Source organism: Halorubrum saccharovorum DSM 1137, from assembly GCF_000337915.1.
In the GTDB taxonomy this organism is placed as follows: domain Archaea; phylum Halobacteriota; class Halobacteria; order Halobacteriales; family Haloferacaceae; genus Halorubrum; species Halorubrum saccharovorum.
This window is the reverse complement of sequence record NZ_AOJE01000062.1, coordinates 1-54920: the sequence shown is the minus strand read 5'-3', so window position 1 is coordinate 54920 and position 54920 is coordinate 1. Positions and strand designations below refer to the sequence as shown.

The window sequence follows — 54920 nt, the reverse complement described above, 5'->3', positions numbered from 1 at the left end:
GCGCGCGATACGGGACTTCAGCTCCGCCTCGGCGCGGGCGAGCAGCCGGTCACCCGTGATCCACGACTCCGGATCGAACGCGGCGTCCCACTCCTCGGCGCTCATCTGCGCCATGTCGGAGGGGCCGAAGTCGTCGAAGTCGTACTCCTCATCGACCCGCTCGCGGAGCGCGGCGAGGTCGTCCGCGTCGTCGGGAGCGTCGTCGGCCCCGCGAGACCCGTCGCCGCCGGCGGACTCGCCCGGCGCCCGGTCGGGTCGCGACCCCGGATCCGGTTCCGTCGAGGTGTCCTCCATTGCCCGGCGATACGTGCTCCGGACGCTAACTGTTTTCGTCTGCGGGCGGGGCGATCTGCGTCGGGCGACCCGGGCGGGGATACGGCGACCGCGGAACCGCGGATCGGGGGGCTTTACGCGTCGGAGATCCAACCGCGGGTAATGGTCGACGAGTCGGTTATCGCGGCGGCGGCCGGGCTGTCGGTGACGGCGAGCCTCCCGTTCCTGGTGTACGGGGCGTGGATCATGATCGACACCGAGACCGTGACGTGGACCGTTCTCATGCGCCACCTGCGATACATCGGCGTCGGCCTGGTGTTGACGACCGTCCCGATCGTCGGGTGGATGATCCCGCGCCTCTTCATGCACCTGTCCGGACTCGCCGTGATCCACGCGTTCCTCGGCGTGCAGGCGTACGCGCTGCTGGCGTTCGCGCTCACGGGCATCGCCCGGATCCTGCAGGCGAAGCGCAACGCCGACGCCTACGAGGACCCCGACGTCGACATCGACGAGATCCACGAGGACATGGGGCACTGGCGAGCGCGGCTCCGCGCCGGCGTGGCCGGCTTCATGCTCCTCTGGCTCTGCGCGTGGGTGACCGGGCTCTACCGGCTCTACGCGCTCCACGTCGCGCCGGCTCTCTGACGGGCGGCCGCCGTCGAGGAGCCGATCGCCGGGTCGGTCTCGGAACCCGGCATCGACCGCACCGACCGACAGGTTCAATCCCGTTTTCGCCGTACCCCCAGTATCGTGGCAGTCACTTTCGACCTGTTCGGGACCCTCGTCGACGTGGAGTACCCGTCAGACCCCGCGGAGATCGTCGCGCGCGAACTGGAGTCGCGCGGCGTCGAGGTACCGGACGACTGGCACGTCGCGTACGGCGAGCGACACGTGGACGCCCCGGTGGGCGCCGAGGTCCCCCTGCCCGCGCACGTGGCGCACGCGCTCGACTCCCGCGGCGTCGAGGCCGCGGACAACGTCGTCCGGCACGCCGTCGTCGCGGCCTTCGATCCGGACGTGACCCGACGCGACGGCGCGCTGGAGGCCGTCCGCGACGTGAGCGACCGCGGCCCGGTCGGCCTCCTCTCGAACTGCGCGGTGCCCGAACTAGTGTCCAAGACCCTGATCCGCGCCGGCCTCCGCGGCGAGTTCGACGCGGTCACGACGAGCATCGGCTGCGGCTGGCGGAAGCCCCACCCGAAGGCGTTCGAGACGGCGGCCGACGCGCTCGGCGTCGGGGCCGCGTCGCTGGTCCACGTCGGCGACGACCCCGAGGTCGACGGCGGCGTCGAGGGCGTCGGCGGCCGGTTCGTGGACGTGACCGAGACGCCGCTCGACGAACTGGCGGCCCATCTCGAAGCGGAGCCCTGAAGCGGGGCGGGGCCGGCCGCCCGCAGGAAGATGCCTACTCGCCGCGACTCGCCGAACGTGCACTACTCGCCGGGCGCGCCGCCCCCGATCCGCTCCGCCCATCCGTCGTTGATCCGCTCTTCCGCGACCAGTTTTTCGAGGTGCGCGACGACCGTCGCCCGCGCGAGGTCGCCGACGCCGGTCAGGTCCTTCTGGTAGGCGTCGTCGACCACGCTCTCCACGTCGTTCGCGCCGCCCTCGACCGCCGCCAGGACCGCCCGTTCGCGGTCCAGCCGGTGATCGGTCAGGCGCTGACAGACCGGCTCGGGGTCATCGATCGCGGGTCCGTGTCCCGGGCGGAGTCGGTCGTAGCCCGCCTCGCGGACGCGTTCGAGGCTGTCCAGGTACTCGCGGAGATCGCCGTCGGGCGCGGCCACCGCGACGCTTCCGTCAGCGACGGCGAGGTCGCCACAGAGGAGGTCGCGCGTCGCGCCGGCTGCGTCGCCGTCGGCGCCGGTGCCGCTCTCGCCGTCGCCGCCGGTGCCGCTCTCGCCGTCGCCGCCGGCATCCGATTCGACCGCGAACGCGACGTGATCCGGGGCGTGGCCGGGCGTCTCGACCGCGCGGATCGGGGTGTCGTCGACGCGGTCGCCGTCGCGGAACGTCCCGTCCGGCACGACGCCGGTGGCCGCAGTGAACCGGTCGACGTGGTCGGCGTGCGCGTACACGGGCGCGCCCGTCAGGTCGGCGTACTCGGCGACCGCGCCGACGTGGTCCGGATGCGTGTGGGTGACGGCGATCGCGTCGACCGCGGTGGTCGACGAGGAGGCCGCAACGCCCGACTCGTCGACGCCGACCGCGGCGTCGAGCGCTTCGATACGGGCCGCGGGGTCGACGAGGAGGCCGGCCGCGAGGTAGGCGTTCGTCGTTCCGCCGAGCGCGCGGGTGTCGACCGGGAGCTCGACGCGAGTGACCGACGGCCTCGGGTCCGGCGCCGCCATCGGCTCAGTCCCCGCGGCCGACGGAGGGGCCGTCGCGCCGGTCAAGCAGAGAGCGCGCGGCGGGGCCGGGACCCGATCCCGCCCGCTCGCGTCCCGGGATCGGCACGTCGGCGTCGCCGGCGACGGCGAACCGCGAGAGGTCGGCGACGCCGGAGTCGACCTCGCCGACCGAGCCGTACGGGCGTCCGACGACGATATCGCCCGCCTTGCTCCGGTTGATTCCGGGGATCGCGGTCAGTTCGTCCATCGACGCGGCGTTGACGTCGAGGGGGTACGGGACGCCCGTCACGGAGCGGTAGCCGTGGTCCGTGATCGCCACGTCGATCGCGGTGCCGAGCTCGCGTTCGCCCGGCACCGCGACGAGGAGCGCGTACGTGCCGAGCTGGCGCCCGAACGTCTTGCCGTCCTGGTGGTACTCCAGGTGAACGTCCGGGAGGACCGTTCCCGGCGGGACAACGCGGTCGAGCATGGGGTTGTCGACGGTCTCGCGCACCTCCTTCTTGTACGCCTGGAACTGGTCTTTGTGCTCCTGTGCGATGTCGGCGCCCGTCTCGGCCATCTCCGTGCCCGCGAACGCCATCACCTGCCGGATGTTGATCCGGCGGAGCATGAGTCCCTCGTCGTAGACGGTCTGGAGGAACTCCTTGTTGTGCTCGTACGTCTCCGGGCGCTCGCCGGCGAGCCCGTGGACGAGATTGATCCCGGGGAGGAGCTTCGGCAGCCGCGGGGAGGCGTCCGGGCCGGTCGAGGGCCCGGTCACCCGATCGTCGCTGCCGGGCGTCGCCTCCGGCGTGTCGCCCGGTCGCCACCCGCCCTCCTCGTTGACGACGCGGACCGCCTCCAGACACTCCTCGGCGGTGACGAGCAGGTTGTTCTCCTCCTGGACGAGCGGGTCCGCGGACTCCAGCCCGAACGCCGCGGTGTCGCCGGGCGTGTTGTGCTCGGCGATCACGCGGATCGCCTCGCGGGACGCCTCGGGGTAGTCGGTGATCGTCACCGGGTTCATGTTGTCGAGGTGGAGCGTCCGCAGGTCGGGAGCGACCTCGCGGATCCCCCCGTACAGCTCTCGGAGCGCGTCGGGGTTCGGCGCCTCGCCGTCGCCGCCGAACGCGAGGATGTCGGCCTGCCGGCCGAGCCGGAAGTGTTTGACCCCCCGGCCGGAGAGGGCGTCCACCTCGTCGACGACCGACTGCGCCTCGCGGAACGCCGGATCGCCGTACAGCGGCTCCGTGCAGAACGAGCAGCGGTAGGCGCACCCGCGGGAGGTCTCCATCTCGCAGATGAGGTAGTCGGGGTGGTTGGGGTGTTGCTCGACGACGAACGCGCCCTTCTCGGCCCATCGGTCGATCTCCGCGTTGTCGCGCATCCGGTTGCCGAACCCCTCTAACCCCTCGCGGACGAGGTCGTAGGCGGCCGCCTCCACGTCGCCCATGGCGACGAAGTCGTAGTCGAGGTCGTCGCGCTCGGTCTCGGTCGCGCCCGCGTTCTCGTCGCCGACCCCGAACCGCACGGGGCCGCCGAGCAGGGTGACGCCGTCCGCGGTCCACCCCAGCTCGCGCACCTCGTCCGGCTCGGCGGGGGTCCCGCCGACGTACTTCCCGGGGACCGTCATCCCGCCGACGTACACCATGAGGTCGGCGTCGGCCACGTCGGCGTGCTTGCTCCGGTCGTCGCGGAGCTCGTCGATGGTGTGGTAGGTGATCCGCGACTCGGGGACGCCCGCGTCGACGAGCGCGCCGGCGGTGTACCGCGGGTACGTCGAGATGTAGGGCGGCACGCCGAAGTGTGCCGGCTCGTCGACGTAGCCGTCGACGATGGTGACGGAGAGGTCGTTCGGGTCGGCCGGGAGCGATCCCCGGTCCGACGCGGGCGAATCGGTCATGTTGACCCACCGTAGTCGGCCGAGACGGGAAAAGCGTGCGGAAGGTCGCGCCGGACGCGTGCAGGAGGTCAGGTCGGACGCGATCGAGGGGATCGCGCCGGCCGATTTATCAGATCCGCCCGCGTACGACCGCCCATGTCCCCACGCCGCGCGACCCTCCTCACGTACGGGTTCGTCGCCCTCTTCGCGTCGCTGAGCGCGGGGCGGCTCCTCGCGTCCGGCTCGGTGCCGTGGGCGACCGTGGCCGCCGTCGCGGTCGTCGCCGCGGTCGCCGTCGGCCCGGCGGCGTGGCTCGCTCGGACGCGGATCGACGACGACCGGCGCGGTATCCTGAGTCGGCTCGCCCTCGTCGCCGGGATGGCCTCGCTCCCCCTGTGGTACGGGGTCGCGCTCGTGCTCGATATCCCGATCCTGCCGACCGCCGACGCGGCCGTGATCGGGATCACCTGCGGCGGGGGCCTCGCCCTGCTGGCCGAGCGAACCGTCGTCCCCGACCGGTACCGCGCCCGGAGCGTCTGACCGCGGGCCCCAACAATTATCCCACCCAGCGGCGACAGGCGAATATGGCCGAGGCCGTCGGCGAGCGGATCCGCGTCCTCAGCGTTCCGGAGACTGGCGACCGACGGGACCCCGGTTCCGACTGGGCGGACGGCGAGTTCGAGGTCGTCCTCGAACCGGACGCGGACGCCGCGGCGGAGCGGCTGCGGCGGGAGTCGTTCGACTGCGTCGTCGCCGGCTACGACCTCCCGGACCGGAACGGGGTCGAACTGCTCCGGGAGGTCCGCGACCGCGACCCGGACGTGCCGCTCGTGCTCGCGACCGCGGCCGGCTCCGAGGCGGTCGCGAGCGCGGCGATCGCCGCGGGGGTCAGCGACTACGTGCGACTGGACGCCTCGGGGGAAGTGATCGACGACGGAGAGACGCTGCGCGACCGCGTCCGCGCGGCGGCGAGGCGCGGACGCCGCGACGACGGGAGCGACGGCGAACGCGACAGGCGGCGGTTGGAGACGCTCATCGGCAACCTCCCCGGGTTCGTCTACCGCTGTCGGAACGCCCCGGGGTGGCCGATGGAGCTCGTCCGCGGCGAGAGCGAGCCGATCACCGGCTACACGACGGAGGAACTCGCCAGCGACGCGGTCGTCTGGGGCGAGGAGGTCATCCACCCTGACGACAAGGAGCGGGCGTGGGCGGTCGTGCAGGAGGCGATCGACACGGGCGAGGAGTTCGAGGTCACGTACCGGATCCGCACGCGGGACGGCGCGGTCCGCTGGATGTGGGAGCGCGGCTGTCTCGTCGAGTCGACCGTCGACGGGACCGCGGTGTTGGAGGGGTTCATCACGGACGTGACGGAGCGGAAGGAGTACGAGGCCGAGCTCGAACGGCGGAACCGTGAGCTCGAGGCGTTCACGAGCGTCGTCTCCCACGACCTCCGGAACCCGCTGTCGGTGGCGAAGGGGCGGGTCGGACTGGCGCGAGAGCGGCACGGCGACGACGACGACCTCGACGTCGCCGCCCGCGCGCACGACCGGATGGAAGAGCGGATCGAGCAGCTCCTCACCCTGGCGCGGAACGGGGAGCGCGTGACCGACACCGAGCCGGTCGATCTGGCGGCCGCGGCCGAGCGCTGCTGGTCGGGGATCGCCACGGGCGAGGCGACCCTCGACGCCGACGTGGACCTGACCGTCGAGGCGGACCGGGAGCGGCTCGTCCAACTGCTGGAGAACCTCGTCCGCAACAGCGTGGAGCACGGCTCCACTGGCAGCCGGACAGAGTCCGGCGACGCCGTCGAGCACGGCGGCGAGAGCGTCGCCGTCCGCGTCGGCGTGCTCGACGACGGGCGGGGGTTCTTCGTCGCCGACGACGGTCCGGGGATCCGGGAGGACGCGCGCGGTCGAGTGTTCGACGCGGGCTTCACCACGGCCGCGGACGGCACCGGGTTCGGGCTCGGCATCGTCTCGCGGATCGCCGAGGCGCACGAGTGGGAGGTCGAGGCGGTCGAGGGGGCCGAGGGCGCGCGGATCGAGGTCCGCACCGATACGGTCGCCTGAGACGAGGACGCGACCGCCGCCGCCACGCCGTTTAAGCCCTCGCCGACACAACTTGTCGGTATATGCCATCGACGATGGAGGTCAAATGCGAGAGCGACGACTGCGATCTCGACATGTTCGAGAACCACTACACCTACGACGTGCCCGACGACCACGCGGTCGAGGACCTGTCGTGCCCGTACTGCGGCGGGAGCAACCTCACCGAGATCGAGGTGTAACCCGTGAGCGGACTCGTCGAGACGGGGAGGTCGATCGTCCGCCGCGCGCTCGAACGCGTCGGCCGCGGGTGGAGCAAGATGCAGGAGCGACGGCCGCTCTCGTGCGACCTCCTCGAAAGCGACGACGCGTACCTCGTCGTCTTCGACGCCCCCGGCGTTCGCGGCGAGGACCTCAGCGTGACGTTTCTCGACCACACCGTCGAGGTCGAACTCGACCGCTTCCGGGACTTCTACGACGGCTACGAGATGCTGTTCCCCGGCCGCGGCGTCTCGCTTTCCGGAAGCGCCGAACTCCCCCGCGACGCGAACGTGACTCCCCAAGGCGCGAACGCGACGCTCACGCGGAACGGCACCCTCCAGGTCGAGATCCCGAAGACGGACGACGGCCGCGACGTGGCCGTCGTAGAAGAAGAGGACGAGACGGACTCCGACGCGGAACGCGACCCGGCCGACGCCGCCTGACCTCGGCCTCTCCTCTCACTCCCCGACTACTCCCCATCCCCCGCCCGACTCTCCACCGACATCCCCTCCGCGATCTCGAACTCCTCGTCCCCGCCGAAGCGGTCGGGATCGAACGCGTCGATCCACGGCGATCCCGGGTCTTTCGCTTCGATCCCGTCGAGCGAGGCGAGCACCCCCTCGGCGACGAGCTCGCCGATCGCCGGCGCGCGCATGAACCCGTGGCCCTGCCAGCCGGCGGCGACGAACAGCCGGCCGGCGTGGTCGCCGACCGGCCCGACGAGCGGATCGCCGTCGGGCGTGGCCGTACAGAGGCCGGCCCACGCGCGCTCGACCGCCAGGGACTCCGGCCCGACCGCGTCGAGGCGCTCGCGGAGCGTCGCCGAGACCGACTCGACGAACCAGGCGTCGCCGGTCGGGTCGTAGCCGTCCGGGTCGGCCGGAACCGGCTCCGTGCCGTCGCCGGCGAGCAGGCCGGTCGGGTGCGGTCGGACGTACGCGCCGGCGGTCGCGTCGTACACCATCGGCCCGTCGTAGCTCGCCGGGCCGTTGCCACCGATCCCCGCCGTCAGCGCCTGCACGCGGTACGGGACCACGGGGACCTCGATCCCCGCGTCGCCGAGGAGGGCGGCGGTGTGCGCGCCGGCGGCGACGACGACGGCGTCGAACGCTCGGCCGTCCCCGGATCGGTCCCCGCCTTCGCCAACGTCGCCGACCCGTAGTTCGGGATCGACGCCCGCGAGCGAGACGGGGGTCTCGGTCTCGACGGCGACCCCCTCGCGGCGCGCGCGACGGCCCATCGCGGCGACGTAGCTCGCGGGATCACACCAGCCGGCGCCCTCGGCCACCGCGGCGACCGCGAGGTCGTCGCTCGCGAGGAGGAACCGCTCGCCGAGGGTCGCGGGGTCGACGAGCGAGACGTCTCGATCGTGTGCGCGCATGCGATCCACCATGGCCGGGACGGCCTCGGCGTCCGGGTCGCCCTCGCGGGCGGCGATGACGTAGGGGCACGGCGTGAACGAGAATCCGGGGAGCGTCCGGTCGAACGACCTGAACCGCTCCATCGCGCGGGCGGCCAGCGCGGCGTCGACGTCCTCGGCGTAGGCGTCGTACAGCACGCCCGCCGCGCGTCCGGAACTCTCAGCGCCGAGCCCTCCCCGGTCGTATAGCGTCACGTCGGCGCCGCGGGCCGCGAGGTCGACGGCCGCGGTGACGCCGACGGCGCCGCCGCCGACGACCGCGACCGCCGGGGCCTCACCCTCGGAGTGCCGAGCGCTCTCCGGCGACGCGTCTCGGGTCATGCCGACGCGTCGCGGTGCGTCGTGTTAAAAACGGTGGCCGCCGGCTACGACAGGAACTCGTCGATCCCGCGTGCGGGGTAGCCGACCACGTGGTCGACGCCGACCTCGCGGAGGTCGTCGACGCGCTCGCGAACCGTCTCGGGCGAGCCGACGAGCGCGAAGTCTCGCGCGGCCGCCGAGAGCACCTCGCGGGCGCGTCCCGTCGCCGAGGCGTCCGTGGGCGGGGCGGCGTCGCTCCCGTCGCCGCCCCCGCTTCCGTTCCCGTCCGGGAGCGCGCGGGCGACGGGACGGCGCCGGGAGACGTACGCGCCCACGGCGTCGAGGACCGCGTCCTCGTCGTCGGTCAGGACGGTCGGGGCGTAGACGGCGACCTCGCCATCGAACCCGGCGGCGCGGAGCGCGCGCACGTCCCGATCGGTCGACCGGGAGAGCAGTTCGAACTGGGTCCCGCCGGCGGCCAGCGCGACGCGCTCGACGCCCTCCGTGCCGACCCACGCGTCGGGGGCGTCGCGCCGCGCGGCCCCGAGCCGGGAGGCGACCGCGCGAGAGGCTTCCTTGTCAGAGAGGTACGCGCCGTGGCCCGCGACGAGCACCCGGCGGGCCGCGTCCGGGATCCGATCGAGCAGCGAGTCGTCGCCGAGCGGGTCGAACCCGTCGGCGCGGACCGGCGTGGTGACGTACAGCTCCGTCTCGTCGGCCAGCCGGCCGAGCGTCTCCGCGTCCGGGAGGTGCTCGCGCCCCTCGTAGTCGATCGCCACCCGATCGACCGGGAGGTCGACTGCGCGGGAGACGTCGCACTCGGCCGGCTTCAGCGCGGCGGCGTCGATGCCGGTCCGGGCGACCGCCTCGCGCCCGGTCAGCATCGGGCGACCACCCCGTCGGACGGCGGCGCGGCCGCTCTCCGGCGCGGCGCGTCAGTTCGGCACACGGTGTCGATACTCACGGAGAAGACCTCATCACGATCGCGGAACGCGATCCATCGCCTGTGCGGCCATGACTGGACATCGGTAGTCGCGTGTGGCGGATAAACCCGTCGCGACGCGGCAATATTTCCGTCGCGTGTGCCACCGGCGCTGTTGAACTCCTCAGTTCCCGACTGAATCGGCGTGTTGCATACGGAAACTCCATCTGACACCTAACGTCTGATGTCATCTCGTGCCTATTAGCTATCGAAAATCCCACCGTTAGCAGGCCAGTGACCCACAGGGTTCCAACCTGCCGTGAGATCAAGGAAGGCGAATGGATTCGGTTGCGGGTTCGATTTCGACCTCACCGCCGATCGGAATGGGACACGTCGGATACGTGTGTCCGAACTCGCAGTCGAAGACGACGGGCGCGGTCGGATTGTACGTGTCGAGCACGTCAGCGATCGCGTCGCGCTGGCGCTCTCGATACTCCACTCGCCATTCTCGTGGGTTTTCTTCAGCGTGTGAGCGTGCGGCGGCGCGTCCGACGAGCACACCGTCGAATCGTTCGAGAAGACCGCGTTCGCCGAGCGCCCGGAGGTTCGCACCGACGACGGCCGGGTCAGGGATCAGTTCGCTCGTCTCTAACGCAAGGACAGTGCCGTTCAGTGCGTCGGGATTGGGCAGGTAGCGGTCGGCGAGGAACTGCTCGACGAGGACTGCATAGCAACCGCCCCAGATTCGACCCGAGACGGGCTCTTCACCACCACGCCAGATTCGGCCATCAGACTGTTCGATCTCGCGCGTGGTTTCGACTGACTCTGGATCGTCCCAGTCACCGGCCTCGTCGGTGAACACCGCTGCTTCGGTCCACTCACCGAGAGAATCCTCGAACAGCGCACGCCGGAGGTACTCTTCGGTGTAGTCGAACATCTCGCCGTCCATCGCGTATTCGAGCAGCGTCGATCCGCCGTAGTACGAAACGATCCCGTGATTCCAGAGAAACAGGGCCAGATTCGTGTTGTCCGAGTACCCGTAGAATCGCGTCGGGTGTTCGCGGAGTACGTCCCCGTCGAGATACGGGAGGATCGCGATCTGATCGTGGCCGCCGATATTAGCGATCACGGCCGAGATGTCCGGGTCGCGGAAGGCGTTCATAACCTCTTCGGCGCGTGCCTCCGGATTGTCCGCGAGCCACTCCGGGTCGGCGGTCGCGGTCGGATACTCAACCGGATCGAGGTCGAAACCCTCGCGCATTCGTTCGAGACCGAGTTCGTAGATGAACCGCGCGGATTCGGGCGCGTTCGATGCCGGTGCGACAACCGCGACCTTGTCTCCGGGTTCGACAGGGGGAGGCGTAAGGAACTCAGGCACGACTGGTGTCTATCGGGGGCGTCAAATAATTCTTATCGGCGCGCGTCCGCGGGTCCCCGAGACGGAATGGCTCCCCGGTGACACGCGCGTCCCCGCCCACGTTATGGGGCTCGCGCCCGTAGGATCGGTATGAATCAGCTCGTCGACGGCGAGTGGCGGACGGACGCGTACGAGGCGACCGACGACGACGGCTCGTTCCAGCGCGGCGAGACGACCTTCCGGAACTGGATCGCCGGCAGCGACGTGCCCGACCACGTCGACGCCGAGCCGGACGAGCGGTTCCAGCCCGAGGCGGGCCGGTACCACCTGTACGTCTCGTACGCCTGCCCGTGGGCGCACCGGACGCTGCTCGCGCGGTCGCTGCTCGGACTGGAAGACGCGATCGACGTCTCGGTCGTCGACCCGTACCGCGCCGAGGGCGGCTGGCAGTTCACCCCCGAGAAGGAGGGGTGTACCCCCGACAAGCTTCACGACAGCGACTACCTCCGCGAGCTGTACGTCGCGGCCGACCCCGACGCCACCTGCCGGGTGACCGTCCCCGTGCTGTGGGACACCGAGGAGGAGACGATCGTCAACAACGAGTCGCGCGAGGTGCTCCGGATGCTCTCGACCGCGTTCGACGAGTTCGGCAACGACGCGTCGCTGCTCCCCGATCCCGACGACGAGGCGACCGTCGCCGAGGTCGACCAGGTGATCACCGAGATCTACGAGCCCGTCAACAACGGCGTCTACCGCGCCGGCTTCGCGAAGTCGCAGGGGGCCTACGACGAGGCGATCGACGAGCTGTTCGGCGCGCTCGACCGCTGGAACGACCACCTCGCCGACCAGCGCTACCTCGTCGGCGACTCGCTCACCGAGGCGGACATCTGCATGTTCACGACGCTGGTCCGGTTCGATCAGGTGTACCACACCCACTTCATGTGTAACAAGAAGTTCGTCCACCAGTACGAGCACCTCTGGCCGTACCTGCGCGACCTCTACCAGACCGAGGGCGTCGCCGAGACGGTGAACATGAGCCACATCAAGGAGCACTACTACACGACCCACCCGGACGTGACCCCCTCCGGAATCATCGCGCGGGGGCCCGACCTCGACTGGGAGGCGGCCCACGACCGCGACCGGCTCGGCGGCGAGGCACCGACGCCGGACGCGGCGGACTGAGGGGCTGACGCGACTGACAAAGCGGCTTATAACTCGATTTTTGAATCCTGGCCAGTGCGGTGGCGCGTGCCTCCGAGGCCGCTGTGCGGCCGATGGAGCACGCGCGAGGGAGTCGCTGGCGGCGACAGCCGCCAGCGACGAGGCTGGGGAGGGGTGAGGCTATGCGGTGCGGGCTTTGGCGGCGTTCGCCGTCGATCTGGCAGTCGTCGTTTACAAGAAAACGCGCGACACGTCGACGGCGACGAACGCGACCACGCGTCGAGGAACCGAAGTTTATCAGGCCACCGCGGCCGCGATCTCCTCGTCGGTCAGGAACACGTCCTCGCCGGTCTCGGCGTCGAACAGGTGGATGTCCGCCTCGTCGAAGGCCACGCCCACCTCGTCGCCGGGCTCGGGCAGGACGTCCGGGGGCGACCGTGCGAGGAAGTCCTCGTTGATCGCGAGGTGGACGTAGTTGTCGGAGCCGATCGGTTCGACGACCTCGACGGTCGAGGTGAGCGTCTCGTCGCCGGTCGGGTTCTCCACGATCCGAATGTTCTCGGGGCGGATTCCCAGGGTGTAGGGGGCGTTCTCCAACTCGTGGCCCGCGACGTACTCGTCGCTGAGATCGAACGCGAGCCCGGCGTCGTCGTCTCGGATCGTGGCCGACGAGCCGTCAGTCTCGACCGCCACGTCGATGAAGTTCATCGAGGGCGAGCCGATGAAGCCGGCGACGAACTCGTTGACCGGATTCTCGTACACTTCGGTGGGCTTCCCGACCTGCTGGAGTTCCCCGTCGTTCAGGATCGCGAGGCGGTCGCCCATCGTCATCGCCTCCTCCTGGTCGTGGGTGACGTACATCGCGGTGACGCCGAACTCCTTCTGGAGCTTCTGGATCTCCGCGCGCATCTCGGTGCGGAGTTTGGCGTCGAGGTTCGAGAGCGGCTCGTCGAACAGGAACACCTCGGGTTCGCGGGCGATGGCGCGACCGAGGGCGACGCGCTGTTTCTGCCCGCCGGACAGCTCGTCCGGCTTGTCGTCGAGCAGGTCTTCGATCCCCATCATCTCGGCCATCTCGGTCACGCGCTCCCGGCGCTCGTCCGGCGTCATGTCGGTGCTCATCTTGAGCCCGAACTCCATGTTCCCCATCACCGTCTTGTGGGGGTACAGCGCGTAGTTCTGGAACACCATCGCGACGGGGCGCTCCTTCGCGTGGACCTCGGTGACGTCCTCGTCGTCGAACCGGACGGCGCCCGACGTGGGCTCCTCCAGTCCCGCGACCATTCGGAGCGTGGTCGTCTTCCCGCAGCCCGACGGCCCGACGACCGTCACGAACTCGCCGTCCTCAATCTCCAAGTCGATGTCGTCGACGGCGACGATGGTCCCCCGGTCGAACTCCTTCCGGAGCGTGTCGAGCGTGACTCGTGCCATTTCCAGGAGAACGGTCCCACGGGCATATTAGTTCTTTGCTGTTTTGCCGATATGTGAGGAACGATCTCATCTTAGATATTGACAGAGCGTCGATCGCGGTACAGCCGGCGTCGACGCGGACTTATCGGAGCCCCTGCGAACCCGACCCAAAGTACTAAATGTATGAATATGTAATTCATCGTTTGTTGAAGACACATGAACGAGAAACGTAGAACGCTCCTGAAGGCGATGGGAGGATCGACCGCACTCGCGGCGCTCGCGGGCTGTATCAGCACCGGCGGCGACGGCGGGGACGGGTCGGACGGCTCCGATGGGTCGGGCGGCTCCGACGGATCGGACGGCTCCGACGGGTCAACCGGCGGTGCCACGGGTACCGCGAGGCTGTGGGTCGACCTCTCCGACGCCGAGGACGAGGCCATGTCCGGCTACATCGACGAGTACGAGTCGGAGTCCGGCAACACCATCAACAAAGAGGCGCCCGGCGGGGAGCTCGACCAGCAGCTCGAGACGGCTATTCCGGCCGGCGACGGCCCCGACTCGTGGATCTGGGCGCACGACTGGGTCGGTCGGTTCGCGGTCCGCGAGGACCCGCCGTTCCTGTACGACGCGAGCGACGATGTCGACGTTTCGCTCGACAGCTACACCGAGACCGCCCGACAGGCGGCCCAGTTCGACGGCGCGCTCTACGGGCTCCCGTTCGCCTCCGAGACCGTCGCGCTGTTCTACAACGAGGACATGGTTGACGAGCCGCCCGAGACGATGGAGGAGATGGTCTCGATCATGGACGAGCACCACGATCCGGAGAACGGGCAGTACGGGCTCTCGTACCCCGTGACTGACCCCTACTTCGTCAGCGGGTTCATCCAGGCGTACGGCGGGAACATCTTCGACGAGGAGAACCGGGAGGTCACCGTCGACAGCGACGCGTGTAAACGAGGCATGGACGCACTCGAAACGCTGTTCGACTACGTCCCGTCCGACCCGGGCTACGAGTCGCAGATCGTCGCGTTCGCGGACGGGCTCGCGCCGTTCGCGATCAACGGTCCGTGGGAGCTCGGGAACCTCCAAGGGGAGATCGACAATCTGGGCGTCACGACGCTGCCGACCGTCGACGGGAACAACCCGCGCTCGTACTCGGGGATCCAGCTGTTCTACTTCAGCGCGATGCTGGCCGACGCGGACCAGTCGACGGTCGACACCGCGACCGGGCTCGCCGAGTGGTACACGACCAGCGAGGACGTCATCCAGACCAACGCCGAAGAGCAGGGGTACATCCCGGTGCTCGCCGACGTGGTGGGCAACGACGACCTCTCCAGCGAGGTCCAGGCGTTCGCCCAGCAGGTCGATCACGGCGTCCCCATCCCGACGCACCCCGACATGGACAGCGTCTGGACGCCCGTGACGGAGGCGTTGGAGCGCGTCTTTAACGGCGAGCAGGACAGCGACGCCGCGCTCGACCAGGCCGCCTCCGAGATCCGGGAGGCGCTGTAGATCTCTCTCGGAGCCATGGCCTCTTCGCAAATCGGCACCGACGTCAGCGGGCTGTCGCGCCTCCGCGCAGCGTTGCCCTTCTCTAACCGCGACTGGGGACTCCTGCTCGTCGCCCCCGGAGTCCTCCTCTTCTCCAGTTTCATGCTGTATCCGATCTTCTACCTCTTCTACATCTCGCTCACCGACGCGACGTTCGCCGGGTCGGTGATCGGGGGCGGTGCCGAGCTGATCGGTCTGGGCAACTACGCCCAGCTGCTCGCGGACTCGCAGTTCTGGACGTCGATGACGACGACGTGGCTGTTCGTCGCCGTCTCGCTCGTGCTCAAGGTGTTTCTGGCGGTGGGGATCGCGCTCCTGTTGAACCACGTGCGCGTCGCCGGCAAGCGGTACATGCGCGCGGCGGTGATCGTCCCGCTGGGGTTCCCCGGGATCTTCACGATCACCGTCTGGCGCGGGATGTTCAGCGACGCGCGCTACGGCGTGTTCAACACGATCTTGGGCCGGTACAACGAGTTCATGTCATCGCTGTCGGCCCCCGAACTCCTCCTCTTCGACGTGCCGATCGGCTTCCTCAGCGGCCGCTGGGAGGCGTTCTTCGCGTACGTCACCACGGAGGTGTGGCTGGCGTACCCGTTCATGGTGATCATCATCGTGAGCGCGCTGCAGGACGTGCCCCGGTCGCTCCACGAGGCCGCGATGGTCGACGGCGCGGGGGCACTCCAGCGGTTCCGCACCGTGACGCTGCCCGCGATCAAGGGACCGGTACTGTTCGCGTCGATCCTCACGGCCGCGACGTCGTTCCAGCAGTTCCTGATCCCGTGGGTGTTCAACCAGGGCGGCCCATCGAGGCAAAACGAGCTGATCATCGTCTACGGCTACCGCGAGGCGATCACGTTCAACCAGTTCGGCTTATCGGCGGCGATTCTGATAGTCGGCATCGCGTTCGTCGGCATGTTCATGTACGTCGCCGTGCGCTACGGCGGCCTCGCCGAGGGGGTGGGTGACGAATGAGCGCGCTCGCATCCGCGGTCGCGCTGGCGGCCTCCGTCGCCGCGCTGGTCCGCTCGAAGCTGGTCGCGCTCGCGACCGCTCCACAGCGGTTCGTCGTCATGATCCAGCGGGCGATATACGACGTTCGCACCGGGAAGCGCACCGCGTGGGACGTTACCAAGAGCGTTCTGATGAGCCTGTTCGGGCTCGCGATGGTGCTCGTGTTGCTGTTCCCGCTGTTCTGGATCACGACCGCGTCGCTGGCGGAGGGATCGCGGCTGTTCAACACGAGCGGCATCTTCCCGGACCCGTCGACGTACAACCTCGGCGCGTACCGGTGGGTGATCTTCGAGTCCGACTTCTTCTTCGTCGACGGCGACTGGGGGTACCCCCAGCTCGTCCTCGGCGGGGAGAGCGGGCCGGTGGACTTCCGGTGGGCCGGCACCGAGACCGGTCCCGGCGCGGTGTTCAACAGCCTCTACATCGTCAGCGTGACGCTCGTCGCCGGGTTCGGGATGATCGTCCCGGCCGCGTACGCGTTCTCGCGCCGGCAGTTCGTGGGTCGCAAGCGGATCCTCTACGGCTACGTGCTGTTCACCCAGATCGGCGCCGGGCTGTCGATCGCGACGCTCGTCGCCCTCTACTCGCTGTTCAGCACGTACGGGCTCACGAACAACCTGTTCATCCTCGGGCTGTTCTACGCCGCGTCGGCGATCCCGTTCAACACGTGGCTGCTGAAGACGTACATGGACAACATCCCCGTCTCCTACGAGGAGGCGGCGATGGTCGACGGCGCGAGCTTCCTGGACACGATCCGGGAGGTGATCCTCCCGCTGACGAAGCCGGGGCTCGCCGTCGTGCTCATCTTTGTCTGGCTCGCCGGCTGGAACGAGTTCATCATCGCGCAGACGCTGCTGCGCCCCGAGAACTACCCGCTCTCGGTGGAGCTGTACAACATCGCGACCGAGGGGCGGTTCTCCACGCCGTGGACGCGGTTCGCGGCGTTCGCGAACCTGTTCGCGCTCCCCGTCGCGATCGTCTACTTCGCGGCGCAGCGCTCCGTCGAAGACGGGCTCTCGTTCGGCGGGATGGAGGGATAGGCGGACCGACGCGGTCTGTTTGCCCTCCCTCTGCGTTCTCTCGTTCTCACGGTTTCTCGGACTTATAGGGCGCTGGCGACGGGTCGGGTGAACATCTCCAAATCCCCACCCCGCACAGCACCGCCCCGCACAGCACCGCCCCGCACAGCACCGCCCCGCACCTCACGCCTCCCCAGCCTCGTCGGTCGTCCTCCGCGTTGCTCCGGACGACCGACTCCAGCGAGGGACCGGAGGTCCCTCTGGCAGCCGGCGCGCAGCGCCGGCGACCTCGCGCGGCGCTCCTCGCGCCCCGTGGGCGCTCGGAGGCACGCGCCACCGCGGTTCGATCTGTAAGCCCCCGCGACAACGGGTTCAAGTGCGCGCTCGCCCGACCGGAGTAACAATGGAGCCGCCGAACATCGAACGGTTGGACGAGCGGACCGTCCAGCGCATCGCGGCCGGCGAGGTGGTCGAGCGCCCGGCCAGCGTCGTCAAGGAGCTGATCGAGAACAGCCTCGACGCGGGCGCGACGCGCGTGGCCGTGTCCGTCGAGGCCGGCGGTACCGAGGGGATCCGCGTCCGCGACGACGGCGTGGGCATCCCCGAGGACCAACTGGAGGCGGCGGTCGCCGAGCACGCCACCTCAAAGATCGGCGACATCGAGGACCTCGATCGCGGCGTCGGCACCCTCGGCTTCCGCGGCGAGGCCCTGTACACCGTCGGCGCGGTCTCGCGGCTCACTCTCCGGTCCCGCCCGCCGGGCGCCGACGCGGGCGCGGAGATCACCGTCGAGGGCGGCCAAGTGGGGGAGATACGCCCGGCGGGCTGTCCCGAGGGAACGACCGTGGAGGTCGACGACCTCTTCTACAACACCCCCGCCCGGAAGAAGTTCCTCAAGCGGACCGCGACCGAGTTCGACCGGGTCAACACGGTCGTCACCGGCTACGCGCTCGCCAATCCCGACGTCGCCGTCTCACTGGAACACGACGGGCGGGAGACGTTCGCGACCGAGGGGAACGGCGACCTCCGGTCGGCCGTCCTCGCCGTCTACGGCCGCGAGGTCGCGGAGGCGATGGTGGACGTGGAGTGGGAACCGAACGCTTCTGACGCCGATCCTCCCGTCCGCGGCGTCACCGGTCTCGTCTCGCACCCGGAGACGACCCGGTCGACTCGCGAGTACCTCGCGACCTACGTCAACGGTCGGTACGTCACCGCGAGCGCCCTGCGCGAGGCCGTCCTCGACGCGTACGGCGGCCAGCTCGCCCCCGATCGCTACCCCTTCGCGGTGCTGTTCGTCGAGGTCCCGCCCGGCGACGTCGACGTGAACGTCCACCCCCGCAAGCTGGAGGTCCGGTTCGACGAGGAGCCGGCGGTGCGCGAGGCCGTCGAGGACGCCGTGAAGGGGGCCTTGCTCGACCACGGGCTGATCCGCTCGTCGGCACCCAGAGGCCAGTCTGCGCCCGATCAGACCGAGATCAGTCCCGAGGGGCCGGAGACCGAGGCCGTCGGCGGCGCCGGAACCGACCACGAGCGCGCCGCGCTCGGCGGTCGAGACGGCGAGGACCGGGACGACGGCGACGGAGACGGAAACGGCCGAGACGCCGAGAAACGGGGCAGCAGCGACGGTCCGATCGCCGGATCCGCGGCCGACGCGTCCGAACTGGACCCCGCCGACGAGGAGGCGTGGACGGTCGGCGACGCGGGGTCGGACGACGCCGTCGATCCGAGTGAGTCGTTCGCGGACCGCGCCGACGACTCGACCGGTACCGCGGATTCCGCGGGTCCCGTCGACTCCTCGGGTTCCGCGTCCGACCGCCCCTCGCCGCGGAACTGGCAGTTGGAGCCGGACGACGCCGGGAACGGTGCGGGAGACGACGACGCCGACGGGGTCGGTGGCGACGAGACCGAGAACGGGGAAGCGGGCGGGCTCGACCGCTTCGGCGACCCGCCGGCTGACGATGCCGGGGACTCTGCCGCCGCGGACACCTCACCTGACCCCGGAACCGACTCTACGCCGGCTCCCAGCACGGGCGACGCGACGGGTCCCACCGCCGACGCGCCAGATAGCCAACACGGACCGGCGACCGACTCGCGCTCGGCCGCGACCGCCCAGCGGACCCTCGACGGCGAGCCGACGAGCGCGGAGCGCGCCTACGACTCGCTCCCGCCGCTGCGGGTGCTCGGCCAGCTCCACGAGACGTACGTCGTCGCGGAGGCGCCCGACGGGCTCGTGTTGATCGACCAGCACGCGGCCGACGAACGGGTGAACTACGAGCGCCTGCAGGCCGCCTTCGCCGACGGCGCGGCCGCGCAGGCGCTCGCCGAGCCCGTCCGGATCGAGCTCACCGCGCGGGAGGCCGCGCTGTTCGAGGAGTTCGTCGAGGATCTCGCGGGGGCCGGCTTCCGCGCCGAGCGAGCCGGCGAGCGCGAGGTGGTCGTCGAGTCGGTCCCGGCGGTGTTCGACGCCGCGCTCGACCCGGGGCTCGTCCGGGACGTGCTCTCCGCGCTCGTCGACGACGCGGCCGAGGGCGACGAGCCGGTGACGGACGTGGTCGACGAGCTGCTCGCTGACCTCGCGTGTTACCCCTCCGTGACGGGGAACACCTCGCTGACGGAGGGGTCGGTGGTCGATCTCCTCGACCGGCTCGACGCCTGCGAGAACCCGTACGCCTGCCCGCACGGGCGCCCGGTCGTGATCCGGCTCGACAGCGACGAGATCGGGTCGCGGTTCGAGCGCGACTACCCCGGTCACGCGGGCCGCCGCGGGGAGTGAGGCGGGAGAGGAGCGGCCGGCCGCCCGGCGGCCGCAGAGAGATACGCTTTAGGCGGGCGCCGTGGACCCACGCCTATGGAACGCGTAGCGATCATCGGCGCGTCGATGACCCCGTTCGGGCAACGTGACGCGTGGGTGCGAGAGCTGCTGGCGGAGGCGGGCGCGGCCGCGCTCGACGACGCCGGGATCGACGGCGACGACCTCGATCACCTGTACGTCTCGAACATGGCCAGCGGCGAGTTCGAGGGACAGACCGGGGTCCCGAACGCGCTCGCTCACGACCTGGCGGCACAGCCCGCCTACACCGCCCGGATCGACCAGACCTCCTCGTCGGGCGGCGCGGGCGTGTACGCCGCGTGGCAGTCGGTCGCCTCCGGCGCGAGCGACCTCACAATGTTAGTCGGCGGCGAGAAGATGACCCACCGGACCACGTCCGAGGCGACCGACGTGATCGCGTCGCTCACGCACCCGGTCGAGTACAAACAGGGCGTCACGCTCCCCTCCTTCGCGGGCATGACGGCGCGGCTCTACCTCGACGAGTACGACGCGCCCCGCGAGAGCCTCGGGAAGGTCGCGGTGAAGAACCACAAGAACGGCGTGGACAACCCCCACGCCCAGTTCCGGAAGGAGGTCGACCTCGATACAGTCCTCGACTCGCCGATCGTCGCCGACCCGCTCCGGCTGTACGACTTCTGTCCGATCACGGACGGCTCCGCCGCGCTCGTGTTCTGTCCGGAGTCGGTCGCCGAGGAGTACGTCCCCGAAGACGAGTACGCGGTCGTCTCGGGCATCGGCGGCGCGACCGACACCCACGTCGTCCACGAGCGCGCGGACCCGACGACGATGGGCGGCGTCGTCGACTCCTCGGAGATCGCCTACGAGATGGCCGGAATCGGTCCGGACGACGTCGACGTGGCGGAGCTCCACGACATGTTCACCATCCTGGAGTTCCTCCAGAGCGAGGACCTCGGCTTCTTCGAGAAGGGCGAGGGGTGGAAGGCGGTCGAGGAGGGGGTCACCGACCGGGACGGCGAGCTCCCGATCAACACCTCGGGCGGGCTCAAGTCGAAGGGCCACCCCCTCGGCGCCAGCGGCGTCGCACAGGTGTACGAGATATACGAACAGGTCACCGGCGACGCCGGCCCGCGGCAGGTTGAGGCCGACACGGGGCTCGCCTGCAACGTCGGCGGGTTCGGGAACTGCGTGACAACGGCGATTCTGGAGGGCAACCAATGAGCGAGAACACTCAGGCGGACGAACCGACCTTCGAAGCGGCGGAGTACGCGGACGGAACGGTCACGTACCCGCCCCACACCGTGAGCCCGAACGGCGCCGAGCGCGTCGGGACGGTCGACCTCCGGGAGTACGAGGGGGAGATCCTCACGTGGACGACCTCGACGGCGACGCCGCCGGGCGTCCGCGAGCCGAACACCCTCGCGATCGTCGAGTTCGACCTAGGGGACGAGTACGACGGTCCCGCGGTCCGCGCGCTCGGACAGATCGCCGAGCGCGAGGACGGCACCGGGGAGACCTTCGACGTCGACATCGGCGACCGCGTCGAACCGGTCTACGCCGACGAGCTCCGCGAGCCGGGCGCCGGGATCCGCGAGCCGGAGAGCCAGGAGTGGGACGGGTTCCGGTTCCGGCCGCTCTGAGAGGCCGGCGAGGCCGAGCGCTCAGGCTGTCGTGGGCTGCTCTTCCAGCGGGACCTCGGCGCACTCGATCTCGAACCTCGCGCCGCCCTCGTCGCTTTCCGAGACCGTGATCTGCCACCCGTGCGCCCTGACGATGTCCCTGACGACCGCGAGCCCGAACCCGGTCCCCTCGCGGTTGGTCGTGTACCCCTGTTCGAGCACTTGGCCGCGCTTGTCCTCGGGGATCCCCGTGCCGGTGTCCTCGACGTAGAACCCGAACGTCTCGGACAGCGGCCCGACCCGAACGGTCAGACCCGTCGTCTCGTTGTGTTCGACGCTGTTTCGATACAGGTTCTCGAAAACGTTGAGCAGCCGGTCTTTGTCTGCGTCGAGGGTGATCGACGTGTCGACGACGAGGTCGGCCTCGGCGGTGTCGACGTTCTGCCACGCCGTGCGAGAGATGTCCTCGAGCCGCACCTCGGTGGTCTCGGTGATCACCTCGCCCGACCGAGCTAGCGTGAGGGCGTCGCTGATGATCGCCTCCATCCGTTCGAGCTGCCGCTGAACCGTCTCGATGGAGTCTTCCTGCTCGCTTCCGGCGTCCGATGCGAGCATATCGACATGACCGGTCGCGACGTTCAGCGGGTTTCGGAGGTCGTGCGAGACGATGCTGGCGAACTGGTCGAGCCGCTCGTTCTGCCGCTCAAGCTTTCGCCTCTGCCGCTCTTTTTCGGTGACATCGCGGGAGTTCAGCACGATGCCCTCCACGAATTGGTCTTTGAGCAGGTTCCGCGCCCGTACTTCGAGGACCCGCCACTCTCCGTCGGCGTGCCGGAACCGAACCCTGTAGGAGCTGGTGTAGCCGTACTCGGTGGCGTGGGCGGAGAGTTCGGCGCGGAGCTCGTCTTGGTCGTTGGGATGGACGTTCTCGATGACGTTCGCACCGATCAACGCCGTCGGGCCGTAGCCGAGAATCTCTTCAACCGACTGGCTGACGTGCGTGATGTCTCCGCTCTCGTCGATCACCGCGATGATGTCCGAAGACTGTTGGATGAGTCGTTCGAACCGCTTTTCGGTGATGTGTCGCTCTGTGACGTCGCGGTAGATCAACAGCGACCCGATCGTCGCTCCGCTCCGGTCGGTCAGCGTCGTTCGGTTGATGTCGAAGAATCGAAGCGACCCGTCGCGCTCGACGGTCACGTCCGAGTCGGCGTCGTCGGTGCTCTCGTGGAACGAGTCGTACAGCGGAACCACCTCGGCCGCCGGTCGGCCGACTGGCTCACCCACTCCCTCGCCGAGAAGTTCCATACCGGCCACGTTCACGTCGACGACGCGATCGTCGACGTCGACGACGTACACCGGGTCGACCATCTCGTCGACGAGGGTATGCCTCGCGACGGGAGCCAGGTCGAGGAAGCCGAATCCGAAGAGCGCGACGGCGAACACGACGCCGGTAACCGTGTTGGCGAACGCCGTCGGGTCGAAGGCCGACGACAGGTTACCGCTGTACAAGAGGAGGAAACTGCCGATAACCGGAATGATTCCGCCGGAGAGCATCAGCAGGACCTGCGTGCGGTATTGCCCGCCGCGCCTGATCCCGAAAACGAGCAGCAACGAGTACGTGGTGAGTATCAGGGTGTAGGTGTACGCCAGCGTCAACCAAAACAGCGGCCCGTTTGCCCGGTCGACGGCGGCCAGCGGAGCGGCGCTGCTGAACCCGCGAACGGTCCAGAGCAGGTCGTGTGCCGGTGCGGTCGCGACGAGTGCGAAGACGGCGGCCGGGCACGCGAGCAGGAGTGCCCAGCGGCGGCGAGTGAGGAGTGACTCCCGGCCGGTGTATATCAGTCCGAATCGGAGTTGGGTCGGCCCGAGTCCGAGGATCCCGGCGAATTTGACGACCGTCCCGACCTGATACAGCGAGAGCGTCGTGCTCCCGGCGCGGATTCCGGTGCCCACCGAGTAGAGAGACACGCAGATCATCACCAGCGAGAACGCGACCGCGCCGCGCACCTCTCTGCGTCGGACCGCGACGGCGGCGATACCGAGGTTCAGCCCAGAGATGCCGAACAGGGCCCAAGAGACGATACCGGGTGAAAACCCCATACGAGGACGAATCCACACTCGACAGATAAACCTATGGACATATTTTCAGGCGTGGTAATAGGACCCGATCTGATGTGCGTTCGACGATCTCCGTAGGTCGAAATAATCGCCCCACACAGCCAAGAACGGTGTTTCACCGCACACTCTCGCGGCTGTCGAGATCCGATTCGCCGTTCTTGCCTCGTGAGAATCACCAAGATTCCCGGTGAAAGTACCGCCTATGCGCCTGTCGACGACGAGCGAGAGAGCGGGCCGAGGCAGCGCGTGCGAGCGACGAACGCGCACGTTATCGATCCGCCGCGGGCTAAGCGGGCCGTGGCCGACGGCGACGCCTCACACTCGTCGGTAGTCCCCGAGCCGCGTTCCGTCGAGCAGGTACGCGTCGCCGGACGGGAGCGCGTCCGGGAGGAACGGCGCGAGGAACGACTGGCCGTCGACGTTGACCCACGTCCCGCCGGAGCGGTCGTTGAACGCCGGGAAGACGACGAGTTCGGGCGGGTCCGCGCCGGCGACCGTGTCGGCTTCTCCGCTCTCCACGAACGCCGCCGGATCGAGCGTCCCGCGCAGCCACGCGCGCTCCACGCGAGAGCCGCCGACCGCGTCCTCCAGCCGAACCTGCGGGTGCTCGTGACCCATACAGACCACGTCGGCGTCGAGGAGCGCGGGATCGGGCCACGTGTGGCCGTGGAGGACGCCGACGCCAGTGTCGGCGGCCGTCCCGTCGTCGCTGGCGTCGCCGGCGCCGGACAGGAGATCGCCTCCGGACAGGAGACCGCCCCCGGACCCGATCACGTCGAGGTCGTCGGCGAACGCCTCCGCGACCCCGCCGTCGTGGTTCCCCTCGACGAGCGTCATCGGGACGCGGTCCGTGACCGCGCGGATCAGCTCGGCGAGCTCCTCGCGCTCGTCGCCGTCCGGCGCCGCGATCCGATGGGCGAGGTCGCCGAGGACCACCAGCCGGTCGGCATCGGTCTCGGCGACGAGCGCGCAGAGTCGCTCGCGGCGCTCGTCGGCGTGACTGTCGAGTTCGACGCCGCGCTCGTACCGGAGCCCGACCTCGATGCCGGCGTGGACATCGGCAACGAGCAGCGCGCGCTCCCCGCCGAGGTCGGCCACGGCGGCCGGTTCTCCGACCACCGGTTCGACGGCGGGCGGCGCGGCGGGCGCCATCAGATCGGCTTGAGCACGCCGTCGCCGGGCTCGTAGCACTTCCCGCTCATCAGGGCGTCCTGGATCGCGTCCTCGACCGCGTCGGCGGCGACGCCGTGGTCGTCGGCGACCGCCTCGACGACCGCCTCACGGTCGGCGCCGTCGCCGTCGTCGAGGGCGTCCATCGCGTCGATAACGGCGGCTTCGAGGTCGAGGTCAGCGGCCGGCTCGCCCGCTTCGTTGGCCGGCTGCTCCTCGCCTTCCGTCCCCGCGTCGGCGGTCGACGCCGCCGCGGTCTCGTCAGTGCTTCCGCCGGCTGACCCATCGCTCTCGGCGGGCGCGGCTGCCTCTTCGGCGGTCGAGAGCTCCTCCACCTCCTCGGGTTCCGGCACGTCGATGTCGGCCTCGCCGGGCTCGTCGACCTCACTCCCGGTCGAGAAGTCGGTGCCGAACTCCGACTCGATCTCCTCGCGCTCCTCGTCGTCGAGCTCGTACATCTCGTCGGACCCAGGCTCGGTCGGCGGTTCGTCGAGGTCGTCGCCAGAGGCGGCGTCACCTCCTCCGGATTCGTCGGTCTCGGCGGCGCCCGTTCCGGCGTCGAAGTCGCCGAGGCCGTCGCTCTCGTCGTCGGGCTTAGCGCCGACAGCTGCGGCGTCAGCGGTGTCGACGGCTTCGGAACCGATCGAGTCGGCGTCGGTCGATCCGGACTTGGCCGCCTCGGTCGTCTCGGTCGTCTCGCCCGTCTCGGTCGTCTCGGTCGTCTCGGTCGTTTCGGTCGTCTCGGTCGTCTCGCCCGTCTCGGTCGTCTCGCCCGTCTCGTCACCGGTCACCGCCGATTCCGACTCGGCGTCGGACGCCTCCGGTTCGGAGGCGGTCTCGTCGGATCCGGCGGGAGCCTTCTCGGGTTCCGGTTCCGCCGTCCCCTCGTCGCCGACTGACTCCGCCGGCGCCTCGATCGTCACGTCCGTCTCCGGAAGCGCGCCGATCGCCGTCTCGCCGCCATCGCCGGGCGCGATGTCGAGCGAACGCACCTCGTCGCGGTCGCCGGCGATCAGCTCTAAGGCGTCGACGGCGAGCCGCCGAAGTGCCTCGACGTAGGCGGTCGAGGTGTCGTAGTGGGCGATCGCCTTCGGGATCCCGGCCGCCAGCGACGCGGGCGCGCCGCCCGATTCGAGGGCCGCTCGGAGCTCCTCGCCGCGGAGGCTGGAGTCAAGAGCTTTCTCGAAGACGGCGAGCCGGTCGAGCGTCGCCTCCGCGGCGGAGACCACCCACCGGTCGCGGGTGTCGGCGTCGACCGCGTTGAGGCTCTCGGGGCGGACCGAGGTGAACACCCGGTCGGAGTCCTCCGGCTCGAAGGTGCGCGCCTTCCCCGTGAGCGCGACGAACGCCGGCGGCTCGGCGCGCTCTAAGAAGGTCTGTGCCTCGGGCTGGTACTGGCCGGCGTAGGTGACGAACGCGCCGGAGGGGTCGACGACGCGCCCGCGGCGCGTCTCGTCGTTCACGCGCTCGACCTCGGTGAGCACGCCGGCGACGAACAGTCGGTTCACGCGGGCCCCCGTGGGAGTCACCACGTAGTTCGGGGCGCGCTCCTCGTCGCTCTCGGAGTACGAGAGCGAGGCGTCGTCGAACTCGGCGGCGAACACCCGGTGGGCGACCTCGCGGGCGCCCGGTCCGTCGTCGCTCATTCGCCCACCTCCGCGAGCGCGGCGCGGGCGTGCTCGGCCGGGTCGTCGTCCGCGAGTTCGAACTCGCTGGCGTCGAGGTTGGCGCCGTAGTCGTCGACCGAGAGGTTCCCGCGGACGCGGTACGCGCGACCGACGAGGGAGTCAGATATCTCCTCGGCGACGACCTCCTTGTCCATCGCGTCCTTCGCGGCGTCGAGGGCGTCGTCGAGCCCGCCGCCGTACACCTCGGCGGTGAGCTCGTCGTCTAAGACGACGGTGACGGTGTCGGTGCCGTCGTCGAGGATCGCCTTCACTCGGAGGTCGTCCTCGCCGTCCACGTCGCCGTGGCTCCGGCACTGGCCGTTCTGGACCACGCGGCCGCACTCCGGACAGCGCTCGATGAGCCCGGACCCGTCCCGGATCTCGAGGACGTTCCCGACGACTTCCACGTCGAACATCCCGCCGGAGGCGACCGCCTCGGCGATCGACAGACGCGGCGCGTCCTCCGCGACCTCGACGGGGTCGGGGAGGGGCGTCACCGTCGAGAACTCGGTGAGGTTGAGCGAGGGGACGCCGCGGAACTCGCGGACGTACACGTCCTCGATCCGGAGGTCGGCGCCCGGCTTCAGCTCCGAGCGGGGCTGCCAGTCGGTGAACGGGAGCTTCGCGGTGGCGTCGCCGACGACGCCCTCCAGGATCTCCGTCTCGCCGTCCCGGCCGGAGATCGTCTTCTCGTCGACCTCCAGCACGCGGACCTCGACGTTACGCCCGCGGTCGCCCGCGTCGATGTCGACGAGGCTCCGGTCGCCGCCGACCTCGCGGTCGACCTCGACCGGCTCGTCGGCGATGGCGACGGTGGTGGAGTCGTTGAGGTTGAGCTCCGGCGCGCCCTCCCACTCGCGGACGCCGGCGTTGCCGATCGTCAGCGAGTCGCCCGGCTCGAACCCGAAGTCCTGCCACGCGGTGTAGGAGATGACGCCGGTCCCGTCGGCGATCTCTCCCTCGCGGATCGTGAGGTCGTCGCCCTGGTACCGGATCGTGCGAGTTCCCTGGGTGAGCACGCGGACCGTGACCGTCACGCCGTCGTGGTCGGTGGTGATCTCGCCCACGTCGACGGCGTCGGGGGTCGGCGTCGATCCCCCGCCGCCGCCCCCGTGCTTCCGGCGGACGCTCTGTTTGGCCTCGTCGATCGGGACGCTGTACTCCAGTAGGTTCTGCAGGTCGTCTTTGACCTCCTCTTTGTCGACGCCGAGGTCGGAGGCGAGCTCCTCGGCATGGCTGTTGACGTCCATCGGGTCGGGCTTCGACGCGACCGCACAAAAGGGTTCACCACCCCGACCAGCGGACCGACACGCCGATCGCGACCCGCGCGGTCGGTAGGGCTAAACCGCCCCCGTCCGCAACGTGGGGTATGGACGAGATCGACATCGACGCGCGCGTCACGGGAGAGCGGACCGTCATCGACGTGACCGGGACCCGCGACGTCGCCGTCGTCGTTCGCTCCGCGAGCGGCGAGCGGATCTACCTCCCGCCGGCCGGCTTCGACGACCCCGTGTCGGACTCGCCGTACACCTCGCCGTATCAGGGCGGCAGCGGGATCGACGGTGAGGAGAGCCCGTACGGCGGCGGGTCGGGGAGCACCCGCGGCGTGATCGAGACCGCGGACGGGTTCCGAATTACCCACCCGGAGACGGCCACCGAGTTCGACGTGTACCGCGGCGACGACGAGTAGCTGGCGGTCGGAAACGAGAAACGGCAACGCTCGGTGGACTAAGCCACGTCTTCGTACACGGCCAGCGTGTCCTCGGTGACGTCCGACCACTCGCGGCGCTCGTACTCCGGGGGGCGCTCGCGGTCGAGCGCGGTCGCGATCCCGTCGACGATCGACTCGGAGTCGACCTCGACCTCGACGAGGCAGCCGTCGGGGAGCACCTCCGCGACGCCCGACCGGGTCGCGACGACCTGCGTCCCGGACTCCAGCGCCTCGGTGATCGTGATTCCGAACGGCTCCGCGTACGACGGGGAGACGAACGCGTCGGCGGCGGCGTAGTAGTCGCCGAGCTCGTCTTCCGGGACGTAGCCGACGAACTCGACGCGGTCCTGAATCCCGAGCAGCTCGGCGAACCGCTTCAGCTGGTCCGTCTGGTGGCCCGATCCGCCGACGACGAGGGTCACGTCCGGGCGGTGGAGCTTCCGCATCGCGTACAGCAGGTGCGAGATCCCCTTCTGGTCGGTGTGTCGGCCGACGAAGAACAGCATCTCGCCGTCGATCCCGAGGTCCTCGCGGACGTCTTTCCCCGAGAACTTCGGCGTCGAGAAGCCGTTGTACACGACGCGGGAGTCGGCGTCGTACAGTTCGCGGATGTCCTCGCGGACCAGCTCGCTGACCGCGATGTTGGTGTCCGCGGCGTTCGCGAGGCGGCGTTCGGTCTCGACTTCGCGGGTGGGCGGGTCGATGTTGCGGTCGCTCGCCAGCGAGTGGAACGACGACACCCACGTCGCGTCCGACGCGCGGGCGGCCTGTCGGCCGGGTCCGTATCCGAACCAGTCGTGCGTGTGGATCACGTCGTGGTCGGGGGCGAGCTCGGCGAACCGGTCGCTGAGGCGGTCGACGCGGGCCGCGACGTCGCCCTCCCCGGTCTCGACGGGTTCGATCCCCGGCTCGTCGTCCGGCGCGAACTCCGCGGGCAACACGAGGGTGGCGTCCACCCCGAAGTCGTCGCGAAGCCCCGAGAACAGTTCACCGACGTGGACGTCGAGCCCGCCGGTGATGTTCGGCGGATACCCCCATCCCAGCATGAGTACGCTCGGCGGCATACCCCCACGTTTCGAGAGTCGGCACTTAGGTATGCCCCTCGTTCGCGCGTTCGATCTGACGATGGATGTCGGCGAGCAGAGAAAAACAGTCAGAAGATCCGCGGTCGATCAGGCCGCCTTCACGGCGTCGCGCAGCGCGTTCGTCCGGTCTGTGATCGACGCTGCGCCCTCGGCGAGCACGTCGAGCGGGTCGCCGGACTCGGCTTTCACCGTCAGCACCGGCTCCGTCTGGCCGCCGGACTGCTCGGGGTTCATGTCGTAGGTCGCGGCCGCGACGTCGTCGGTCTCCAGCAGGACGCCCTTCAGCACGTTCATGAACGTGTGGTCCTCGCCGGCGATCTCGATGCGGAGTTCCGTGTCGGTCTTCTCGATGACCCGCAGTTCCATGTCTCACGGTTCGCCCGAGGCGCGTTTCAAGGTTTCGTCTCCCGGATCTCGGAGGTTGCGGACCGCCCGCACGCCACGACAGCCCTTTTAAGCGACGTGGACGCAGTCGGGGGCATGGAGATCCGACGCCTCCCGATCGACGAGGACGCCCTCCGCCGCTATGCGGCGGAGCTGTGGCTCCCCTATCACCGCGACCTCGCGGCGAGCGTGGGGGCGCACGCCCTCGCGGACCGGGCCGACGAGGAGCTGATCGCCGCGGAGACCGAGTTCCGACTCGACCTGCTCCGCGAGGACGCGAACCGCCGCCTGTGGGTCGTCGCGGTCGACGCCGAGACCGACGCCGGCGATGTCGACCCCGCGGGCCTCGATCCCGAGGCCCCCGAACCCGTCGGCGTTCCCGACCCGGACCGCGACCTCGTGGCGTTCGTCTCGACGAGCGTCGACGGGTGTCCCGAGGTGTTCGACCGCCCGGACCGGCTCGTGGTCGGCGACATCTACGTCGACGAGCCGTACCGCGGAACCGGGCTCGCGAGCCGGCTGATCGAGCGGGCCGCGGCCGACGCCCGCGAGCAGGACTGCGGCGAACTCCGGCTCGACGTCGACGTGGATAACGAGCGGGCTCGGGCGTTCTACGAGAAGCAGGGGTTCGAGCCGTACCGCGAGCAGCTGACGCGAGACGTGGAGTGAGAAGACGGGTTAAAGCGTTCGACAGTGGATCGAGGCTGAAGGCTACCTATCGAGAAACTGCGGCGGCGTGCGCCGCTGCGTATCCCGGACTACGGCAGACGTTGAGCGGGTAGGACGTAACGCGGGTCGGTTGGCGTCGTCTACGCCAGCGCGATCCCGGCACCGACGGCGAGACTCGTCAGTGCGAGGCCGACGAGCGCGACTGTCGTCCGGTCGTGGTGTCCGTCGCGGCCGTCGTCGGCGTCGAACCCGCGACCGGTCAGAACGCCGAGGCCGACAGCGACCGCGGAGAGGCCACCGGCGAGCGCCAGCGTCGTCCAGAGTTCCAGTCCGTGCTGTGCGACTTCTCGTGCAGCCGTCCCGGCGAGAAGGACGCCAGTCGCTATCGGGGCCGCGGCTGTCGCTTTGTTGGAGGGCATCGATCGGACATCCGATGCGAGTCTGAAAACGGTGGCGATGCCGTTCCGCGGACAGGGGTCAGTACGGGATACTCACAGACGATAGGGTCGGTTTACCCCTCTCCGACTCTGTTGAAATCCTCAACAGGAGACACATGCTGCCACGGCTGCGGTCAATACAGGTGAGACAGTGATCGCTGAAGACTGCAATCTATCAAGATTTTCTCAGAAGCGCTGTGCAAGATACAGAGGATATAGTCAGCACGAGAACTGCGTTATTTTCTCCAAACAAATCCTGAATCTACCGATAGAGTGCGCCTGCGTATTGAGTGCCAAGAATTCAATCAGATCAGATAGGTGTCCCGATAGCCGTGCGAGATACAGCGCGCGTATTTCACACGGAACCCCCTCCAGAGAACGGTAGCCAATAGGTCAGTACAGGGGATCGACTGTCATCCACCGCTACGGATTAACGATAGCTTTGATACTTATCACAGTAGACTCGGACGGTTTCACTGAGAGTTCGTGAACACCGGTAACCGTGATTGTACGCTCAAACGTCTGCTCCGTTTCGAACGCCTTTGAGAGAACTTCTTGCGAGTCATGAGAGAGAGTAACTTCTCCACCAGACCCTTTCTGTGTTCCAACGATGATTTTCACTGTATCGCCCTTCTGTAGGTCTAATTCGTACGTCTGTTCTCGCTGTGTCGTGTCATCGACGTGAACATCACCAGAGCCTCCCGTCACTGCCGAACACCCTCCGAGGACAGACGCCACGGTCGCACTCGTTACAGACAGATACGTTCTCCTGTTCACATATGTGGTTTTGGCGGTAGAGTATAAAGAGAATATCTAGAAACAAACAGATGCTTTAGCTAGTCATACAGATGCGTCCGCAGGCACCTACCAATGGTTGGTCCGGGATTCAAACGAAGAAAGTAACGTAGTCTCAGTGCTGAATGTATTCTCCCTATCGGTCATGTAGCTACTGACAGCGACTTAGGAGTTGATACCGCTAGTGCTGTATAGAGGGCGCGTTTCTCAATAGATCCATCATCAGATTCGATGGGTTCGGATCGCTCAGTACAGAGGAGCCACTTTTCGGTAGGTACTTTGTTCAATTCTGTTGATTTACGATATGGTCTCCCGCGAGAACCAGAAACTAGCCGCCTCTGCTGTGGTTGCCCTCGTTGTTCTTGTTGCCCTACGGGCACTGACGGATTTTGGGCTGTTGTCGAGGTTTACGATCGTCGTCGTCGTTATAATCGTTACACAGTCTGTTTTCGAACGGATGTATCAGTAAGCACTCTTCAGCGACTGGCTGTTTCAGGCAATTATGTATCTGAAGAATAGTATTTCAACAGAGCCACCTCTCCGGCTTCTGTGAGGAACGCCTTGCAGGATATAGAGACGGTAGTCAGCGCGGGGACCGCGTTCCCCATCTAATTCCGGAACCGATTGCGTTGTTGAATCCGATGACGATCGGGGACTATTAGTGGTGGGTTTACCGTCGCTCGCTGGAATGTCCGACCGAAACCCGATTGTACACTCAATTCGCCAATTCCGTACTCCGAACCGTACCGAGACTAGACGTTCGCTATGACGAGTGCGATCTGGGCGCCAAGGAGGGAGAGGAACGTCCCGAACACAGCGACGAAGTAGTACGATCGGACGGCAGCGAACGCCTCGGAGTGACGAAGCCGCACTCCGCCCCAGTATCCTCCGAGCGCGGTCACGGCTACAAGTAGCGGGAACGCCGTGAAGACGACAATCGTCGGAGCGAACTCCGGCCCGTAGTACGGCCCCGTTCCCAGCGTCCAGTGGATCCGTATCTGATTCGGCAGCAAACCGTAGGCAGCGCTGCTAACAACCGTGCTCAGTAGTACCGCCGCGAAGCCGACGATCGCAAGGAAACGACTGTCACCGGGGTTCCCGTCCTCCGGTGAGCGCTGTCGGGTGGACGATGCGTTGTGTGACTCGCGAATTGGCGGTCTCGTCATCACAGTTTCGCGTTTGATCCGCGTATGAATAGAACTGTGAGCAGGGCTTCAGCCACTGAAGCGGTCGTCAGCTCTTTCCCTCCGTTAATCGATACGTCGCGTATGAGCGGGGACGATCCGGACATCGAAACCGTTGCTGACCTCCTCGAAGATCGGACGGTCCGGGAGATCCTCGTCGAAACGAGTCGAGAGCCTATGTCTGCACGCACTCTGAAAAACCACTGTGACGCATCGGGACCGACGATCTACCGCCGTCTCGAACGGTTGCGAGAGGCTGATCTCGTTGCCGAACAGACGCGGCCTGACCCCGACGGCGGTCACCACCGGCAGGTGTACGCCCCGAACCTCGATCGCATCGTCATAGACCTTGACGAAGGGGACCTGTCGATCGAGATCACGCGCCGCGAGCGTATGACCGACCGCTTCACCCGACTCATCGAGGGGATCTAAACATGCTCGGACCCATTCGCGTCCCGTCGATCGTCCTCCAAAGCGGTGAGCCGTCGGGACTGCTCAGAGCCGGATTGCTGGCGTACGAACTGTTCGGTGCGGGGCTGGGGGTGTTCATCGCCTACCTCGCCTGGCGAGGCTACCGCCGCAACCAGAGCCGTCCGATGCTGTTCGTCTCGCTGGGGTTTGTACTCGCGCTGGGCGTCCCGCTCGTGCTGACGCTCGCGTATCTCGCGCTTCCCGTTTCCGGAGGTCGTGTCGTCGTACAAATCGTCACTCAGACGTTCGAGGTCGCCGGTCTGCTGTGTATCATTTACGGGCTCTGGGTCTAACAGACCGAGAAAATGAAGAACCCGCAGCCGGGAGGAAAGACCCTCGCGGCACGATCACGTCGAGCTGACTACCCCGCCCCGGTCCTGTGGCCCTCGTCGCTTCCGACGACAGATCGACGGCACCGATCGGACAGAGGATGTGGCGTACATGCCCCGGCGCATATTCGTATTGGAACGGTGGTCGTGACGGCGGCAGACCAAGACTTCACGCGCTGAAGTCCTGCTCTGGGTGTCTTTTGATTAGGCCCCGTACGATACGGTGATGGCAGCGACCATTGCAACGCCGACCCGATCCGTCGCACCGACCTCCGATCAATCAGGCCTCCGGTCGGCCGTCGCGTTCTTTACGCTGACACTCGCGCTGTCCTGGTTCGCGTGGGCACCGTCCGTGTTAGCCGAATTCACGACTCTCTCGATTCCTGATGCGCTCGTGGTTCCGTCGATCGTCGTCGGGGGATTTGGACCGGCTATCGCCGCTGTGATCCTCACCTGGCGGGGCGAGGGCCGCGTTCGAGACCTCCTCAGGAGCATCTTCGACTGGCGTCACCACCTGCGATGGTATCTATTCGCCTTCGGCGTCCCCGTGGCGTTTATCGCTGTCGCTACAGGAGTGTACGTCGCGCTGGGCAATCCCTTGGACCCGTCAGTCTTGCCTGGACGGCTGACCGTGTTCCCGATCCAGTTCGGGTTCGCACTCCTGCTGGGTGGCGGTCAGGAGGAACTTGGTTGGCGAGGCTACGCACTCCCACGTCTTCAGGCACAGTACGGGGGCGCAGTAGCGAGCCTTATAATCGGTGCCGTGTGGGCCGTCTGGCACCTCCCGCTGTTCGTCGTCCCCGCCTCTAGTCAGTACGGACAGCTGTTCCTCCCGTACGCGATCTCAGTGCTCGGGTTCAGTCTGCTGTTAACCTGGCTCTACAACGGTACTGGGGGGAGCGTATTCCTCGTCATGTGTATGCACGCGGCTATCAACGCCTCCTCGTCGCTGTACCCGATCCGCATGGGAGCACTGGCGGACGGATTTCCCGACCTGCTCATGATCGGTATCGCATTCGCCGCGTGGGGCGTCGCGGCCGTCCTCGTGTACCGTCATGGAGGGTCTCTCGATCCGGGCTCATGCTACTCTCCCCGATAGTCGTGATTCGGCAGACGAACTCGGTGCGTCCCTTATCAACGGCACCCGCACGAAAATCGAACCAACGATCTCGACGTATCGCTCCGTGTCGGGAGTACACACGACTCCCAGAGCGATAGTGGGGTACGCGTTATCGGGTTTCAAACGACACTCCATCGGGATTGAGAGTGGCGTGGATAACCGCGGATTCATCGACAAAGACGGTCGTTTCTCCGCCAACATTCCCCTCCTGAGCGGTGATTTGAATTCGATACTCGCCGGCTTCCTCAAGCGGATACGAGAGCTTCGTTGTTTCTTCGGCCCCAATCGAGCGATCCGTGCGCATCACCACCCGCATATCCGACATCCTGGTAATATCGATATTTGCGGTTATCCTCTGGTTCAACTCGTTGTTGATCACCAAATTCGGATCTCCCAACCCTAGACAGCCGGCAACTCCCAAGAGAGACGCTCCAACTGGAACGAGCATCTGTCGCCTAGTGGAGGGCATACAAGCTCGTTCAAAGCGCATCACTAATGGATTTTGCTTCACCACAACGCCCTCCGCCGGCGCCGCCGCTACGCGACTGATAAACGGGAAAACTGCGGGTGCGCTCGGCGAGGTTACTCGTCGGCGTCGACCGCGACCTCGTCGGCGTCGACGTCGACGGCGGTCTCCTCCTCGGCGGCGACCTCGGACGGGCGCGCCTCGAGCGTCAGCTTCTGGACCTCGACGCGACGAAGCGGATAGATGAGCTTCGCCTCGCCGTAGATCGCCGACGAGAGGTTCCCGTCGACGATGGCGTCGATGAACGCTTCGAAGGTGCGCTCCTCGGCGGCCGCGTGGACCTTGTCGATCATGACGCGGCGGATCGCCTTCTCCTGCGAGCGGTCGGCCTTCTTCGTCGTCAGCGCGACGGGCTGCACGCGGATGCGGTAGTCGTCCGTCGTCAGCACCGTGATCGACGCCTCGACCTTCGAGGCGCCGCGGCGGACGAGCGAGCGCAGGTAGTCCCGCGTGAGCTCGTACTTGATGAACTCGGTGTAGGCCGTGTCGCTGCCCACGTCGGTGATCTTGAACGTGAGCTTCGTGTTGTTCGCGCCGGAGTCGCCGGTCAGCTCGCCCAGCGTCGTCGTGATCGTGCGGCCGACGACCTGGTCGGGCTCCTCGGCGAGCGTCTCGCCGAGCTCCTGCCGGTCGAACTGTTCGGGCGCCAGCACGGTGTACCAGCGCTTCTGTTCTCTGCTCTTGGATACGGATCGTTCGCTCATGTGTTGGTTGTGTCGCCGTTGGTGTCGGAGCGGCGCCCTCCGTCGTCGGCCGCGAGGTGCTCGCTCGCGCGCTCGACGAGTCGGTCCGCGACGCGTAGGTTCACGACGTGGTCGTCCACTGTCGACTGCAGACCGCCGGTAGTGGGCCGCTCGACGACGCACTCGATCGCGTCGCCGTCGACGCGGGTGGTCATCGAGTCGGTCTCGTCCGGAGCGAGCGCGGCGGCAACGAGGGGGGCGTCGGCGTGGGTCGTCCGGACTGTCGCCGTCCGGTTCGACACCTCGCCCGGTGCGGACTCCTCGTCCCCAGCGGACTCCCCGCTCATAGCGCCTCCCTGAGCGCGGCGAGCGCGCCCGTGATGTCGCCGTCGGTCGCTTCGCTCTCGTTGACCCCGTCCGCCTCGTCGGCCGCGTCGGCCGCGTCGACCGCGATCCCGCCGCGGTCGGCGGTCCCCCAGCCGTCGCCGCCGACCTCGCCCGCCGCCGACCGGCAGGCGTCGCCGAGGCCGAGCGGCTCGGTGGCCGCGTCGTCAGCTGCGCGGCCACCCGCGGTGGCTGCGGCGGCCAGCCGACCCGCGGCCTCGTCGGCCGCGACCGCGACCGGCTCCGGCGACCGGAAGTCCCGGAGGAGACGGGCGATCGTCGGGAGGACGGCGTCCGCGTCTTCTTCGAGGTCGACGCGCGCGACGAAACAGCCGTCGTACCGGCCGGTCGTCGCGCCGTCGAGCGCGCGGTGGGCGGCGAGCCCGTGCGTCCGCCACGCGTCGAGCGCGGCGGTCCGAAGCTCGTCGCCCGGGTCGGGGTCGAGCGCCAGCGCGACCCCAGTTCCGGGGGCCTCCCGGGCGAGCGCGTCGAGGACGTCGGCGTAGCCGCCGACCGTCTCGAACGGCGCCGCGTCCCCGACCGTCGCGTACGGGCGGAGCGCGCGTTCGACCGCCGAGGCGGCCCGCGTGCTCGCGCCCTCCGCGTCCGCGACGTCGACGGCGACCAGCGACGCGAGTCGCCGGTGCGCGTCGTCGTCGAGGTCGGCCGGAAGCCCGAGCTCTGCGAGCGCGGCCCGCGCCGCCTCGCCGTCGCCGGAGTACGGCGTCCGGACGAGCGTCGACGCGGCGAGCCCGTCCGCCAGGTCGGCGGTCGGGAGCGCGACGCCGGGGCGTCGGCGGACGCGGTCCGAGCGCTCGGCCGCCTCCAGCGCGTCGCCGGAGCCGTCCGTGCCGGGCACGGAGCCGGCCGCGACGACGCCCGCGAGGGCGACGACCGGGTCGGGGTCGGCGCCGAGCGCGCGCGCTATCGCGAACGCGTCCGTGCTCGCCGGGCGCCCCGAGCCGGGGAGCGCGTGCGGCCCGCGGTCCGCGCCGATAGTCACCGCGACGGCGTCGTCGCCGTCGGCGGGGATCGGATCGCGGGAGACGCGGACCTGGAACGGCGTGCCGGCCGTCCGCAGCGCCCGCGCGAGCAGCCCGGCGGCCGCTACCGCGTCGCCGTCGGCGGTCGCGACGAGCCGGACGAACGGCGCGTCCGCGAGGGCGTCGGCGAGGGCGTCAGGGGCGGGCGTGGCGGATGTCGCTTCGGTCATTGTGTGGGTGCGGTCGTGTGGTGCGGTCGTGGGTCGGTGCGTCGTGTCGGTCGCGATCGATTCGCCGTGAGTCGGCGCGTCGCGTCGGTTCGCCGCGACTCGATGTCGCGTCGTCTCGGTCACTCGTCGGAGTCGCTACCCGTCGGAGTCGGTCTCGATGTCGTTACTCGTCGTCGAGGAGCTCGGCGGCGTACTCGTGGGTGTACGTGAACTCCTCGTCGATCTCGTCGCCGCGGTAGTAGTCCGCGAGACGGCGGATCTTCGACTCCGTGTTCTGGAGCGCGCGCTTGTTCTGGTGGTCCTGTCCGTTCTCCGCCATGTGTTCGCGCAGGCGGACGGCCTGGGCCATCAGGTTGCGGAGGTCCTCGGGGAGCTCCGGCTCCGCGTCGTGCTCGTCGAGGATCTCGGTGAGCTTCTTGCCGGTGGCCAGCTTCACGTCGGGCACCGGGACGCCCTTGACGCCCTCGTCACGGAGCTTGAGTCCGATGACGCTGGGGTCGTGGCCCTGCTCCGCCAGTTCGACGACGCGGGACTCGATGTCCTCGGCGTCGACGTCGCTCCACTCCGGGTTCTCGTCCGTCGCCGGCTTGTCCGAACCGGACGAACCGCGACGGCGCGTGTGCATTCGTGCCATTGTGTATCTGGTTGGAACGGCACAACCGCAACGTGACCGCGACTCCGCGCGGCGCGGCTGACGGACGACTCGCGAAGCGAGCGGTCCGACCGGACGGCCCGTGCGAGCGGGCGCTCCGACCGCGACGCCGGAGGCGTCGGCGCACTGCTACATTCCCAAGCCGTGGGCGAAAAGGCCCCGGCGCGTCGGATCTGCAGCTGTGCTGTTCCCGTGTGAGGGGTCGTCGCCGGGGTTCTTAAGCGTGTTCTTGTGAGTCGCTGGAGCGGGCGCGGCGGGGGTGAACGTCGGCGACGCGGGCGGGGGTGAGAGCGAAGCGCGACGGGAACAGGACACGAGGGTTTACGTAGGTCGTGGGTTACCGAATGCGTGGGAAAGACACATGACCGACGAATCCGACGGCAACCCGATCGAGCGGACCGGCGACGAACCACCCGACGGCGCCCCGCCCGGCGGCGGTCAACGCGACCGGGGAGACCCCGGGGCGTCCGACCGCGAGCTCGCGGCGGACGGTGGCCTCAGCGCCGGTGCGGAGACCGACTCCGAGCCGCGGATCGCGTTCTACGGCGGGAAGTGGGCGAGCACGATCCCGCTCGCCTTCTTCATCCTCTGGGCCATCTTCCAGAGCGGCGTCCTCGGCATCGGCGACACGAACGGGCTGGTGATCGGCGCGCTCGTCGGGACGATCCTCGGGATGTTCTTCGCTCGCGGCGACTGGAAAACGTACGCCGACACCATCTTCGAGGGGATGACCCAGCGCGTCGCCGCGACCGCGATCGTCGCGTGGCTGTGGGCCGGCATGTTCGCCGACACGCTGCAGGTCGGCGGGTTCGTCGAGGGGCTCATCTTCGCCGCCGACGCCCTGAACGTCGGCGCGGCGACGTTCCCCGCGGCCGCGTTCGTCCTCTGCGGCCTGCTCGCGACCGGGATCGGGACGGGATACGGCGCCACCATCGCGTTCGTGACGCTCTTCTTCCCGGCCGGCGTCCTCATCGGCGCGAACCCGGTGCTGCTGTTCGCCGCGATCCTGTCCGGCGCCGTGTTCGGTGACAACCTCGCGCCCGTGAGCGACACGACGATCGTGAGCGCGGTGACGCAGGACGCCGACATCGGCGGCGTCGTCGCCTCGCGGTTCAAGTACGCGATCGCGGCGGCGATCCCGGCGTTCGTCGCCTATCTGATCATGGGGTCGATGCTGTCGGGCGCGAGCCTCGAAGGATCGGCCGCGCTCCGTGAGACGGCGACCGCGCTCGGTCTGGTTCACCTGCTCTCGATGGGCGTCGTCATCGCGACGGCGATCGCGGGCCGGCACATCGTCGAGGCGATCTCGTGGGGGCTCGTCGTCGCCGTCGCGTTCAACCTCGTCTTCGGCCTCTCGTCGGTGAGCGACATCCTCGTGTTCACCGTGACCGAGGCCGGGGCGTTCACCTCGCTCCCGTTCGTCGCGGTCGGCGAGACGGCGAGCGTGGGCGGGAGCCTCTACTCGGGTGCGACCGGGTTCTTCCCGCTCATCGTGCTGACGCTTCTGATCGTGTCGATGGCGCAGATCATGATCCGCGGCGGCGGCTTCGCGGCGATCCAGGAGTTCCTGTTGAACTCGGTCGCGACTAACGTCCGCCGGGCCGAGCTGACGATGGTGCTCGGCACGGCGACGATCAACGGGATGATCACGATCAACACCGCCGCGGAGATCGCGATCGCCCCGTACATCGCGCGGATCGGCGAGAAGTTCAACATCAACGGCTACCGGCGCGCGAACATCTTGGACGCCAACACCTCCGCGCTCGGGTACATCTTCCCGTGGGCCGGCGGCGTCCTGGTCGGGTACCAGGTGATGGTCGGTCCCGAGGGGCTCGGCGCCGAGTACGGCCCCGAGATGGTGGTGAACCCCATAGAGGTCGTGCCGTACGTGTTCCACGGCTGGTTCCTCGTGATCGTCTTCCTGATCGCCGCGGTCACCGGCTTCGGGCGGGAGTACATTCCCGACCGGACCTCCGAGGAGGTGTCGCGCGCATGAGCCGCTTCGACAAGTTCTTCGCCGGGCTGTCGTTCCGGGGATCGACTCCCGACTACGACCCCGGCGACGTGATCGAGGTGATGGTCACCGGCGAGGAGGGCGGCGAGGTCGTCGCCCGCATCGGCGACTCGACGCTCCGGATCGAGGATGCGCCGGCCGACGCCGTGAACACCCGCGTGCTGGTCGCGATCGACACGTGGGACGAGGCGGGCCATCGCGGTACCGGGACGTACCGGGAGACGGTGGGCAAGAGCGCGTTCTGATCGGTCCGCTCGGTACTTTTTAAATATCGCTGCCGTCGTCGACGCGGTGAACACCGCCATAGCCCCAGTCGCTCGGCTATGTGTTGTTGCAGTCGCTGTGACGGGGAACACCTCCAAAGCCCCAGTCGCGAGGACTCGCACGGCTTGCTGCGGTCCTCGGTCGCTCGTTGCACTCGCTCCCTGTGGTCCTTGCTGCGCCGTGCTTCGTCCTCGCGACTGCCCCTTTGAGTCCCACCCTGACCGCAACCGCACCGCAGCCTCACACCTCCCCAGCCTCGTCGCTGGCGGCGGCAGCCGCCAGCGACTCCCTCGCACGCGCTTCTCGCGCCCGACGGGCGCTCGAAGGCGCGCGCCACCGCACTCTCCTTCTTAAGTACCTCTTAAGTACCGTGTCGCTGGCACGGATTGATCCATCGAGATCCACGTGAACCGCCGCGGACCGGGGCGCTTTTTAAGACGACGCCCGAAGTTGAGCGCGTGCTATCGGTCGAGCTCCACGCGCATTCCGCGCTGTCCTACGACGGGCGCGATCCGGTCGACCTCCTCCTGGAGCAGGCGGCGGGGGTCGGGCTGGACGCGCTCGCCGTCACGGACCACGACGAGATCGACGCCAGCATCGAGGCGGCCGAGAAGGCCCCCGATTACGGGCTCGTCGGCATCGTCGGCATGGAGGTGACCTGCGCGGCCGGCCACGTCCTCGCGTTCGGCATCAGCGAGCGCGTCGAGAGCGGGCTCCCCTTCGACGAGACGCTCGATCGGATCCGCGACCAGGGCGGGATCGCGGTCATACCACACCCCTTCCAGAAGTCCCGCCACGGCGTCGCCGCCCACATCACCGACGAGCAGTTGGCGAGCGCCGACGCCCTCGAAGTGTACAACTCCCGGCTGTTCACCGGGCGCTCGAACCGGCAGGCCGAGAAGTTCGCGATCCGGAACCGACTCCCGATGACCGCCGGCAGCGACGCCCACATCTCGGAGATGGTCGGACAGGCCGTGACCGAGGTCGGCGCCGACGACCGCTCGGCCGAGGCGATCCTCGACGGCATCGTCGACGGCCGGACCAGCGTCGTCGGGAAACGGACTCCGTGGCGCGTCTCGCTCCGCCAGTTCGGCGGCGGCGCCAAGCGCCGCGCGCTCCGGGCGCTGAACGCGCTCCGCTGACCGCGATGGCGGACGCTCAATCCCCCGATTTGCGCGGCTCGCCGCCCGAGCGGGTCCGCGACGCCCTCCGCGACGGCGACCCGTTCCCCGGGGGGCGGGGGTTCGCCGGGCTCCTCCGTGACCCGCCAGATCGTGAGGGGCCGGTGCTCGTCCGAGACGTGCTCGGCCGACAGCCGCTGTTCGTCGAGCGGGGCGCCGCTGACCCCGCGACTGCACGCGATCCCACGGCACCCGCTGCGTGGAGCTTCGACCGGACAGACCTCGCCGACCCGAAACCGGTTCCGGGCGGGTCCCTCGCGTCGAGCGCGGGGACCGAGCGCGTCTGGTCGCTTCCGGGCGAGGGACCGGTCGATTCGGAATCAGGGCAGGCCGCGGTCGACGAGGCGCTCGACGGCGCCCTCGGCGCTCTCGACGCGGGCGGTCTCGGCGGTCTCGAAACGGAGGCGGACGGGGACGACCTCGCCGTCGCCTTCTCCGGCGGCGTTGACTCCGGCGTCGTCGCCGCCGCGGTGCCGGACGCGCCGTGTTACGTCGCCGGCTTCGAGGGATGTCACGACATCGAGGCCGCCCGCGAGGCCGCCGCGTCGATGGATCTGGACCTCCGCGTCGTCGAGATCACTCACGACGACCTCGTGCGCGCGGTCCGCGAGGTCGCCGCGGCGACCGGACGACGCAACCCGATGGACCTCGCGATCGCGGTCCCCCTGTACCTCGCGGCGGAGGCGGCCGCAGCCGACGGGTTCCGGCGGCTCGCGGTGGGACAGGGCGCCGACGAACTGTTCGGCGGCTACAGCAAGGTCGCCGACCCCGTCGGCGACGACCGCGTCGCGGCGGAGACGGTGCGGGGCGCTCGGACCGAGACCGTCCGAACGCTGCCGGAACAGCTCGAACGCGACGTGCTCGCGCTCCGCGCTTCCGGGGCCGAGCCGGTCGCACCGCTCTTGGACGACCGGATCGTCGCGTCCGCGCTCGCGCTGCCGGGCGAACTGCTCGCGATCGACGGCGAGCGCAAGATCGCGCTCCGCCGGGCGGCGACCGGACGCGTGCCCGAACCCGTCCGGACGGCCGACAAGAAGGCGGTCCAGTACGGGACGTACGTCTCCCGAGAGCTCGACCGGCTCGCGCGCCGGGCGGGGTTCAAGCGGCGCATGGACGACCACGTCGGGCGGTACCTCGACGCGCTGCTGTCGGAGTGATAGCGAGGACCGATCCGATCGAAAAACGGCCCGTGAGGGCCGGTGCTGACCAAGCCGCCGTATGGAGTACCAGTCCTACGGCCGACGCCCGATCGATCGGGCGCCTGGTGACGAATAGCGCGGACCGATATAAAATTCGGGGAGTAGTGACAAATATGACGGCGGTATTCCGCGAATAAATGACGTTCGAACACTAATTTCGTTGATTCGACCCGAACAATCCGATCGGAACCGCACAGACGCGACGGAACCGCACATCCATCCGGCCGGAAGACGAGATCGGGAGGGCGAACGGCCCGGACCGTCCCCGGCGACCGGGACCGGCCGCGTCCCGCGGCGCGTCACCTGACGAGGTAGGGGTCGCTGCCGGCGATGAAGCGCCCGAGGTCGCTCTCGCGGCGGAAGTCCGTCGATCGGAGTTCTCGGAGCGCGGCCGCGAGCCGGTCGCCGTCGCCCGCGGTCCACTCCGCGGGGTCTTTGATCGGGAGGACGAGCCACCCGGAGCCGAGCAGTTCCTCGGCGTGGAGCGCGTCCATGTCGATCTCGGTCTTGTGCGCCCGCGAGGTGTACTGCCGGAGGACGTGGGCGGTCGCGCGGGCGCCGACCGGGAGGAGGACGTGAGCGGCGATCGCCCGGAGCTCCGCGTCGAAGAAGCGCTCCATGTCGTCGTACGACGCCTCGTCCGGGGCGCCGTCGGCGACGCACATGTGGAGATACGAGAAGAACGTCTCGTCGGCGACGATCGGGTCCGCGGTCTCGGGGTCGTCGGCCGGGTTGGCGGTCGTCGCTGGGGCATCCGCCGCACCGTCGTCGAACCCCCCGATCAGACCGCCGTCGACCAGCGCGGAGAGGAACGCGGTCGACCACGGCTCGCCGGTGAACGGCACGCCGGCGTCCGTGCCACCGTGGACCCCGGGATGGTCGCCGATCACGTGGAAGTCGGCGTTGGCGTCGCCGTAGCCGGGGACGAACGACTCGCAGTCCGGGCGCATCCCGAACGGGTTCCGCGTTCGGTTCGTGACGTTCTGCACGCCGCGTGATAGGCGACGGACCGGTTAAATCGCGTTCGGTCCGCGTCGATCGGGAAGTGAAGCGCTCAGGCCGGGAGGGCCCGCCGACGCCCCCAACGCGAAGCGCACGAGCCACGATGGATACGCATAACTTATGGAAACGAGCCGTGTCCGCCCCGCCGTCGATATGCGTCGATCGGCGGAACGGCGAGGGTGCCTCATGAACAATAATTAACTACCGAGAATCGCATGACTGCGACGGTATCACATCTGACGGCCGGACAGAAGATATATATACACACCTCCGTTCGGGTTGTTCGAAGACCCATGTTCGACCGCATCCGTACGGCAGCCCTCTTCGGGCTGCACCAGGCGACCGTCGCAATCGGGATCTCGCTGTTCCCGGTAGCCGTCTTCGCCCGTAAGCAACTCGGTATCAACGTCCCCATCGGCCGGCTCGTCGAGACCACCGGCGAGGTGTACGAGGCCACCGAGGAGTGACCGCGTCGACGCCGCCGTGACCGTCTCGTTTTCGAGAGCATCCTTTTCGAGAGCGTCCTCTTCGAGAGCGTCTCCCTCGCAGAAGCGTCGCCGTTTCTGTGCCGCTCGGCTGTTATACGCGATCGCCGCGGTGGGACGAAGATGCGAGAGCACTCGCGTGCTCTCGCCGGTGGCTTGGCCGCCGACTGTCTGAGAGACCGTTCTCTCCCTCTTCGCGCTTACCGGGCTCTCGAAGCACGCGCCACCGCATGGACGAGCACCACCGCATGGACGAGCGCCACCGCGTGACGATCTGAACGCGGTCCGTATGAGACAGAGGAACCGTCGAAGCGGAGCCCAAAACGCCGGGAGCGCAGTTGGTCCGCGTACCTAGTCGCTTATAAGCGGCGTCGCCGACGTTCGCCGACGCATAGACCCGTCGGAACCGGCGGTCGGTCCCCGAAGGGTTGCCTTTATCAGCGCCCCGAGCCAACGGAGGCGTAATGCGAACACCGACTGGCGACCTCTCTGATGGACCGGCCGAGGAGTTAGGCCGCGACCAGCCCGTCTTCGGACCGGAGATCGGCGAGTTCGAACACAGCGAACGCCGCGCCGCGCAGGCCGACGGCGAGGGCGAGATGAAGACCGGCACCACGACGGTCGGCATCAAGACCGCCGACGGCGTCGTGATGGCCACCGACATGCGCGCCTCCCTCGGCGGCATGGTCTCCTCGAAGGACGTACAGAAGGTCGAGGAAGTCCACCCCCGCGGCGCGCTGACCATCGCCGGCTCCGTCTCCGCCGCCCAGCACCTCATCTCGACGCTGAAGGCCGAGACGAGCCTCTACGAGACCCGCCGCGGCAAGGACATGTCCATGGAGGCGCTGTCGACGCTCACCGGGAACCTCCTCCGGTCGGGCGCGTTCTACATCGTCCAGCCGATCCTCGGCGGCGTCGACGACGAGGGCGCCCACATCTACTCCATCGACGCCCTCGGCGGCACGACCGAGGAAGAGTACACCGTCACCGGCTCCGGCTCCCAGTACGCCCTCGGTGTCCTCGAACAGGAGTACCACGACGACGTGACCGTCGACGAGGCGACCGAGATCGCCGCGAAGGCGATCCAGTCCGCCGTCGAGCGCGACCTCGCGTCCGGCAACGGGATCAACGTCGCCGTCGTCACCGACGAGGGCGTCGACATCACCCGGTACAAGGACTTCGACGACCTCCTGTAAGGCGTTCCGGGGCAAGCGCCTCGATCTCGTTCTGCGATCCGTTCGGTTCCGCTCGGTTCATCGCTGATCCGTCGATTCTGTTCCGTCCGTTCCGTTTTCGCCCGTGACACGGCCACAGCCTAGGTGCCGCGGTCGCCGACGGCCACCGGCGTCAGTCGCGTCGGTCGCTTCCGGAGGTCACGCTGCGTCCGTCGGCGACCGGATCCCGTCGCCCCAGTAGAACCGCGGTCCGAGGACGAGGTAGCCGACGGAGAGGAACAGCAGCGCGAACGCGAACCCCTCGCCGATCCACGCGGGGAGAAGGGAGGTGACCATGTGGCCGACCGGGGTGAGGATCACGGCCGCCTGCACGACCCCCATCACGAGGGCATCCTGCGCGTGGAGGTCGGGGTACGTGACGGTCGAGCCCATCAGTAGGGCGAACGCGGCGGTCGCCGCGACGAGCAGCGCGGGAGCGGTGTAGCCGGCGATGACGGCCGCGGCGAGCACCGTGGCCGCCAGCGTCGTCGGCACGCCCACCGTCTCGCGGTCGTCGGTGTCGTAGGCCGTGTACATCCCGAGCCGGGCGACCGCCAGCGAGACGAACAGGGCCGCGACGCCGAGGCCGGCGGCGACGAAGACCGGGTCGGCCTCGAGCGTGCGCGCGTCGAGGACGACGAACGCCACGAGCGCGGCGGGCGCGACCCCGAACGACGCCACGTCCGCCAGCGAGTCGAGGTACGGTCCGGCGTCGGTGGAGCCGCGGTGACGCGCTACGACCCCGTCGAGCCCGTCCGCGACCGCGGCGAGCAGGATAAGGCGGGCCGCGAGTCGGGGGGCGACGGCGGCAGCGACGACCGCGAGGAATCCGACCGCCGCGTTCGTCACGGTCACCGCGTCCGCGAGCCCGAGCCGCCCGACGAACCGCAAATGCATACGGGATCGGTCGCCGAGACGGCTTTTAGGGTTTGTTATCTGCGGAGCGCACAGATCGGCGACGGGCGGCCGGAACCGTGCGGTCCGGGGGTTCGCGGAGCATCCGTCTCGCGTCGGGCGAAGTATTAACAACGGGATAGCCTAAGAGTGGGACATGGATCCGATTACCCTCCAATCCGGCCTCGGGTTCGGCCTGGTGAGCGTCGGGCTGCTCTTCCTGCTGCTCGTGGTCGTCACGCTCTGGCAGTCGTTCGAGATCGTCGACGCCTACGAGAAGAAGACGCTCACCGTGTTCGGGGAGTACCGGAAACTGCTCGAACCCGGGATCAACCTCATTCCGCCGTTCGTCTCCCGCACCTACGCGTTCGACATGCGCACGCAAACCCTGGACGTGCCCCGTCAAGAGGCGATCACGCGGGACAACTCGCCGGTGACCGCGGACGCGGTCGTCTACATCAAGGTGATGGACGCCAAGAAGGCCTTCCTCGAAGTGGACGACTACAAGAAGGCCGTCTCGAACCTCGCGCAGACCACCCTCCGCGCCGTCCTCGGCGACATGGAACTCGACGACACGCTGAACAAACGCCAGGAGATCAACGCGAAGATCCGCAAGGAACTCGACGAGCCGACCGACGAGTGGGGGATCCGCGTCGAGAGCGTCGAGGTCCGCGAAGTCAACCCCTCGAAGGACGTCCAGCAGGCGATGGAGCAGCAGACCTCCGCCGAGCGCCGCCGCCGCGCGATGATCCTCGAAGCGCAGGGGGAACGCCGCTCCGCCGTCGAGCAGGCGGAAGGTGACAAGCAGTCGAACATCATCCGCGCGCAGGGGGAGAAGCAGTCCCAGATCCTGGAAGCGCAGGGGGACGCGATCTCCACCGTTCTCCGCGCCCGCTCGGCCGAGTCGATGGGCGAACGCGCGATCATCGAGCGCGGGATGGAGACCCTCGAAGAGATCGGCAAGGGCGAGTCCACCACCTTCGTCCTCCCGCAGGAGCTCACGAGTCTCGTGGGACGCTACGGCAAGGCGCTCTCCGGTTCCGACGTGCAACAGATGGAGGGGCTCGACGGGAAGGAGTTCGACGACGACACCCGGAAGATGCTCGGGCTCGACGACATCGACGAGATCCTCGGTCAGATCGAGGAGTCCGCGGAGATGGACGTCGAGGAACTGGAGAAGGAGGCCGAGGCGGTCAAGGCCGGCGGCGCCGGCGCGGACATCAAGTCGGCCGACGAGGTCATCCAAGAGATGGACGAGGAGGCCGTCGACGGCGACGTGGAGACCGAACGCGAGAGCTGACCGGCGGGGTCCAGCAGGCCACCGACGGCGAGGTCGTCGGTGTCCGCAAGTCCGCCGTGAACGACCGCTCCGCGAAGCGACCAGATACCACCCCGAACGAAGTGTTTTTGTCGAGCCGACAACTACTGTGCGTTGTGACCGACGGGATCGACGGACGGAAACGGGAAACGCTCCGGCGGTTCGCCGCCATCGGAGCCGCCGCACCGTTCGTCGGGACCGCGAGCGCCGACGTCGGAAACGGCGAAGAATCCGACGCGAACGCGACCCGCGAGGCCATCCGCGGGTACGTGCCGACGACCCCCGGCGCCCACTTCTCGAAGCTCCGTGACGACCTCCGCCTCGGCACCGGCGAGGCGCAGTACCACCTCCGGAAACTGGAGGAGGCCGACGAGATCGAGTCGGCCAAGGACGCCGACTACCGGCGGTACTTCCCCGCCGAGCGGTTCGACGAGCTCGACAAGCGCGCGCTCGGGTATCTCCGGCGCGACACGCCTCGCGGGATGGTCCTCGCGCTGTTGCGCGATCCGGAGGCGACCGGCGCGGAGCTGGCGGCCGAACTCGGCGTCTCTCGGCCGACCGTGAGCACCGCCGCCGCCGACCTCGACGAGGCCGGTCTTCTCGACCGAACCGACGGCTACACGCTGACGGAACCGGAGCGGTTTCTCACGCTCGTGGTTCGGTACGCCGATTCCTTCGACGCCGACGCCGTCGCCTTCGCGGACGACGCGGCGTCGCTGGTCGCGTACGACCCCTGAGACCGGCCGACCGCGAATCGATGGCGGTCGGTCAGGCCGTGACCATCCACGTCGTCCCCGACGAGTAACCCCATTTCTCGACGTCGATGTCGGTGGCCGCGTCGGCGACCGCGCCCATGTTCGCGCCGACCTCCTTCGCCGAGAGGTCGAGCTCGTCCGCGATCAGCCGCGACTTGAAGTACGTCTTCTCGGCGGCGTTCTCCCGAAGGTACCGCAGGATACGGGCCTGTTTCGCGGAGAGGCCAGCTGATTCGACGGCGACGGCGTCGGATTGGACCGTGCTCATACCGGTCACAGGTCGTGTCACCGCATAAGGCGGTTGGTAGACCGGGTTAACACGCCGCAGTCATGCGGTTTTTCCTCGGTGAGAGCGCTCGTGGCGGGGGGCGAACCCTGCGTTTGGGTACGATCCTCGAACGCGGGCCGGAGCGCCGCGATCCGATCGGTAACGTCGCGATCCGATCAGTACAGATCGGAGACGAACGGGCCGAGCGCGCCGGCGACCGCGGTCGCGAGGGCGTCTGCGCGGTCGACGCGGCCGCTCGTGAGCGCGCCCGCGGCGCCGCCGCGCCTCGCGACCCCCTCCGCGTCAAGAACGTCGTCCATCACGGGACCGAGCTCCTCGCCGCTGGCGATCCGCGTGGCGATGTCGGTCGGAAGCTCGAGGCTCGGCCCGGCTCCGCGACTCGTCCGTGACCCGTCCGAGACCACCGCCCACATGACGAGGAAAAACCCGTCGGCGCCGTCGAATCCCGCGACGCCGCCCTCGATGCCGATGCCGAGGTCGTACGCACCCGCTTCGAGGACCGCATCGGCGCGGTTCTCGGCGCCGGCGACCGTCTCCGCGTGGCCGGTCGGCTGCTCGCTCACCCCGGACGAGACGGGGACCGACTCGACCGTGACGGTCGTCGGGTTCTCGGAGCACTCGTCGGCGAGGTCAGCTCCCCGCGACGATTCCAAGACCCGTTCGACCGCGCGCCGCTTCACCGGGTTGCCGCTGCCGACGCCGACTCGCATACCCGTGATCGAGCGACGGGCTACGAATAGGTCTCGATCCCCGGATGAAGCAGTCCCGTCAGCCGCTCGACGCCGTCGATCAGCGCGGGGCTCGGCTGGTTCAGGAGGGAGTCGTCGATGACGTGAACGGGGGCGTCGACGGCCCAGTCGCGCCCCTCGACGGTCGCGGGGTCGATCCGGTCCCCGTGCCCGCAGACGTGGACGACGACGTGGTCGGGGTCGGCTTGCTCGACGCTCGCGAGGTCGACCTCGCGGGAGCGTTCGCCCGCGTCGGCGAAGGGGTACCGACCGCCGGCGGCGCGCACGGCGTCGGGGACCCAGTTGCCGGCGGCCATCGGCGGATCCGACCACTCCTCGCAGTAGACGGTCGGGCGGGGGCGGCCCGCGACCGCGTCGGCGATCCGGTCGAGGCGCGCTCGGGCCTCGGTTGCGAGACGCTCGCCGGCCTCGGGTCGCCCCACGTCCGCGCCGCGGGCGGCGAAGGTCGCGACCGCCTCGTCGAGGGTCGCGGGCTCGCGGTGGCGGACGTCGAACCCGCGCTCGCGGCAGTCGTCGGCGAGGTCGCTCTGGAGCCCGTCGCTGGTGAGGACGACGTCGGGAGCGAGGCCGGCGACGCGGTCGAGGTCGGGGTTCAGCCACCCGCCGACGGGTGCGGGAGCGTCGGCTCCGTGTTCGGTTCCCGCCTCTTCCGGGGGATCGCAGTGGTGCGTGACGCCGACGAGGGTCTCGGCGGCGCCGAGAGCGGTCACGGTCGCGGTCGCGCTCGGCGCCAGCGAGACGACGCGAGGAGCCTTCATCGAGAACGAGTCGGAGCGCCACCCGCCCAAGCGTTTCGGTCGTCTGAGCGCTCCCCGAAAACACGTGATAGATCGTGTCCTTTTGTCGAGATTCCGGCGACACGTTCCGGTCGTTTTAAGTTCGGTTCCACCGTCTATCGGACAAGATCGCTCTCGGACCGTGTTCAGTTACCGAGAGGGGGTTTAGCCATGAGTGAACGATTACACACCCGGGGGAGTCGCTCCCGAACGGAGACCGACGAGAAGGAATCGGAACAGACCGACGAGACGCTGAGCTGTCCGGAGTGCGGCGGCAACGTCATCAACGACGAGGAGCACGGCGAGAGCGTCTGCGCCGACTGCGGGCTCGTCGTCGAGGCGGACTCGGTCGACCGCGGGCCGGAGTGGCGCGCGTTCGACTCCCGCGAGAAGGACGAGAAGAGCCGCGTCGGCGCCCCGACGACCAACACGATGCACGACAAGGGGCTCTCGACGAACATCGACTGGCGCGACAAGGACGCCTACGGTCGCTCGCTCGGCGCGCGTCAGCGCCAGAAGATGCAGCGGCTCCGCAAGTGGAACGAGCGGTTCCGCACCCGCGACTCGAAGGAGCGTAACCTGAAGCAGGCGCTCGGCGAGATCGACCGGATGGCCAGCGCGCAGGGCCTCCCGGACAACGTCCGCGAGACCGCCTCCGTCATCTACCGCCGCGCGCTCGACGAGGACCTCCTCCCGGGCCGCTCGATCGAGGGCGTCTCCACCTCCTGCGTGTACGCCGCCGCCCGAATGGCCGGTGTCCCGCGCAGCCTCGACGAGATCGCCGACGTGTCGCGCGTCGAGAAGGCCGAGATCGCCCGGACGTACCGTTACGTCGTCCGCGAGCTCAAGCTCGAAGTGAAGCCCGCAGACCCCGAGCAGTACGTCCCGCGGTTCGCCTCGGACCTGGAGCTCTCCGAGGAGTCCGAGATGCGCGCGAAGAGCCTCCTCCGCAACGCCAAGGAGAAGGGCGTCCACTCGGGCAAGTCGCCGGTGGGCCTCGCGGCTGCCGCCGTCTACGCCGCCGCGCTCCTCACGAACGAGAAGACGACGCAGGCCGCGGTCTCCGAGGTCGCCGACATCTCCGAGGTCACCATCCGGAACCGCTACCACGAGCTCCTCGAAGCCGAGGACGGCCTCGTCGCCTAAGCCGACCGACTTCTTCTGTCGCCCGCGGGTTTCGTTTCCGCCCGGACGCACACAGCTAAGTCCCCGGCCGCGGAACGCTCGCGTATGTTCGAGGAGTTCGTTCTGACCGCGAGCACGGCAGCCCTCTCGGAGGAGCCGCGGGCCCGCGAGCACGCCGACGCCGTGGAGTTCCGGATGGATCTGGCGAGCGATCCGCTCGCCCAGCTCGACGCGTACGACGGCGAGCTCCCGCTGCTCGTCACGAACCGGGCGTCGTGGGAGGGCGGCGAGGCCGACGACCTCGGTCGGTTCGACGCGCTCTCGACGGCGCTCGGGAACGACGCCGTCGCCGCGGTCGACGTCGAGCTCGCCGCCCTCCGCGGCAACGCCCCCGAGGGAGAGCGGTCGCGCGCGACAGCGCTCCGCGACACGGCCCGAGAGGAGGGGATCGACGTGGTCGTCTCGGTCCACGACTTCGAGTCGACGCCCGAGCCCGCGGCGCTCGTCGACCTGCTCGCCGACGCGGCGAGAGAGGGCGACGTGGGGAAACTGGCGACGACCGCGGTCGGCCCCGAAGACGCGCTCGCGATGATCGAGGCGACCCACGAGGCGACCGCGGCGGGCCATCGCGTCGCGACGATGTGCATGGGCGAACCGGGCCGGCACACCCGCGCGGTCACGCCGATTTACGGCTCACGGATCGGATACGCGCCCGTCGACGCCGCTGACGCGACCGCGCCCGGCCAGTACCCGCTCGCGACGCTCCGCCGGCTCGTCGACGGGCTTCGTGAGGGCGGATCGGGAACATAGGGGTTGCGGCCCGCTGCACGGCCGCGACTCGACCGACGGCACCCACGCTTTTGACTCTCGGCGTTCAAATCGGGCGGTGAGATGAACCTCAGTAACGGCGCTCAGTCGTCCCTGGTCACCGCGTTCGGCCTCCTCGTCGCGATCGTCGCGATCGTCGGAACCCAGGTTCTCGGGTGGGAGTGGGGGTCCGGCCAGCTCGTTCCGACGCTCGTCGGCGTCGCAGTCGCCGGGATCGCCATCGCGGTCGTCGCCAGACGGGCGCTGAGTTGAACGCGGCGGAGCCGGGTTCCGTTTCGAGTCTCGTCCGCCCCCTCGGCTCGCTGGCTCCCCGCCTCGGGCGTCACGGAGCCAAACCGCTTTACGAGCGCCGCCGTAAGTGGCGCCAATGGCGACGTGCGACGTGTGTGGGGAGTACGAGAACCTCCCGTACCAGTGTAAACGGTGCGGCAAGACGTTCTGCGCCGAACACCGACTGCCGGAGAACCACGACTGTCCGGGGCTCGCCGGGTGGGACGACCCCGGCGGCGTCTTCGACAGCGGGTTCGACGAGAGCGTCGAGACCGGCGGGTCGGGCAGGGCGGGTTCCGGCTCGTCGACCGGCGTCACGGGCCGCATCAAGCGACGGATCGATCGCGAGACGAGCACCGGCGGGCTCGTGAGCTACCTCCGCGGGAACGCGACCTACGCCATCTTGGCGGCGATGTGGATCACGTTCCTCGCGCAGTGGGCCGTGACGCTGCTGTTCGGCGAGGCCGCCCACAGCCAGGTTTTCGTCCTCCGGTCGGACGCGCTCGGTAACGTCTGGACGTGGGTGACCTCCGTGCTCTCGCACTCGCGCATCCAGCCGTTCCACATCATCGGCAACAGCGTCGTGATCCTGTTCTTCGGTCCGCTCGTTGAGCGGGCCGTGGGTTCCCGCCGCTTCGCCGGGTTCTTCTTCGCGTCGGGGATCCTCGCCGGCCTCGGCCACGTCCTGTTCGCGATCGCGACCGGCGCGCCGACGGTCGGCGTGCTCGGCGCCAGCGGCGCCGGATTCGCGATCCTCGGCGTGCTCACCGTCTGGCGCCCGAACATGCAGGTGCTCCTCTTCTTCGTCATCCCGATGAAGATCAAGTACCTCACTTGGGGGATCGCGCTGATCTCGGCGGTGCTCGTGATCCAGACCGGGACGGGCGGCGTCGGCGGCATCGCGCACCTCGCGCACCTGATCGGCTTCGCGATCGGGCTCGCGTTCGGCAAGCGAAACGAGAGCCTCGCGCGGTCCGCGCGCGGCCCCGGCGGGATGCAGATGGGCGGCCCTGGCGGCCCCCGAGGACCGGGCGGCCCGGGCGGCCCCGGCGGGCGGTTCTGAATGGCTCCGACGCCGGACCCCCCGGATCCGGACGCCGACGAGTCGTCTCGTTTCGGCTTCGACGATATCGCACACCCCGAGTTCCTCCCGGACCCGACGCTCTCGCACGCGGAGATGGAGTCGCTCCAGCGCGAGCTGGCGGCGACGGCGACGTTCGCGGACGATCACGGGATCGATCCGGCCGCGGTCGCGATCGACGAGCCCGCGGACCTGACCGACGGGCCGCCGGACGCGCGCCAAGAGACGCTTCCGGGGACGGACGCGGACTCGGACGCGGGCGACCCCGACGCGCCGGTCGTCGTGGGGCTCGATCAGGCGTTTCTGACGCCCGACGACGGCGAGGACCGAGCCGTCTCCGCCGCGGTCGCGATCCGCGACGGCGACGTGATCGAGCACGCGAGCGCGACCACCCCACTCTCGATCCCCTACATCCCGGGACTGCTCGCGTTCAGGGAAGGAGAACCGATGCTGGCGGCGCTCGACGCCCTCGGAGTTGAGCCGGACCTCCTAGTCTGTGACGGCTCCGGTCGGATCCACTTCCGGGCGGCCGGCGTCGCGACCCACGTCGGCGTGCTGCTGGACGTGCCGAGCGTCGGCGTCGCGAAGAGCCTGCTGTGCGGCGTGCCCGACGAACCGACCGACGGGCGACCGGAGGGGTGGCGAACGCCGGTCCGAGCGGACGACTCCGTGGAAACGGCTGTCGTCGACGGCGACGCCTCCGGCGGCGACACGGCCGACGGCGACGCCCCCGCCGCGCCCGTCATCGGTCACGCCTACCAGTCCCGGCAGTACCCGAACAGCCGCCGCGTGAACCCCCTGTACGTGAGCCCCGGCCACCGGGTGTCGCCCGCGACGACCGTCGACCTCGTCGAGGCGCTGTGTGCGGGCTACAAGCTCCCGGAGCCGACGCGGATCGCGGACGCGTACGCCGACGCCGCGAAGCGGGACGCGTCATGAGCGAAGCGGGGCACGGCGCGGTCGCGAGACCGGGGGCGCGGGCGACCGCACTCTTCCGTGCCACCAGTTGCCACAGCCAGGCGGTTTATATACTCTGGACCGCGAACGCGAACGTATGGGAGACGAGGAGACCGAGGGCCCGATGTCTACCGAGGAGTTTCGATCGCTGAGGGACGGACTGGTTCGACAGAGCTCCGGCGGCGGGACCACCGTGTACAAAAACGCCGCGGGGGTCGGCTGCCCGAACCCCGACTGCGACCGCGGCGTCTTTCAGACGCTGTTCGTCAGCGATCACGGCTGGCAGCAGATCGGCGCGACCCGCGACGGGATCGATCTGTGCCTCTGTAACACCGAGTCGAAGCGGCTCGTCTTCATCCACGACGAGTGAGTCGAGCGAGCGTGGGCCGGTAGCGGGTCGGGCGGCAGCGATTCGAGCGGAATCGGGTCGGAAACGGCGGTGAGAACCCTTTTCGTGAATCACGCACCAGAGGGACGTATGCCGCGTTCCCTCCCCATCAGCGCCGAGGATATCGCCGATGCCTTCTTCATGATGGTCACGACCCTCGTCGGATTCCTCATCGGCGGGG

The 54920-nt window shown here is 68.8% G+C and carries 57 protein-coding genes (1 of these 57 running past the window's edge); 32 read left to right on the top strand and 25 right to left on the bottom strand.

From position 1 onward, the window contains the following. Nucleotides 1–294, bottom strand: partial view of a DUF7319 domain-containing protein gene (locus C471_RS12895; protein WP_004049674.1) — the start only. 534 nt of this gene lie to the left of the window's left edge; the window shows 294 of its 828 coding nt (coding positions 1–294); its start codon is at nt 292–294; its stop codon lies beyond the left edge, outside the window. A 141-nt stretch (nt 295–435) separates the two neighbouring features. Between C471_RS12895 and C471_RS12890 the strand changes: the two genes are divergently transcribed. Then, nucleotides 436–918 carry a DUF7321 family protein gene (locus C471_RS12890; RefSeq protein WP_004049673.1) on the top strand — a complete coding sequence of 161 codons (483 nt, stop codon included), beginning with the start codon at nt 436–438 and terminating at the stop codon, nt 916–918. A 105-nt stretch (nt 919–1023) separates the two neighbouring features. After that, entirely contained in the window at nt 1024–1644 is a 621-nt protein-coding gene (locus C471_RS12885; protein WP_004049672.1) for an HAD family hydrolase, read from the top strand. 62 nt (nt 1645–1706) lie between these two features. On the opposite strand, the gene C471_RS12880 is transcribed toward C471_RS12885, so the two are convergent. Further along, a complete protein-coding gene (locus C471_RS12880) occupies nt 1707–2624 on the bottom strand; it encodes an MBL fold metallo-hydrolase (RefSeq protein WP_004049670.1) in 918 nt (305 codons plus the stop codon). Between the two features lie 4 nt (nt 2625–2628). Next, complete coding sequence (locus C471_RS12875; protein WP_004049668.1) at nt 2629–4506, bottom strand: radical SAM protein; 1878 nt, start codon at nt 4504–4506, stop codon at nt 2629–2631. A gap of 135 nt (nt 4507–4641) precedes the next feature. On the opposite strand from C471_RS12875, the gene C471_RS12870 reads away from it, so the two are divergent. The 4 genes from C471_RS12870 to C471_RS12860 all read left to right on the top strand — a co-directional run bounded on the left by C471_RS12870 (nt 4642) and on the right by C471_RS12860 (nt 7234). Continuing rightward, nucleotides 4642–5025: a hypothetical protein gene (locus tag C471_RS12870; protein WP_004049667.1), complete on the top strand. Its 384-nt coding sequence runs from the start codon at nt 4642–4644 to the stop codon at nt 5023–5025. 44 nt (nt 5026–5069) lie between these two features. Then, entirely contained in the window at nt 5070–6554 is a 1485-nt protein-coding gene (locus tag C471_RS12865; RefSeq protein ID WP_004049665.1) for an ATP-binding response regulator, read from the top strand. A gap of 62 nt (nt 6555–6616) precedes the next feature. Beyond that, on the top strand, nt 6617–6772 hold the full coding sequence (locus C471_RS17755) for a DUF7559 family protein (RefSeq protein WP_004049663.1): 156 nt from the start codon (nt 6617–6619) through the stop codon (nt 6770–6772). A gap of 3 nt (nt 6773–6775) precedes the next feature. After that, on the top strand, nt 6776–7234 hold the full coding sequence (locus tag C471_RS12860) for an Hsp20/alpha crystallin family protein (protein WP_004049660.1): 459 nt from the start codon (nt 6776–6778) through the stop codon (nt 7232–7234). 26 nt (nt 7235–7260) lie between these two features. Here the strand turns inward: C471_RS12860 and C471_RS12855 are convergent, their stop codons facing one another. The 3 genes from C471_RS12855 to C471_RS12845 form a co-directional block, all read right to left on the bottom strand. Next, the gene (locus tag C471_RS12855; RefSeq protein WP_004049658.1) at nt 7261–8532 is read right to left on the bottom strand and encodes an NAD(P)/FAD-dependent oxidoreductase; all 1272 of its coding nucleotides are present in this window, start codon (nt 8530–8532) and stop codon (nt 7261–7263) included. Nucleotides 8533–8576: 44 nt separating this feature from the next. Next, complete coding sequence (locus C471_RS12850; protein ID WP_004049656.1) at nt 8577–9395, bottom strand: DUF7388 family protein; 819 nt, start codon at nt 9393–9395, stop codon at nt 8577–8579. 363 nt (nt 9396–9758) lie between these two features. After that, nucleotides 9759–10811 (bottom strand): S66 family peptidase, encoded by a 1053-nt coding sequence (locus C471_RS12845; RefSeq protein WP_049909387.1) that lies wholly within the window; start codon nt 10809–10811, stop codon nt 9759–9761. 129 nt (nt 10812–10940) lie between these two features. On the opposite strand from C471_RS12845, the gene C471_RS12840 reads away from it, so the two are divergent. Continuing rightward, a complete protein-coding gene (locus C471_RS12840) occupies nt 10941–11972 on the top strand; it encodes a glutathione S-transferase family protein (RefSeq protein WP_004049653.1) in 1032 nt (343 codons plus the stop codon). Between the two features lie 276 nt (nt 11973–12248). On the opposite strand, the gene C471_RS12835 is transcribed toward C471_RS12840, so the two are convergent. After that, on the bottom strand, nt 12249–13382 hold the full coding sequence (locus C471_RS12835) for an ABC transporter ATP-binding protein (protein WP_004049651.1): 1134 nt from the start codon (nt 13380–13382) through the stop codon (nt 12249–12251). A gap of 195 nt (nt 13383–13577) precedes the next feature. Between C471_RS12835 and C471_RS12830 the strand changes: the two genes are divergently transcribed. From C471_RS12830 to C471_RS12805, 6 genes are all read left to right on the top strand, one after another. Next, a complete protein-coding gene (locus tag C471_RS12830) occupies nt 13578–14873 on the top strand; it encodes an extracellular solute-binding protein (protein WP_004049649.1) in 1296 nt (431 codons plus the stop codon). A 15-nt stretch (nt 14874–14888) separates the two neighbouring features. Then, a complete protein-coding gene (locus C471_RS12825) occupies nt 14889–15884 on the top strand; it encodes a carbohydrate ABC transporter permease (RefSeq protein ID WP_004049647.1) in 996 nt (331 codons plus the stop codon). After that, the gene (locus tag C471_RS12820; RefSeq protein WP_004049645.1) at nt 15881–16963 is read left to right on the top strand and encodes a sugar ABC transporter permease; all 1083 of its coding nucleotides are present in this window, start codon (nt 15881–15883) and stop codon (nt 16961–16963) included. The genes C471_RS12825 and C471_RS12820 overlap by 4 nt, the downstream gene beginning before the upstream one ends. A 382-nt stretch (nt 16964–17345) precedes the next feature. Next, a complete protein-coding gene (mutL, locus tag C471_RS12815) occupies nt 17346–19715 on the top strand; it encodes a DNA mismatch repair endonuclease MutL (RefSeq protein WP_004049644.1) in 2370 nt (789 codons plus the stop codon). A 75-nt stretch (nt 19716–19790) separates the two neighbouring features. Further along, on the top strand, nt 19791–20951 hold the full coding sequence (locus C471_RS12810; protein ID WP_004049641.1) for a thiolase family protein: 1161 nt from the start codon (nt 19791–19793) through the stop codon (nt 20949–20951). Then, a complete protein-coding gene (locus C471_RS12805; RefSeq protein ID WP_004049639.1) occupies nt 20948–21370 on the top strand; it encodes a Zn-ribbon domain-containing OB-fold protein in 423 nt (140 codons plus the stop codon). Before C471_RS12810 ends, C471_RS12805 begins: the two co-directional genes overlap by 4 nt. 21 nt (nt 21371–21391) lie before the next feature. On the opposite strand, the gene C471_RS12800 is transcribed toward C471_RS12805, so the two are convergent. From C471_RS12800 to C471_RS12785, 4 genes are all read right to left on the bottom strand, one after another. After that, nucleotides 21392–23452, bottom strand: a complete 2061-nt coding sequence (locus tag C471_RS12800; RefSeq protein WP_004049636.1) for a histidine kinase N-terminal 7TM domain-containing protein — start codon at nt 23450–23452, stop codon at nt 21392–21394. A gap of 333 nt (nt 23453–23785) precedes the next feature. Further along, nucleotides 23786–24622, bottom strand: coding sequence for a metallophosphoesterase (locus C471_RS12795; RefSeq protein WP_004049634.1), 837 nt, complete (start codon nt 24620–24622; stop codon nt 23786–23788). Next, nucleotides 24622–26286: a hypothetical protein gene (locus C471_RS12790; protein WP_004049632.1), complete on the bottom strand. Its 1665-nt coding sequence runs from the start codon at nt 26284–26286 to the stop codon at nt 24622–24624. The genes C471_RS12795 and C471_RS12790 overlap by 1 nt, the downstream gene beginning before the upstream one ends. After that, nucleotides 26283–27557, bottom strand: a complete 1275-nt coding sequence (locus C471_RS12785) for a Single-stranded DNA binding protein (protein ID WP_004049630.1) — start codon at nt 27555–27557, stop codon at nt 26283–26285. The genes C471_RS12790 and C471_RS12785 overlap by 4 nt, the downstream gene beginning before the upstream one ends. A 119-nt stretch (nt 27558–27676) precedes the next feature. On the opposite strand from C471_RS12785, the gene C471_RS12780 reads away from it, so the two are divergent. Then, entirely contained in the window at nt 27677–27997 is a 321-nt protein-coding gene (locus tag C471_RS12780; RefSeq protein ID WP_004049627.1) for a DUF7510 family protein, read from the top strand. A 38-nt stretch (nt 27998–28035) separates the two neighbouring features. Here C471_RS12780 and C471_RS12775 read toward each other — a convergent pair whose 3' ends face one another. Next, on the bottom strand, nt 28036–29064 hold the full coding sequence (locus C471_RS12775) for a glycosyltransferase family 4 protein (RefSeq protein ID WP_004049625.1): 1029 nt from the start codon (nt 29062–29064) through the stop codon (nt 28036–28038). 126 nt (nt 29065–29190) lie between these two features. Then, nucleotides 29191–29469 carry a DNA-directed RNA polymerase subunit L gene (locus C471_RS12770; RefSeq protein WP_004049623.1) on the bottom strand — a complete coding sequence of 93 codons (279 nt, stop codon included), beginning with the start codon at nt 29467–29469 and terminating at the stop codon, nt 29191–29193. A gap of 114 nt (nt 29470–29583) precedes the next feature. On the opposite strand from C471_RS12770, the gene C471_RS12765 reads away from it, so the two are divergent. Continuing rightward, nucleotides 29584–30156: a GNAT family N-acetyltransferase gene (locus tag C471_RS12765; protein WP_004049621.1), complete on the top strand. Its 573-nt coding sequence runs from the start codon at nt 29584–29586 to the stop codon at nt 30154–30156. A gap of 140 nt (nt 30157–30296) precedes the next feature. Here C471_RS12765 and C471_RS12760 read toward each other — a convergent pair whose 3' ends face one another. Both C471_RS12760 and C471_RS12755 read right to left on the bottom strand, forming a co-directional pair. Further along, nucleotides 30297–30575, bottom strand: coding sequence for a hypothetical protein (locus tag C471_RS12760; protein WP_004049619.1), 279 nt, complete (start codon nt 30573–30575; stop codon nt 30297–30299). 1565 nt (nt 30576–32140) lie between these two features. Further along, the gene (locus tag C471_RS12755; protein ID WP_004049617.1) at nt 32141–32554 is read right to left on the bottom strand and encodes a hypothetical protein; all 414 of its coding nucleotides are present in this window, start codon (nt 32552–32554) and stop codon (nt 32141–32143) included. Between the two features lie 102 nt (nt 32555–32656). On the opposite strand from C471_RS12755, the gene C471_RS12750 reads away from it, so the two are divergent. From C471_RS12750 to C471_RS12740, 3 genes are all read left to right on the top strand, one after another. Beyond that, nucleotides 32657–33004 carry an ArsR/SmtB family transcription factor gene (locus C471_RS12750; RefSeq protein ID WP_004049615.1) on the top strand — a complete coding sequence of 116 codons (348 nt, stop codon included), beginning with the start codon at nt 32657–32659 and terminating at the stop codon, nt 33002–33004. Nucleotides 33005–33006: 2 nt separating this feature from the next. Then, nucleotides 33007–33336 (top strand): DUF7521 family protein, encoded by a 330-nt coding sequence (locus tag C471_RS12745; RefSeq protein ID WP_004049614.1) that lies wholly within the window; start codon nt 33007–33009, stop codon nt 33334–33336. 262 nt (nt 33337–33598) lie between these two features. Then, complete coding sequence (locus C471_RS12740) at nt 33599–34471, top strand: CPBP family intramembrane glutamic endopeptidase (protein WP_004049613.1); 873 nt, start codon at nt 33599–33601, stop codon at nt 34469–34471. 130 nt (nt 34472–34601) lie between these two features. Here C471_RS12740 and C471_RS12735 read toward each other — a convergent pair whose 3' ends face one another. The 5 genes from C471_RS12735 to C471_RS12715 form a co-directional block, all read right to left on the bottom strand. After that, the gene (locus tag C471_RS12735) at nt 34602–34961 is read right to left on the bottom strand and encodes a hypothetical protein (protein WP_152421903.1); all 360 of its coding nucleotides are present in this window, start codon (nt 34959–34961) and stop codon (nt 34602–34604) included. A gap of 113 nt (nt 34962–35074) precedes the next feature. Beyond that, nucleotides 35075–35722 (bottom strand): 30S ribosomal protein S3ae, encoded by a 648-nt coding sequence (locus tag C471_RS12730; protein WP_004049611.1) that lies wholly within the window; start codon nt 35720–35722, stop codon nt 35075–35077. After that, nucleotides 35719–36048: a KEOPS complex subunit Pcc1 gene (locus tag C471_RS12725; protein WP_004049610.1), complete on the bottom strand. Its 330-nt coding sequence runs from the start codon at nt 36046–36048 to the stop codon at nt 35719–35721. The genes C471_RS12730 and C471_RS12725 overlap by 4 nt, the downstream gene beginning before the upstream one ends. Continuing rightward, entirely contained in the window at nt 36045–37298 is a 1254-nt protein-coding gene (locus tag C471_RS12720; protein WP_049909400.1) for a hypothetical protein, read from the bottom strand. The genes C471_RS12725 and C471_RS12720 overlap by 4 nt, the downstream gene beginning before the upstream one ends. A 163-nt stretch (nt 37299–37461) precedes the next feature. Next, nucleotides 37462–37932, bottom strand: a complete 471-nt coding sequence (locus tag C471_RS12715; protein ID WP_004049606.1) for a 30S ribosomal protein S15 — start codon at nt 37930–37932, stop codon at nt 37462–37464. 379 nt (nt 37933–38311) lie between these two features. On the opposite strand from C471_RS12715, the gene C471_RS12710 reads away from it, so the two are divergent. From C471_RS12710 to C471_RS12695, 4 genes are all read left to right on the top strand, one after another. Then, nucleotides 38312–39946, top strand: a complete 1635-nt coding sequence (locus tag C471_RS12710; RefSeq protein ID WP_004049604.1) for a Na+/H+ antiporter NhaC family protein — start codon at nt 38312–38314, stop codon at nt 39944–39946. Continuing rightward, the gene (locus C471_RS12705; RefSeq protein WP_004049602.1) at nt 39943–40209 is read left to right on the top strand and encodes a DUF7513 family protein; all 267 of its coding nucleotides are present in this window, start codon (nt 39943–39945) and stop codon (nt 40207–40209) included. The genes C471_RS12710 and C471_RS12705 overlap by 4 nt, the downstream gene beginning before the upstream one ends. A gap of 477 nt (nt 40210–40686) precedes the next feature. Continuing rightward, a complete protein-coding gene (locus tag C471_RS12700; protein ID WP_004049600.1) occupies nt 40687–41370 on the top strand; it encodes a PHP domain-containing protein in 684 nt (227 codons plus the stop codon). A 5-nt stretch (nt 41371–41375) separates the two neighbouring features. After that, entirely contained in the window at nt 41376–42566 is a 1191-nt protein-coding gene (locus C471_RS12695) for an asparagine synthase C-terminal domain-containing protein (protein ID WP_004049598.1), read from the top strand. A 341-nt stretch (nt 42567–42907) separates the two neighbouring features. Here C471_RS12695 and C471_RS12690 read toward each other — a convergent pair whose 3' ends face one another. Continuing rightward, nucleotides 42908–43597 carry a uracil-DNA glycosylase family protein gene (locus tag C471_RS12690; RefSeq protein WP_004049596.1) on the bottom strand — a complete coding sequence of 230 codons (690 nt, stop codon included), beginning with the start codon at nt 43595–43597 and terminating at the stop codon, nt 42908–42910. Between the two features lie 306 nt (nt 43598–43903). Between C471_RS12690 and C471_RS17750 the strand changes: the two genes are divergently transcribed. Next, nucleotides 43904–44077 (top strand): hypothetical protein, encoded by a 174-nt coding sequence (locus tag C471_RS17750; protein WP_004049594.1) that lies wholly within the window; start codon nt 43904–43906, stop codon nt 44075–44077. 482 nt (nt 44078–44559) lie between these two features. Further along, nucleotides 44560–45291 (top strand): archaeal proteasome endopeptidase complex subunit beta, encoded by a 732-nt coding sequence (gene psmB / locus C471_RS12685; RefSeq protein WP_004049592.1) that lies wholly within the window; start codon nt 44560–44562, stop codon nt 45289–45291. A 177-nt stretch (nt 45292–45468) separates the two neighbouring features. On the opposite strand, the gene C471_RS12680 is transcribed toward psmB, so the two are convergent. Continuing rightward, nucleotides 45469–46206 (bottom strand): protein sorting system archaetidylserine synthase, encoded by a 738-nt coding sequence (locus tag C471_RS12680; RefSeq protein ID WP_004049586.1) that lies wholly within the window; start codon nt 46204–46206, stop codon nt 45469–45471. Between the two features lie 154 nt (nt 46207–46360). Here C471_RS12680 and C471_RS12675 point away from each other — a divergent pair, with 154 nt between their 5' ends. Then, complete coding sequence (locus C471_RS12675) at nt 46361–47503, top strand: SPFH domain-containing protein (protein WP_004049584.1); 1143 nt, start codon at nt 46361–46363, stop codon at nt 47501–47503. A 134-nt stretch (nt 47504–47637) separates the two neighbouring features. Then, a complete protein-coding gene (locus tag C471_RS12670) occupies nt 47638–48258 on the top strand; it encodes a winged helix-turn-helix transcriptional regulator (protein WP_004049582.1) in 621 nt (206 codons plus the stop codon). 31 nt (nt 48259–48289) lie between these two features. On the opposite strand, the gene C471_RS12665 is transcribed toward C471_RS12670, so the two are convergent. The 3 genes from C471_RS12665 to C471_RS12655 form a co-directional block, all read right to left on the bottom strand. Beyond that, nucleotides 48290–48544, bottom strand: a complete 255-nt coding sequence (locus tag C471_RS12665; RefSeq protein WP_004049579.1) for a DUF7123 family protein — start codon at nt 48542–48544, stop codon at nt 48290–48292. A 176-nt stretch (nt 48545–48720) separates the two neighbouring features. Further along, nucleotides 48721–49284, bottom strand: a complete 564-nt coding sequence (locus C471_RS12660) for a DUF84 family protein (RefSeq protein ID WP_049909398.1) — start codon at nt 49282–49284, stop codon at nt 48721–48723. Nucleotides 49285–49295: 11 nt separating this feature from the next. Then, nucleotides 49296–50072 carry a cobalamin-binding protein gene (locus C471_RS12655; RefSeq protein ID WP_049909396.1) on the bottom strand — a complete coding sequence of 259 codons (777 nt, stop codon included), beginning with the start codon at nt 50070–50072 and terminating at the stop codon, nt 49296–49298. A 189-nt stretch (nt 50073–50261) separates the two neighbouring features. Here C471_RS12655 and C471_RS12650 point away from each other — a divergent pair, with 189 nt between their 5' ends. The 6 genes from C471_RS12650 (at nt 50262) to C471_RS12625 (ending at nt 54721) form a co-directional block, all read left to right on the top strand. Next, on the top strand, nt 50262–51236 hold the full coding sequence (locus tag C471_RS12650) for a transcription initiation factor IIB (protein ID WP_004049574.1): 975 nt from the start codon (nt 50262–50264) through the stop codon (nt 51234–51236). Between the two features lie 84 nt (nt 51237–51320). After that, nucleotides 51321–52025 (top strand): type I 3-dehydroquinate dehydratase, encoded by a 705-nt coding sequence (locus C471_RS12645; RefSeq protein ID WP_004049573.1) that lies wholly within the window; start codon nt 51321–51323, stop codon nt 52023–52025. A gap of 81 nt (nt 52026–52106) precedes the next feature. Beyond that, nucleotides 52107–52295, top strand: coding sequence for a hypothetical protein (locus C471_RS12640; protein WP_004049572.1), 189 nt, complete (start codon nt 52107–52109; stop codon nt 52293–52295). 115 nt (nt 52296–52410) lie between these two features. Next, complete coding sequence (locus C471_RS12635; RefSeq protein WP_004049571.1) at nt 52411–53376, top strand: rhomboid family intramembrane serine protease; 966 nt, start codon at nt 52411–52413, stop codon at nt 53374–53376. Continuing rightward, nucleotides 53377–54333, top strand: coding sequence for an endonuclease V (locus C471_RS12630; RefSeq protein WP_004049569.1), 957 nt, complete (start codon nt 53377–53379; stop codon nt 54331–54333). It begins immediately after the preceding gene. A 115-nt stretch (nt 54334–54448) separates the two neighbouring features. Next, complete coding sequence (locus C471_RS12625) at nt 54449–54721, top strand: DUF7385 family protein (protein ID WP_004049568.1); 273 nt, start codon at nt 54449–54451, stop codon at nt 54719–54721. Nucleotides 54722–54920 lie beyond the last annotated feature (199 nt).

Bases quoted from the DNA above. Each gene is read 5' to 3' on its own strand.
- C471_RS12890 (WP_004049673.1), top strand. From the start codon at position 436: ATGGTCGACGAGTCGGTTATCGCGGCGGCGGCCGGGCTGTCGGTGACG.
- C471_RS12880 (WP_004049670.1), bottom strand. From the start codon at position 2,624: ATGGCGGCGCCGGACCCGAGGCCGTCGGTCACTCGCGTCGAGCTCCCG.
- C471_RS12875 (WP_004049668.1), bottom strand. From the start codon at position 4,506: ATGACCGATTCGCCCGCGTCGGACCGGGGATCGCTCCCGGCCGACCCG.
- C471_RS12870 (WP_004049667.1), top strand. From the start codon at position 4,642: ATGTCCCCACGCCGCGCGACCCTCCTCACGTACGGGTTCGTCGCCCTC.
- C471_RS12865 (WP_004049665.1), top strand. From the start codon at position 5,070: ATGGCCGAGGCCGTCGGCGAGCGGATCCGCGTCCTCAGCGTTCCGGAG.
- C471_RS17755 (WP_004049663.1), top strand. From the start codon at position 6,617: ATGCCATCGACGATGGAGGTCAAATGCGAGAGCGACGACTGCGATCTC.
- C471_RS12855 (WP_004049658.1), bottom strand. From the start codon at position 8,532: ATGACCCGAGACGCGTCGCCGGAGAGCGCTCGGCACTCCGAGGGTGAG.
- C471_RS12850 (WP_004049656.1), bottom strand. From the start codon at position 9,395: ATGCTGACCGGGCGCGAGGCGGTCGCCCGGACCGGCATCGACGCCGCC.
- C471_RS12840 (WP_004049653.1), top strand. From the start codon at position 10,941: ATGAATCAGCTCGTCGACGGCGAGTGGCGGACGGACGCGTACGAGGCG.
- C471_RS12835 (WP_004049651.1), bottom strand. From the start codon at position 13,382: ATGGCACGAGTCACGCTCGACACGCTCCGGAAGGAGTTCGACCGGGGG.
- C471_RS12830 (WP_004049649.1), top strand. From the start codon at position 13,578: ATGAACGAGAAACGTAGAACGCTCCTGAAGGCGATGGGAGGATCGACC.
- C471_RS12825 (WP_004049647.1), top strand. From the start codon at position 14,889: ATGGCCTCTTCGCAAATCGGCACCGACGTCAGCGGGCTGTCGCGCCTC.
- C471_RS12820 (WP_004049645.1), top strand. From the start codon at position 15,881: ATGAGCGCGCTCGCATCCGCGGTCGCGCTGGCGGCCTCCGTCGCCGCG.
- mutL (WP_004049644.1), top strand. From the start codon at position 17,346: ATGGAGCCGCCGAACATCGAACGGTTGGACGAGCGGACCGTCCAGCGC.
- C471_RS12810 (WP_004049641.1), top strand. From the start codon at position 19,791: ATGGAACGCGTAGCGATCATCGGCGCGTCGATGACCCCGTTCGGGCAA.
- C471_RS12805 (WP_004049639.1), top strand. From the start codon at position 20,948: ATGAGCGAGAACACTCAGGCGGACGAACCGACCTTCGAAGCGGCGGAG.
- C471_RS12800 (WP_004049636.1), bottom strand. From the start codon at position 23,452: ATGGGGTTTTCACCCGGTATCGTCTCTTGGGCCCTGTTCGGCATCTCT.
- C471_RS12795 (WP_004049634.1), bottom strand. From the start codon at position 24,622: ATGGCGCCCGCCGCGCCGCCCGCCGTCGAACCGGTGGTCGGAGAACCG.
- C471_RS12790 (WP_004049632.1), bottom strand. From the start codon at position 26,286: ATGAGCGACGACGGACCGGGCGCCCGCGAGGTCGCCCACCGGGTGTTC.
- C471_RS12785 (WP_004049630.1), bottom strand. From the start codon at position 27,557: ATGGACGTCAACAGCCATGCCGAGGAGCTCGCCTCCGACCTCGGCGTC.
- C471_RS12780 (WP_004049627.1), top strand. From the start codon at position 27,677: ATGGACGAGATCGACATCGACGCGCGCGTCACGGGAGAGCGGACCGTC.
- C471_RS12775 (WP_004049625.1), bottom strand. From the start codon at position 29,064: ATGCTGGGATGGGGGTATCCGCCGAACATCACCGGCGGGCTCGACGTC.
- C471_RS12770 (WP_004049623.1), bottom strand. From the start codon at position 29,469: ATGGAACTGCGGGTCATCGAGAAGACCGACACGGAACTCCGCATCGAG.
- C471_RS12765 (WP_004049621.1), top strand. From the start codon at position 29,584: ATGGAGATCCGACGCCTCCCGATCGACGAGGACGCCCTCCGCCGCTAT.
- C471_RS12760 (WP_004049619.1), bottom strand. From the start codon at position 30,575: ATGCCCTCCAACAAAGCGACAGCCGCGGCCCCGATAGCGACTGGCGTC.
- C471_RS12755 (WP_004049617.1), bottom strand. From the start codon at position 32,554: ATGACGAGACCGCCAATTCGCGAGTCACACAACGCATCGTCCACCCGA.
- C471_RS12750 (WP_004049615.1), top strand. From the start codon at position 32,657: ATGAGCGGGGACGATCCGGACATCGAAACCGTTGCTGACCTCCTCGAA.
- C471_RS12745 (WP_004049614.1), top strand. From the start codon at position 33,007: ATGCTCGGACCCATTCGCGTCCCGTCGATCGTCCTCCAAAGCGGTGAG.
- C471_RS12740 (WP_004049613.1), top strand. From the start codon at position 33,599: ATGGCAGCGACCATTGCAACGCCGACCCGATCCGTCGCACCGACCTCC.
- C471_RS12735 (WP_152421903.1), bottom strand. From the start codon at position 34,961: ATGCCCTCCACTAGGCGACAGATGCTCGTTCCAGTTGGAGCGTCTCTC.
- C471_RS12730 (WP_004049611.1), bottom strand. From the start codon at position 35,722: ATGAGCGAACGATCCGTATCCAAGAGCAGAGAACAGAAGCGCTGGTAC.
- C471_RS12725 (WP_004049610.1), bottom strand. From the start codon at position 36,048: ATGAGCGGGGAGTCCGCTGGGGACGAGGAGTCCGCACCGGGCGAGGTG.
- C471_RS12720 (WP_049909400.1), bottom strand. From the start codon at position 37,298: ATGACCGAAGCGACATCCGCCACGCCCGCCCCTGACGCCCTCGCCGAC.
- C471_RS12715 (WP_004049606.1), bottom strand. From the start codon at position 37,932: ATGGCACGAATGCACACGCGCCGTCGCGGTTCGTCCGGTTCGGACAAG.
- C471_RS12710 (WP_004049604.1), top strand. From the start codon at position 38,312: ATGACCGACGAATCCGACGGCAACCCGATCGAGCGGACCGGCGACGAA.
- C471_RS12705 (WP_004049602.1), top strand. From the start codon at position 39,943: ATGAGCCGCTTCGACAAGTTCTTCGCCGGGCTGTCGTTCCGGGGATCG.
- C471_RS12695 (WP_004049598.1), top strand. From the start codon at position 41,376: ATGGCGGACGCTCAATCCCCCGATTTGCGCGGCTCGCCGCCCGAGCGG.
- C471_RS17750 (WP_004049594.1), top strand. From the start codon at position 43,904: ATGTTCGACCGCATCCGTACGGCAGCCCTCTTCGGGCTGCACCAGGCG.
- psmB (WP_004049592.1), top strand. From the start codon at position 44,560: ATGCGAACACCGACTGGCGACCTCTCTGATGGACCGGCCGAGGAGTTA.
- C471_RS12680 (WP_004049586.1), bottom strand. From the start codon at position 46,206: ATGCATTTGCGGTTCGTCGGGCGGCTCGGGCTCGCGGACGCGGTGACC.
- C471_RS12675 (WP_004049584.1), top strand. From the start codon at position 46,361: ATGGATCCGATTACCCTCCAATCCGGCCTCGGGTTCGGCCTGGTGAGC.
- C471_RS12665 (WP_004049579.1), bottom strand. From the start codon at position 48,544: ATGAGCACGGTCCAATCCGACGCCGTCGCCGTCGAATCAGCTGGCCTC.
- C471_RS12655 (WP_049909396.1), bottom strand. From the start codon at position 50,072: ATGAAGGCTCCTCGCGTCGTCTCGCTGGCGCCGAGCGCGACCGCGACC.
- C471_RS12650 (WP_004049574.1), top strand. From the start codon at position 50,262: ATGAGTGAACGATTACACACCCGGGGGAGTCGCTCCCGAACGGAGACC.
- C471_RS12645 (WP_004049573.1), top strand. From the start codon at position 51,321: ATGTTCGAGGAGTTCGTTCTGACCGCGAGCACGGCAGCCCTCTCGGAG.
- C471_RS12640 (WP_004049572.1), top strand. From the start codon at position 52,107: ATGAACCTCAGTAACGGCGCTCAGTCGTCCCTGGTCACCGCGTTCGGC.
- C471_RS12635 (WP_004049571.1), top strand. From the start codon at position 52,411: ATGGCGACGTGCGACGTGTGTGGGGAGTACGAGAACCTCCCGTACCAG.
- C471_RS12630 (WP_004049569.1), top strand. From the start codon at position 53,377: ATGGCTCCGACGCCGGACCCCCCGGATCCGGACGCCGACGAGTCGTCT.
- C471_RS12625 (WP_004049568.1), top strand. From the start codon at position 54,449: ATGGGAGACGAGGAGACCGAGGGCCCGATGTCTACCGAGGAGTTTCGA.